The organism is Pseudomonas sp. P39-UII1 (assembly GCF_039672635.1).
In the GTDB taxonomy this organism is placed as follows: domain Bacteria; phylum Pseudomonadota; class Gammaproteobacteria; order Pseudomonadales; family Pseudomonadaceae; genus Aquipseudomonas.
Map to the genome: position 1 here is coordinate 336,199 of NZ_JBDFPP010000003.1, position 56,063 is coordinate 392,261.

Consider the following 56,063-nt stretch of genomic DNA (forward strand, 5'->3'; position numbering starts at 1 on the left):
TCAATCGCGGTTGGCTGCCGTGGCCGGACCGGCGTGTACCGATAACCTTCGACACACCGGTGCAGGCAATGGCCATGGATGCTTCCGTGTATGTGGCACCGGGTAGCACCTTCCAGCTGCACCCCGACCCGGTTGGCGGCCAATGGCCGCATCTGCTCACCGCCGTTAACCCCGCTCAACTATGGCAACAGCTTGACCGCGAAGGCTTCGGCCATGAGCTGCGCCTGCAGCCAGGCCCTGCGGCCTACCGCCTGGATTGGCCGGTGGTTGCCATGGGCCCGGAAAAACACCTGGGCTACGCGGTGCAATGGTTTGCCCTGGCCGTTGCCCTGGTACTGCTTTACCTCTATTTCGGCTGGCACAACAAAAAGGAGAACCCTCATGGCCGCCGCCACCACTCCACTGGAAGTGCCTGAACGTCGCAAACCCAGAGCCCGTGGGCGCTTGCAGCTGATCCTGATTCTGCTGGTGGTGCTCGGCCCGATGATCCTGGCCACCAGCATGTACAAACTGAAGTTCTGGGTGCCGGAAGGTCGCAACTACCACGGCGCGATGATTGGCAACGGCGAGAGCCGCAGCGATATCGGCATTGCCGGCGATGACGCACGTTGGCAGCTGCTGGTCAGCGCCCCCGAGGCGTGTGCCGAGGAGTGCCAGCAGTTGGTCTACCTGGCCCGGCAGATTCAGATCGGCCTGGGCCGGGATGCCAGCCGCGCCAGCCATGCCCTGGCCACTTCCCAGCCCCTGAGCGGTGACTATCAGGCCTTGCTGGGCCGCGAGTACCCGCAGTTGCAACGCTACCCGCTGGATGCCCAGCGCTACGTCCAGAAGGTCGGCGAACTGGCGCCGCAGCTGTGGATCGTCGACCCCCACGGCAACCTGGTACTGCGCTACGACGGCAAGGTCAACGGCAAGCATGTGCTGGACGACCTGCGCCACCTGCTCAAGCTGTCCAACATCGGCTAGGAGCCTGCCATGGCCAGACCCGGATTCCGCCTCGCTGTGTTCGCTACCTTGCTGGCACTGCTGGTCGTTCTGCTCGGTGCCTATACCCGCCTGACCCATGCCGGCCTGGGGTGCCCTGACTGGCCGGGTTGCTATGGCTTCATCAGCGTGCCTAAAACCGACGCGCAGCTGGCCCATGCCGAGATGCATTTTCCCGAGCACCCAGTGGAAGAAGCCAAGGGCTGGGCCGAGATGGTCCACCGCTACTTTGCTGGCACGCTCGCCCTGGTGATTGCCCTGCTCGCTGTTCAGGCCGTGCGCCGCCATGCACGCGACGGCCAGCCTTACCGCCTGCCGGTAGTGTTGCTGGGCGTGGTGCTGGCCCAGGCAGCGTTCGGCATGTGGACGGTTACCCTCAAGCTGTGGCCGCAGGTGGTCACCGCACATTTGCTGGGTGGCTTCACCACCTTGAGCCTCTTGTTTCTGTTATCCCTGCGTCTGTCACGGGCCTTTGCGCCACCACCCAAGTTGCCGCTGAGCCTGCGGCGTATCGCGGCCTTGGCGCTGCTGGTGGTGGTCGGCCAGGTCGCCTTGGGCGGCTGGGTCAGCGCCAACTATGCGGCCGTCGCCTGCATCGACCTGCCCACCTGCCATGGCCAGTGGTGGCCGGCAGCGGACTTCAGCAACGGTTTCCACCTCACTCAGCACGTCGGCCCCAATTACCTGGGTGGGCAGCTGGACAGCGACGCGCGTACCGCCATTCATGTCAGCCATCGCCTTGGGGCGTTGCTGGTCACCTGCGTGCTGCTGATGCTCAGCTGGAAGCTGCGCCGCTGCGGCTTGCCTGGGCTAGCGCGGCTGGTGCTGCTGGCGCTGGTGCTGCAGATCGGCCTGGGCATCAGCAACGTGGTGTTCCATCTGCCGCTGGCCGTGGCCGTGGCCCATAACGCCGGGGGCGCAATGCTGCTGCTGAGCATGGTCCTGGTGAACTACCGCATTCGGGTGGTCGACAAGGTGCGCGTCGGCCATGGCTGGCGCCTCACACCGGTAACCGGGCTGGGTGTGTCCCATCACATGAGGAATGACGCGTGGCGACGCTTCTGAATGTCCGGCGTGCCGGTTGGCGCGACTACCTGGAGCTGACCAAGCCTAAGGTGGTGGTGCTGATGTTGATCACGTCGCTGGTGGGCATGTTCCTGGCGACCCGTGCCGGTGTGCCTTGGAGCGTGCTGCTGTTCGGTAACCTGGGCATCGGCTTGTGTGCGGGCGGCGCGGCGGTGGTCAACCACGTGGTGGACCGGCGGATCGATGCGCTGATGGCGCGCACCCACAAACGGCCGCTGGCCGAGGGGCGGGTCGAGCCGCTGCCGGCGCTGCTGTTCGCCCTCGCCTTGGCGTTGCTGGGCATGGCCCTGCTGCTGGTATTCACCAACGCCCTCACCGCCTGGCTGACGCTGGCTTCGCTGCTTGGCTATGCGGTGCTCTACACCGGCTTTCTCAAGCGTGCCACGCCGCAGAACATCGTCATCGGTGGCCTGGCCGGGGCGGCCCCGCCGCTGCTGGGCTGGGTGGCGGTAAGTGGCCATGTCAGTGCCGAGCCGCTGCTGCTGGTGCTGATTATCTTCACCTGGACCCCGCCGCACTTCTGGGCGCTGGCCATCCACCGCAAGGAGGAGTACGCCAAGGCCGATATCCCGATGCTGCCGGTGACCCACGGGGAGCGCTACACCAAACTGCACATTCTGCTCTACACCTTGATATTGCTGGCGGTCACGCTGCTGCCCTACGCCATTCACATGAGCGGCCCGCTGTACCTGGCCTGCGCCCTGGCATTGGGCCTGCGCTTCCTGCAATGGGCCTGGGTGTTGTACCGTGGCAGCCGGCCGCACGCGGCGATCGGCACCTTCAAGTACTCTATCGGGTACCTGTTCGCGCTGTTCATCGCGTTGCTCGTTGACCACTACCTGTTGCTGAACCTATGACCCGAACCCAGAAAACCGTCTTCATTCTCGTTGCCCTGGTCGCGTTGATCATGGGCCTGACCGTCAACAAGGTGCTTAACGGCCGCGACCAGCCCAACCCGACCGAGCTGATCGATGCCGGCATCATTCTTCTGCCACAAAGCCGTGCGGTGGCCGATGTGACCATGACCAACCAGGACGGCCAGCCGGTGGCGCTGGATGACCTCAAAGGCAAGTGGTCGCTGCTGTTCTTTGGTTACACCTACTGCCCGGACATCTGCCCGACCACCCTGGCCCAGTTGCGCCAGGTGAAGAGCGAGCTGCCCAAAGAGGCGGTGGACCGCCTGCAGGTGGTGTTGGTGAGCGTGGACCCGAACCGCGACACCCCGAACCAGCTCAAGCAGTACCTGGGCTATTTCGACAAGGATTTCGTTGGGGTGGCGGGGTCCATTGCGGATACCCAGAAGCTCGCCAATGCCTTGAGCATCCCGTTCATCCCGGCTGATACCAGCAAGCCGGGGTATACCGTGGATCACAGCGGCAACCTGGCCATCGTTGGGCCGGATGGGCGTCAGCGTGGGTTCATTCGGGCGCCTTTCAACAACCAGAAGCTGGTGGCGCAGTTGCCTGGGCTGGTCAAGCGGGACTGAAATTTGCGGGTCGGTTAGGATAGCCGCCCGTACACCTGGCATGGAGAGCCTCAAATGACGTCGCGTGACAAGCGTATTCTGGCCTGGCGCCTGGTCTTGCTGCCACTGTTGCTGATAGCGATGGCGGTTTGGCAAGTACAGCGTGCCGACGCACACCGTACCCTGCTGCTGGAAGACAAGGCGCAACTGCAGCGTTTCATCGCCGAAATGGCACACATGGAAGCGGTAAACGACAGCCGTCACGTCCAATTCAACGGCAAGGCCTACGAGCCCTACGTGGCCCACAGCCTGGCCTACAATCGGCTCTATTACGTTGACCGTGAATTGGGCTTTGCCAAGGTCGGCACCTGGTTGGCGCATTTCTCCCTACGCTTCTCCCTCCTGCTGACGCTGCTGGGCGTCGCGTCGTTGCTGGCTTTTCACTGGGCGGGCAGGGCCGCGCTGGTATCAAGGGACCGCCTGGTTCGCCTTTTCTTCACCGTCAGCCAGGTGCTGCCGGTGGTATTGATCGCCTGTATTCTGTTGCTCACGCTAACCGTCGTGCTGGAGATCGGCTATGAGGCGCTGTGGGTGTTTGCTTTGCAGCAAACGTCCGCAGGGGTCATCAAATTGCAGTTGCTGGTGGGCTTCTTGATGTTGGCGATGCTCTGGCCCCTGTATCGCCTGCCGGGCCAGCTGAAAAACATGTTGCAGCTGTTCAAGAATGAACCCCTCGATATCTACGGGGGCGAGCTCACCGAGCAGCAAGCTCCCGCGTTATGGGCACGGGTGCGCGGCCTGGCCAAGCAAATGCAAGCACTGGAACCGGACAACATCGTGGTCGGCTTCCTGGACGGTTTCTATGTGACATCCAGCGATGTGCTGTTGCACCCCGGCAATCGTAGGCTAGAGGGGCGTACCCTGTACCTTCCATTGCCTCTGCTTGCCGTGATCAGCCGCAATGAAAGCGATGCAGTGATCGCCCACGAACTGGCGCACTTCTCGGGCGAGGACACCGAGTACAGCATGCGCTTCATGCCCATCTACCAGGGTGCCGGGCGCAATATCGGCGTTGTCGGCGAACACATGGAGTCGGGTGTTCTGCAGGGCCTGCTGACACTGCCGGCGTATGCATTGGCGGTGCATTTCATGCAACGTTTCGACGGTGCTGTCAGCCACTGGAGCCGTCGACGCGAGCTGCTGGCCGATGCTGCAGGTGCGCGGATCGCCGGGCCTCAGGCCGTGGTGGACTCACTGGTGCGCATCAGCGCGCTGGAGGTGCTGATCGACCAGCACCAGACCGAGCTATGCAGGGTGCCCGAGGCGTGGCCCGAGGACTTGCTCGTCGCCACGCTTGATTACCTCGCTACACAAGATATCTGCCTGCCAGACGACGAGCTGGCCGACGGGCTGGGCCATCCCACCGACAGCCACCCACCTACTCGCGAGCGCATCGAGGCGTTGGGCTTGTCTGTGCAGGACGTACGCGGCAGTGAGGCCTTGCGCCCCGTCGTTGTGGCGCAAGCACTGGCTTGCCTTGCCGAGCTGCTCCCGGATCTGAAGGCATTGTCGCTGGAGCTGAGCGCGGCGATCGGCAGCCGCTTGCTGGAGCAGCGCAACGAGGTGCATGAGTACCTCAGGGCCCGCGCCGAGGCTGTAACGCGGACCTGCGTGCTACACGAAGGCGCGCAGTGGCGTGGCCGCTTGCTGGTAGTCGTGTGCATCGCCTGCCTGGGTGCGGCGCTGTGGGTGCGTTTCGGGCTGCATGTGCAAAGTGCCAAGCCTGGGCTGGTTTCCTTCCTGAACTACTCGGCACTCGCCATCGCTGCCGTGGGCGTGTGGGTGGGCGTAATGGGCTGGCGCATGGTCCGCCGCGCGGCTACACCAGCGATGGTCCTGACACCGCATTGCGTCCAGTTTGCCAATACCCCTGAACCGATCGCCTTGCATCAGTTCGATCAATATGGGGTCAAAGTGACGCCGCAGCTTTCGGTGATGTTGAAGTTGGCAGACGACGTACCCTTGCCGGTGTTTCACAAGCGACGCTTCTGGGAGCCGGATGCTCGGTTCGACGCCAAAACCCGTTGGGTCAGCCTGGCGCTCGGCCGCTGGAGTATGGAGGGGAAAGGCCTGAAGGCAGGGGAGCTGGCCGAGTTGGTCGAGCGCTACCTGGAGGCAGGGGCCGCGCGGCAGGCGCTGGAGGAGTTCGAGGCGGCGCCATCGGATGTGTCAGGCGCAGGGGCTTAATTGCAGCGGCGCCTCAATCGCCGGCTTGCCGGCGATTGAGTGCAGCCTACGGCTTAGAACGCCGGTACGACAGCACCTTTGTACTTCTCGGTGATGAACTGCTTCACCTCAGCCGAGTGCAGCGCAGCTGCCAGCTTCTTCATGTCATCCGAGTCCTTGTTGTCCGGGCGGGCAACCAGGATGTTCACGTAAGGCGAGTCGCTGCCTTCGATGGCCAGCGCGTCCTTCTCAGGGTTCAGCTTGGCTTCCAGCGCGTAGTTGGTGTTGATCAGGGCGGCATCGACCTGGGTCAGCACACGCGGGATGGTGGCCGCTTCCAGCTCACGGAACTTGATGTTCTTCGGGTTCTCGGCAACGTCTTTCACGGTCGACAGGATGTTGCTGCTGTCCTTGAGCTTGATCACGCCTGCCTTGTCCAGCAGCAGCAGGGCACGGCCGCCGTTGGTGGCGTCGTTGGGGATGACCACGGTGGCGCCGGACGGCAGCTCGTCGAGCTTCTTGTACTTGTTCGAGTACACGCCCAGCGGCTCGATGTGCACGCCGGCAACGCTGACCAGTTGGGTGCCCTTGGCCTTGTTGAACTCATCCAGGTACGGCTGGTGCTGGAAGAAGTTGGCGTCCAGGCGCTTTTCGGCCACCTGCACGTTAGGCTGGATGTAGTCGGTGAACTCTTTCACCTTGAGGTTCACACCGTCTTTCGCCAACTGCGGTTTGACGAAGTTGAGAATCTCGGCGTGGGGCACCGGGGTGGCGGCGACAGTCAGGTCACCGGCGTGGGCCGAGAAGGCCGCAATGGCGGCAGCGACAGCAAGCAGCTTCTTCATGAATCACTCCTTGTGAGGGCCGCGACGGCCCCCGAACGGGTCGGCCAGGCCGACCCCATTGGGGTTACTTACGGGAAAAATGCACGACCAGTTTGTCGCCCAGGCTCTGCAGCACTTGAACCAGTACCAGCAGCATGACCACGGTGACGACCATCACGTCGGTCTGGAAACGCTGGTAACCGAAGCGGATCGCCAGGTCGCCCAGGCCGCCGGCGCCGACCACACCTGCCATGGCGGTGTACGACACCAGGGTGATGGCGGTGACGGTAATGGCGGCAAAGATGCCCGGGCGGGCTTCTGGCAGCAGCGCATTGGTAATGATCTGGCGCGTAGTGGCGCCCATCGACTGGGTGGCCTCGATGATGCCGCGGTCCACTTCACGCAGGGCGGTTTCCACCAGGCGCGCGAAGAACGGCGTGGCGCCCACCACCAGCGGCGGGATGGCGCCGGCGACGCCCAGCGAGGTGCCGGTGATCAGCACGGTGAACGGGATCATCACGATCAACAGGATGATGAACGGCAACGAGCGCAGGATGTTGACGATCAACGACAGCAGCGCATACACGCCCTTCTGCTCGAACATCTGCCGCGGGCCGCAGAGGAACAGCAGCACGCCCAGCGGCAGGCCCAGCAGCACGGTGAAGAACAGCGAGCCGAACAGCATGATCATGGTGTCGATGGTGGCCAGCCAGATTTCGGCCCAGTCGACGTTGGCGAAGAAATTCAGGGCGTCCATCAACGCAGTACCTCCATATGTACGTCAGCTGCGGTGAAGCGGTCGAAGGCCGCTTCCATGTCGCCGCCGGTGACGGCCAGGGTCAACTGCCCATAGGGGACGTCCTTGATGCGGTCGATGCGCCCGGCAAGGATGCTGTAGTCCACACCGGTTTCGCGGGCCACGGTGCCCAGCAGCGGCGCATAGGTGGCGTCGCCCTGGAAGGTCAGGCGCACGATGCGGCCCGGTACGTGGGCGAAGTCGTCACGTTGCTCGCCTTCGTCGACCTGCTCGTCTTCCTGGACGAAGCGCTTGGTGGTCGGGTGCTGTGGGTGCAGGAACACCTCGGCCACCGAGCCTTGCTCGACGATCTGCCCGGCATCCATCACCGCCACGCGGTCGCAGACCCGGCGGATCACGTCCATTTCGTGGGTGATCAGCACGATGGTCAGCTTCAGCTCACGGTTGATCTCGGCCAGTAGTTGCAGCACCGAAGCCGTGGTCTGCGGGTCGAGGGCGCTGGTGGCCTCGTCGCACAGCAGGATTTTCGGGTTGGTGGACAGGGCGCGGGCGATGCCGACGCGCTGCTTCTGGCCACCCGACAGCTGCGCCGGGTACTTCCTGGCGTGGTCTTGCAGACCGACGCGGGCCAGCAGCTCGGTGACGCGCTTGTCGATCTCGCTGCGCGAAAGCTCGCCGGCCAGGGTCAGCGGCAGGGCGACGTTGTCTGCAACGGTCTTGGAGGCCAGCAGGTTGAAGTGCTGGAAGATCATCCCGACCTGTTGGCGGAAGCCGCGCAGCTGGGTGGCGTTGAACGCGGTCACGTCTTCACCGTCGACGATGATCTTGCCGCCGGAAGGCTCTTCCAGCCGGTTGATCAGGCGCAGCATGGTGCTTTTGCCTGCGCCGGAATGGCCGATCAGGCCGAATACCTGGCCGTCTTCGATGGTCAGGCTGGTCGGATTCAGAGCGGGGATTTCCCTACCGGCGACGCGGTAGGTCTTGTGTACATGTTGGAACTCGATCACGTAGCGAACCTTGTGGGGCGCATGGAATTTGGGGTCAGCGGTTTGCTGGGGTGGCGCATTTTAGCCTTTTCCAATAGCTGTTCTTAGCATTTATTTCGTAATGGACCAACCCAGCCGGCATAACGCGACAACTGGTAAAGCTTATTGAACGTAGCCAAAGGCGCTCCAGTCACTACTAGAACAATGCCCCAAGGGCAACCTGATGACTGATGAGGAGGCCAAGATGCCTAGCAAGAAGACGGACACGTCCAAGCAAAGCCAGCTCGCGGGTACTGACACACCTGACCGCGCCAATACCAACGCCAAGGTGCAAAGCCTTGAGGATGTGCGCAGCGACGCCACGGGCGAGGCGCTGCGCACCAACCAGGGCGTGCGCATTGCTGATAACCAGAACACGCTGAAGGCAGGTGATCGCGGGCCGTCGCTGCTCGAAGACTTCATCATGCGTGAGAAAATCACCCACTTCGACCACGAGCGCATTCCTGAGCGCATCGTTCATGCCCGCGGCACGGGCGCGCATGGCTTCTTCCAGAGCTATGGCAACCATGCGCAGCTGACCAAGGCCGGTTTTCTTCAGGACCCGGAAAAGATCACCCCGGTATTCGTTCGCTTTTCCACCGTACAGGGCCCACGGGGTTCGGGCGACACTGTGCGCGACGTTCGTGGTTTTGCAGTGAAGTTCTACACGGATGAGGGTAATTTCGACCTCGTTGGCAACAACATGCCGGTGTTCTTCATTCAGGATGCGATCAAGTTTCCAGACTTCGTCCACGCCGTGAAGCCTGAACCGCACAACGAGACCCCTACCGGCGGTTCCGCCCATGACACCTTCTGGGACTTCGTCTCGCTGGTGCCGGAGTCCGCGCACATGGTCATGTGGGCGATGTCCGACCGCGCCATACCGCGCAGCCTGCGCATGATGGAAGGGTTTGGCGTGCACACCTTCCGCCTCATCAACGCCGAAGGTGTATCCAGTTTCGTCAAATTCCACTGGAAGCCGGCCCAGGGTGTGCACTCGGTGCTGTGGGACGAAGCGCAGAAACTGGCGGGCAAGGACGCCGACTTCCACCGTCGTGACCTGTGGGAGGCCATCGAAACCGGCGATTACCCGGAATGGGAGCTGGGCGTGCAGATCGTACCGGAGGCCGATGAGCATAAATTCGACTTCGACCTGCTCGACCCGACCAAGATCATCCCTGAAGAAACGGTGCCGGTGACCCCGCTGGGCAAGATGGTACTCAACCGCAACCCCGACAACTTCTTCGCCGAGGTCGAGCAGGTTGCCTTCTGCCCAGGGCATATCGTGCCGGGCATCGACTTCAGTAATGACCCGCTGCTGCAAGGCCGACTGTTCTCCTATACCGATACCCAACTAAGCCGCCTGGGCGGGCCGAATTTCCACGAGATCCCGATCAACCGGCCGGTGGCGCCCAACCACAATAACCAGCGCGATGCACTGCACCGGCAAACCATCCACAAGGGGCGCGCGTCCTACGAGCCGAACTCGATCGACGGCGGTTGGCCCAAGGAAACCCCTGCCGGCCCGCAGGACGGCGGTTTCGAGAGCTATCACGAGCGTATCGACGCTTACAAGATCCGCCAGCGCAGCGAGTCGTTCGGCGATCACTTCTCGCAGGCGCGCTTGTTCTTCCAGAGCTTGAGTGCAAACGAGCAGCAGCACGTTATCAAGGCCTACAGCTTTGAGCTCGGCAAGGTCGAGCGTGAGCCTATTCGCGCCCGTGAGGTGAATGAAATCCTTGCCAACATCGACTTGAAGCTGGCAGCTGCGGTGGCGGCCAACCTTGGCCTGCCAGCGCCAAAAGCCGGCACGGTGAAAGTCAAAGGCAGCAAGCTGGCGCAATCGCCTGCCCTGAGCCAGATGAACCATCCTGGCACGGTTGGCGTGAAGGGGCGCAAGATCGCCCTGCTGGTGGCCGATGGCGTAGACGGCGCCAGTGTCGATCGCCTGGTGAAAGCGCTTGAAGCCCATAGCACGCGCATCCTGTTGCTGGGGCCGACTTCGGCGCCAGTGAAGACGGCCGATGGCAAAGCGCTGCCAGTGGATGCATCGATGGAGGGCATGCCTTCGATCATGTTCGACGGGATCGTCGTGCCAGCGGGCAAGGCATCACTGGATGCCCTGGCCGCCAGCGGCCTGGCCAAGCACTTCTTGTTGGAGGGCTACAAGCACCTCAAGGCGATTACTTTGGCCAGTGAAGGCAAGGGCCTGCTCGGGGCGCTGGGGCTCAAGGAAGACAAGGGCCTGGTGCTGGGGGATGACCAGAAGACCGTGGATGCTTTTGTCAAAGCGGTCGCGGGGCACCGGGTTTGGGAAAGGGAGGCGGCTGCGGAGGGTGTTCCTGCGTAAAGGGCTGCGTTGCAGCCCATCGCCGGCAAGCCGGCTCCCACGAATGCTCCACAGTTTTCAAGGGCTGTGGGGTGCCTGTGGGAGAGGGCTTGCCTGCGAAGCACTCAATGCTGATGCGGGACCAATACCACCTGGGCCGGCAATTTGCGTTGAATTTCATGCTTCTGCTTCAGCTCGAAGCTGCTGTCGAGCTTGTGGACGCGCTTCGCCAGCAGGTTTTTCAACCACGGTGCATCCTCGGTGCGTGGCACCTGGAACACCACTTCACACTGGTAATTCACCACGTCTTTGGCAATTTCATCGAGCTGTCGGCGCATGGCCGCGATATCCGTGGTCTTCAATGCAATGACCGTGCTCGGCGCTGTCGGGTCTATCACCCGTGCCATGGGTTTGGCTTCGGCCGCTTTCAACGCAGCCTCGGCCTTTTCCAGCTCTGCCTTGCGGGCCTGGCTGACGGCGTCACCGCCCGTCACCGCAGGTGCTTGCGGCATCAGCGCTCGCGCGCGTGCCAGCGCGGTGGCGGCAGCGTTCACATCGCCCTTTTGCAGGACGATCTGGCTGCGCTTGAGGTATGCCTCGGCCAACTGCCGCTGGAACGGCTCCAGGCGGGCATCGTCAGGCGATTGCGCCTGCAGTGCGGCCAACTGGTCTTCGGCGGTGGCCAATTCATTGGTGGTGATACTTTGCTGCAGCTGCTGCCAGGCATCGGCTTGGGCAGGTGCATTGGCCTGCTCGACCGGCGCGCTGGAACACGCGGCCAGGAACAGGGAAAACGCGGCAACAAGCAGATAACGGGATGCGAACGGCTTCATTCCTGCGACTCTCTATTTGCGCAAAAAGCGAGCAAGTCTACACCCAGGTGCGCACGCTCGAAAACAAGTCTTACAGACCTTTTACCCGCGGAAAGGTTGCAGGGTGCGCCTTGGCACACCCCGGTTTTCAGCGTTTTGGCAGGGCCAGGCTCAGCAAGAATAGCACCGCCGCGCAGACCACGATCGATGGGCCGGCCGGCGTGTCCTTGAACCAGGACATGGCCAGGCCGCCGCATACGGCGGTTACACCCAGCAGGCTGGCGCCCAGGGCCATCTGCTCCGGCGAGCGTGCATGGCGTTGTGCCGCAGCCGCCGGGATGATCAGCAGCGAGGTGATCAACAGCACGCCGACAATTTTCATGGCTACGGCGATTACCACGGCAATCAACAGCATCAGCGCCATGCGCAGGCCGGCAACTGGCAAGCCTTCGACCATGGCCAGCTCCTCGTGCACGGTGACCGCCAGTAACGGCCGCCACAGGGCTGAAAGCAGCAGCAACACCAGCGCGCTGCCGCCAAGGATCCAGGCGAGGTCCGTGGTGCTGATGGCCAGCAGGTCACCGAACAGGTAGGCCATCAGGTCGATGCGCACGTCGTGCATGAAGCTCAGCACCACCAAACCTAGCGACAGGGTACTGGGCGCGAGGATGCCCAGCAGCGTGTCGGACGCCAGCGGCTGGCGTTGCTGCAGGGTCACCAGCAGGATCGCCAGCAGCAGGCAGCCGACGGTTACCGCCAGCGCGGGGCTGACATCCAGCACGAAGCCCATTGCCACGCCCAGCAGGGCCGCGTGGGACAGCGTGTCGCCGAAATAGGCCATGCGCCGCCACACCACGAATGAGCCCAGCGGGCCAGCCACCAGCGCCAGGGAAAGACCCGCGAGCAGGGCGTAGAGAAGAAAATCAGCCATGCTTGCAGTGGTCTCCGTGAACATGGGTGCCAGGGGCGACCACCGAGCCATGCAGGTCGTGGCTGTGGTCGTGGTGGTGGTGGTAGACGGCAAGGCTCGGGGCGTTCTGGCCGAACAGCTCGACGAAGGCCGGGTCGTTGCTGACTTGCTCGGGGTGGCCTGAGCAGCACACATGGCGGTTCAGGCAGACCACCTGGTCGGTGGCGCTCATCACCAGGTGCAGATCGTGCGAAACCATCAGCACGCCGCAGCCGTGGCGGTCGCGCAGGCGGGTGATGAGGTTGTACAGCTCGGTCTGGCCGACCACGTCGACGCCTTGTACCGGCTCATCCAGCACCAGCAGCTGCGGCTCGCGCAACAGCGCCCGGGCCAATAGCACACGCTGCATCTCGCCGCCGGAGATGGTCTGGATCGGGCTGTCGATAACCTGCTCGGCGCCGACTTCCTGCAGTGCCGACAGGGCTGCCGCGCGGTCTACACCGGGCACCAGGCGCAAAAAGCGCAGTACTGACAATGGCAGCGTGGCGTCCACCTGAATTTTTTGCGGCATGTAGCCGATGCGCAGTTTCGGCTTGCGCCAGACCTTGCCGCGATGCGGCTTGAGCAGCCCCAACACGGCACGCACCAGCGTGGTTTTGCCAGCCCCGTTGGGGCCGATCAGGGTCACGATCTGGCCGGGTGCCACCGAGAGGTCGATGCTGTCGAGCACCGCCTCGCCGCCAAACGTGACGCCGACCTGCTCAAGGCGGATCAGTGCGTTGCTCATGCCGCCCCCCGGCAGTTGCCGCACAGGCCGACGATCTCCACCGTCTGCGTTTCGACGCTGAAGCCCACGCCCTTGGCGCTGTCGATGATCGCATTGCTGATGCTGTCCTGCTCCAGCTCGATGGCCACATGGCACTCGCGGCAGATCAGGAACTGGCCCTGGTGCGCATGTTCCGGGTGGCTGCAGCCGATGAAGGCGTTGAGCGACGCAATACGGTGCACAAGGCCATTCTCCAGAAGGAAATCCAGCGCCCGATAGACGGTCGGCGGCGCTGCGCGGCGACCGTCCTGTTCGCTGAGCACGGCGAGGATGTCGTAGGCGCCCAGCGGTTTGTGGCTCTGCCACACTAGCTCCAGCACACGGCGGCGCAGCGCGGTCAGGCGCAGGCCCTGGCGGGTGCACAGCACCTCGGCTTCGGCCAAGGCGCTGTGCACGCAATGGGAATGATCGTGGGGACGGTGAGCCAGCGGCGTGATGGACATGGGCAGCGACGGTTCTGGATGGAGACGTTATTATGTTACCTGTTTCTGACGACTCGAGTATTCACCGTGTCCCGATTCCTTGTGCTTTTTGTCGCTTTCCTCGCCTGCTCGGCGCAGGCCGATGTACGTGTGCTGACCAGTATCAAACCGCTGCAGCAGATTGCCGCCGCCGTACAGGACGGTGTTGGCACGCCCGAGGTGCTGCTGCCGCCTGGCGCTTCGCCGCACCATTACGCCCTGCGCCCGTCGGACGTACGCCGCGTCGGCGATGCCGACCTGCTGTACTGGATCGGCCCGGACATGGAGGGCTTCCTGCCGCGGGTGCTGGGCAGCCGCAGCAAGCCGACGGTGGCTGTGCAGTCGCTGGCGGGCATGTCGCTGCGCCACTTTGGCGAGGACAGCCATTCCCACGAAGGCGATGACCACGACGACCATGACCACGATCACCGCCCAGGCAGCCTGGACGCTCACTTGTGGTTGTCGTCAGTGAACGCCCGGGTCATTGCCACGAAGATGGCGGCGGACCTGGCGGCGGCGGACCCAGCCAACGCGGCGCGCTACCAGAGCAACCTCAAAGCCTTCACCGAACGCCTGGATGGCCTGGATGCGCGTATCAAGGCGAGAGTGACGGGCATTGCCGACAAGCCCTACTTCGTGTTCCACGAAGCGTTCGACTACTTTGAGTCGGCTTATGGCCTGAAGCACACCGGCGTGTTCAGCGTGGCGGCCGAAGTGCAGCCGGGCGCGCAGCATGTGGCGGCCATGCGCAAGCGCCTGCAGGAAGTGGGCAAGACCTGTGTGTTCAGCGAACCGCCGCTGCGCCCGCGGTTGGCTGAGACGCTGACGGCCGGGTTGCCGGTGAGGTTGGCGGAACTGGATGCGCTGGGTGGGAACGATCCGGTGGATGCCAAAGGTTACGAGCGTTTGCTGGATAAGCTGGGCAGTGACTTGGTGGGGTGCCTGGAGCAGCTCTAAACACTTTCCGACCTCTCGCGGATGAATCCGCTCCTACAGGTTCACCAACGCCCTTGTAGGAGTGGATTCATCCGCGAAGGGGTTACAAGGCGAACGGCAAGTGCAGCGCCACCTGCTGTCGCTGCGCCAAACGCACTTCGAACTCGCTCGGGTCATGGATCATCACATCCATCCCCGCGAACGATTCGGCCGCGATCAAGCGCGACAGCCAGAAGCGCACGCACCCTACCCGCAACATTTCGGGCCACAACTCGGCCTCGGCTGCCGTGAACGGCCGCAGCGCCGCATAGGCCGCCAGCAACGCCTGGGCGCGGGGCACATCGATTGCGCCGTGCTCGTCCAGGCACCAGTCGTTCACGGTGATGGCGATGTCATACAGCATCGGCCCCGAGCAGGCGTTGTAGAAGTCGATCACGCCGGTCAGGTGAGTGCCTTCGAACATCACATTGTCGCGGAACAGGTCGGCATGCAGGTTGGCCCGGGGCAAGGCCAGGATCTGCGCCTTGTGCGCGATGATTTCGTCCAGCGCGGGCTGCAGCAGCGCTGCCTGTTCGTCGGTCAGGCGCGGCATCAGCTCGGCGCCGGACGCCAGCATCCAGTCCAGCCCTCGGTCGGTCTTGCGCTCGATGACATGGTCGCGGGTGGCCAGATGAATGTGCGCCAGCAGCTCGCCGACCTGGGCGCAATGCTGATTGTTCGGGGCCTTGATGTGCTTGCCCGACAGCCGCGGTTGCAAAAGCGCCGGCTTGCCGCACAGCGCGCGCAGGCCATTGCCGTCGCGGTCACGGATGGCGTAAGGCACCGGCATGTCGGCAGCGTGCAGGGTGTCGAGCAGTTCGATGAAGAACGGCATGTCCTCGCTGGGCCCGCGCTCGATCAGCGTCAGGACGAACTCCCCCTGTTCGAGGCTGACGAAGAAATTGCTGTTTTCGGTGCCGGCGGCAATGCCCTGGAAGTCGAGCAGACGGCCCAGCTGGTACGGCGCCAGAAAAGTTTCCAGCTCAGGCCGGGTCACGGGGGTGAAGACTGACATGATGAAAAAATGCCCATACGGGCACTTCCGCCGGGAAGTGCCGGGTTGATGTGAACGATACGCGTCAGATTACCACTCGAAGATCTTCCAGGACGGGATCAGCATGTCCGGTTGGTCGGAACGAATGAAATTGCCATCAGAGCCATCGGCGCGTACCAGAAAATAAGGCTTGCCGTTTTTCGGTGTGATCTTGATCGCATACAGGAAGCCGTTCTGCCGGTATTCCTGGATGGTTTTATCGCCTTCCGTGCGAATGGTCACCTCGGGATCTGCCGAGGGGGCGTCGTCCGCCGCCAGGGTGACGACTGGCATGGTTGCCATCAGGCCGAGCAGTAACAGGCGATTGAGTGTACGCATGATAACCTTGTCCCTTTGTCGTCATTGATCCGGCTATTCTAGCTCCGGACCCGCCGAAAAGGTTGATTCTGCTCATGAGCCAAGCGCCCCTCGTCCTGGTGGACGGTTCCTCCTACCTTTACCGCGCTTTCCACGCGCTGCCGCCGCTGACCACCTCCAAAGGCATGCCCACCGGCGCGGTCAAAGGGGTGCTGAACATGCTCAAGAGCCTGCGCAAGCAATACCCCGACAGCCTGTTCGCGGTGGTCTTCGACGCCAAAGGCGGCACTTTCCGCGATGCCATGTTCGCCGAGTACAAGGCCAACCGCCCAAGCATGCCGGATGACCTGCGGGTGCAGGTCGAGCCCCTGCATGCCAGCGTCAAGGCTCTGGGTTACCCGCTGCTGTGCGTCGAAGGCGTTGAGGCCGACGACGTGATCGGCACCTTGGCACGCAGCAGCGCGGCCATGGGCCGGCCGGTGATCATTTCGACCGGTGACAAGGACATGGCGCAGTTGGTGGATGACCACGTTACCCTGGTCAACACCATGACCGGCAGCGTCATGGACGTCGCCGGCGTGCACGAAAAGTTCGGCGTCGGCCCGGAACACATCATCGATTTCCTCGCCCTGATGGGCGACAAGGTAGACAACATCCCGGGCGTTCCTGGTGTTGGCGAAAAGACTGCGGTGGGCCTGCTGACCGGTATCGGCGGTGGCCTCAGCGACCTGTATGCCAACCTCGACAAGGTGCCGACGCTTGCCATCCGCGGCGCCAAGACCTTGCCGGCCAAGCTTGAAGAACACCGCGACGCCGCGTTCATGTCCTACGAACTGGCAACCATCAAGCTCGACGTGCCGCTCGATATCGAAGTGGACGCGCTGGTGTGTGGCGAGCCGGACCGCGAGGCGCTACTGGCGCTGTATACCGAGATGGAGTTCAAGAGCTGGATTGCTGACGTGCAGCGTGACGCCGCCAGGGCCGGTACTGAAATTGCGCCGGCCGAGGCGCCTTTGGAAAAGGTCGAGCCGAAGTACGAGACCATCCTCGACCAGGCCCGTTTTGACGCCTGGCTGGAGAAGCTGCGCCAGGCGCCGCTGTTCGCGTTCGATACCGAAACCACCAGCCTGGATGCGCAACAGGCGCAGCTGGTTGGCCTGTCCTTCGCCGTGCATGCCCACGAAGCGGCGTACGTGCCGCTGGCCCACGACTACGAAGGCGCGCCGGTTCAGCTGGATCGCGAAGCCGTGTTGCTGGCGTTGAAACCGCTGCTGGAAGACCCGGCCAAGGCCAAGGTCGGGCAGAACGCCAAGTACGACATCAATATCCTCGCCAATGGCTCGCCGGCCATCCAGATGCAGGGGGTGGCCTACGACACCATGCTGGAATCGTACGTGCTGAACTCCACCGCCACCCGTCACGACATGGACAGCCTGGCGCAGAAGTACCTCGACCACGCGACCGTCTCGTTCGAGGACATCGCCGGCAAGGGCGCCAAGCAGCTGACCTTCAACCAGATCCACCTGGACAAGGCCGGCCCGTACGCGGCGGAAGATGCCGACATCACTCTGCGCCTGCACCAGGCGCTGCAAGCCCGCCTGGCCCAGACGCCGAGCGTGCAGCCGGTGCTGATGGACATCGAAATGCCGCTGGTGCCGGTGCTGGCCAAGATCGAGCGCCAAGGTGCGTTGGTCGATGCCGCCTTGCTGCAGGTACAGAGCGGTGAGCTGGGTGTGAAGATGGCCGACCTTGAACGGCGCGCCTACGAGCTGGCCGGTGAACAATTCAACCTGGGCTCACCCAAGCAGCTTGGCTCGATCCTCTACGACAAGCTGGGCATGCCGGTGCTGAGCAAGACCGCCAAGGGCCAGCCGTCCACGGCCGAAGCGGTACTCGATGACCTGGCCGTGCAGGGCTACCCGCTGCCCGAGGTACTGATGCAGTACCGCAGCCTGAGCAAGCTCAAGAGCACCTACACCGACAAGCTGCCGGGGCAGATCAACCCGCGCACCGGGCGAATCCACACCTCCTACCAGCAGGCGGTGGCCGCGACCGGTCGCCTGTCGTCAAGCGACCCGAACCTGCAGAACATCCCCATCCGTACAGCCGAAGGCCGGCGCATTCGCCAGGCCTTCGTCGCAAGCCCCGGCTACAAGCTGCTGGCTGCGGACTATTCGCAGATCGAACTGCGCATCATGGCCCACCTGGCCAAGGATGAAGGCCTGCTGCACGCCTTCCGCAACGACCTCGATGTGCACCGTGCCACGGCGGCAGAGGTCTTCGGAGTTGCGCTGGAAGAGGTCACGACCGATCAACGGCGCAGCGCCAAAGCGATCAACTTCGGCCTGATCTACGGCATGAGTGCCTTCGGCCTGGCCAAGCAGATCGGCGTGGACCGCAAGCAGTCGCAGGACTATATCGACCGCTATTTCGCCCGCTACCCCGGCGTACTGGCCTACATGGAGCGCACCCGTGCCCAGGCGGCCGAACAAGGTTTCGTCGAGACCCTGTTTGGGCGTCGCCTGTACCTGCCGGACATCAATGCCAAGAACCCGGCCCTGCGCAAAGGCGCGGAACGCACCGCGATCAACGCTCCGATGCAGGGCACTGCCGCCGATATCATCAAGCGGGCAATGGTCAATGTGGACAACTGGCTAAGCGAAAGCGGGCTGGACGCACGCGTGATCCTGCAGGTGCACGACGAATTGGTGCTGGAAGTGCGCGAAGACCTGCTGGAGCAGGTGAAGGATGAAATTCGCGGGCACATGAGCCGCGCCGCACAACTGGATGTGCCGCTGCTGGTCGAAGTAGGTGTTGGCTCGAATTGGGATGAAGCTCACTGATTGAGCCGGGAAACCTGTGTAGGATCTGCGCTGTAGCGACGCGGATCCTGGCATGGCTCGATGCCATTAGTTCTACGGTTTCATGAAACTATCGCAAATAGTTTTGCGAGCTTCGGAACTAAACCGGTGAAGCGGAACTCAGAGTAACTGAATGGCTGGTGAAGCCCTTCGATGCTCCTATGTTGTGTTAAGTGTTGGCAGATACCTGGACCCCGCCCTAGCGGTCCAGACTTGAACCCCGAACTTCCCCCTCCCCATACGAAGTCCGGGGTTTTTTTTGCCCGCAATTCCTGGTTTGGCGGCCCTTGCAGGAGCGGCCTTGTGTTGCGATGGGCCGCAAGCGGCCCAGCATCCAAGTGTTGCCTGGTGCAGGCCTCAGGCTACCGGCTTGTCTTCCAGCTCCATCCAACCCGCCAGCACCCGGTAGGCCTCTTCCAACCCCAGGCGCTTGGGTGCCGAGAACAGCTGGATGGTCACGCCATCCCCCCAACCCTTGCGGATTTCCGACTGGACCTTGAGCAGGGTGTTCTTGCCCGCGCCGTGGGTCAGCTTGTCGGCCTTGGTCAGCAGGATGTGCATCGGCATGCCGCTGGCGCGGGCCCAATCGAGCATCATCTTGTCGAAGTCGGTCATGGGGTGGCGCACATCCATCATCAGGATCACCCCGCGCAGGCATTCGCGGCCGCCCAGGTAGGCTTCCAGGTGGCGCTGCCAGTGTTGCTTGAGCGGGATCGGGACTTTTGCATATCCGTAGCCCGGCAGGTCGACCAATCGCCGTTCATCGTCCAGACTGAAGAAATTCAACAGCTGGGTGCGCCCTGGGGTCTTCGAGGTACGCGCCAGGCTGGCATGAGTCAGGGTATTGAGGGCGCTGGATTTGCCGGCGTTGGAACGGCCGGCGAAAGCCACCTCGTAACCCTGGTCGTCCGGGCATTGTTCGACCTTGGCAGCGCTGAGGGCGAATGTGGCTTTCTGGCAGAGGCCGAGGATGGGGTTCTTGACTTGCATGGGATATCCGATGTGGGTGTTGCCAAAGCCTAGGCCGGCAAGCGGTGTCGTTTCCGTTTGGATGGCGGAAGTATATAATGCCCCAGTTTTTGTGTGCTCATTATCCCAGCGAAGGAGAATGGGCATGGGGTGTCGAACAATAGCTCGCGCATCAGAACGCAGCGCGTCCCCCAACCCTGTCAGGTCGTTTCGCTTGGCGAAATGGCTGCTAGCTGTCGGTATGTTCCTGCCGTTTTTCAGCGCACAGGCTACACAGGATCCCGAGGCGTTGTACAACCGCACGTGTGCGGCCTGTCACGCCGGGCAGTTGCCACAGGCGCCCAGAAAGGGTGACCGGGCAGCCTGGGAGCCAAGGCTGGCGCAAGGCATGGAGGTACTCATGACGCATGTTTTTCAGGGTTTCAAGGCTATGCCGCCGCGTGGATTGTGCATGGACTGCAGTGCCGAGGACTACCGTTTGGTCATCCTTTGGATGAGCGGCAGTCCCGATACATAACATTTCACCCTTAGCCGTGTTGGATTAGCTGATGAACAAACTAGTCGTGAGTCTGCTGTTGACCATGGGTGTCGCAGGTGCGGCCACTGCTGCGCAACCTATAAAAGGCGATGCCGCCGCCGGCCAGGCCAAGACGGCCATCTGTGGTGCCTGCCACAACCCGGACGGCAATAGCCTGGCGCCGAACTTCCCGAAACTGGCCGGCCAGGGCCAGCGTTACCTCGAAAAACAACTGCACGAGATCAAGTCCGGCAAACGTACGGTGTTGGAAATGACCGGCATGCTGGCTAATTTCAATGACCAGGACCTGGCCGACATCGCCGCTTACTTCGCCAGCCAGAAAGGCAGCGTCGGCGCCGCCGATCCCAAGCTGGTCGACCGCGGTCGTGAGCTGTTCAACGGCGGCGACCTGGAAAAAGGCCTGCCCGCCTGTACTGGCTGCCACTCGCCCAACGGCGCAGGCATCGCCTTGGCCGGCTTCCCGCACCTCAGCGGCCAGCATACCCAGTACATCACCAAGCAACTCACCGACTTCCGCGAAGGCAACCGCACCAATGATGGCGACGCGATGACCATGCGCACGATTGCCGGGAAGCTGAGCAACCATGATATCGAAGCGTTGGCCAGCTACATCCAGGGCCTGCATTAACGTTCGGTTAATGCTGTAACGCTAAAGATGAAAGGGCGGCGCGGATCGCCCTTTTTTCAGTCCGCAGCCGTTACACTACAGAACTCGGGCCCTTCCCGACCTGTCTCAACACAGGTCGCGTCGAGGCGACCAATGACTGCTCAGGAGTAAAGCATGCGTAAACTGATTCTCAGCGCTGCGCTGGTCGCCGCCAGCGTATTCGGTATGGCCGCTGTCCAGGCCGCCGAGCCTGCCACGGCCGGCAAGGAATACCTCGAGCTGAGCAACCCTGTCCCGGTATCCGTCCCTGGCAAGATCGAAGTGGTCGAGCTGTTCTGGTACGGCTGCCCTCACTGCTACCACTTCGAGCCGGTAATCAACCCATGGGTTGAAAAACTGCCCAAGGACGTCAACTTCAAGCGCGTGCCTGCCATGTTCGGCGGCCCTTGGGATGCCCACGGCCAGATGTTCCTGACCCTCGAAGCCATGGGCGTGGAGCACAAGGTTCACGCCGCCGTGTTCGATGCCATCCAGAACAAGCGCATGCACCTGACCAAGCCTGACGAAATGGCCGATTTCCTCGCCACCCAAGGCGTCGACAAGGACAAGTTCCTCGCCACCTTCAACTCGTTCGCCATCAAAGGCCAGGTCAACCAGGCCAAGGAGCTGGCGAAGAAGTACGAAATCACTGGTGTACCGAGCATGGTGGTCAATGGCAAGTACCGCTTCGACCTCGGCACCGCTCAAGGCCCGGAAGGCGTGCTGAACGTTGCCGACCAGCTGATCGAGAAGGAGCGCGCCGCTAAGTAAGCGGCGAACCCCATGCGCCGCTTCAGAACCGCGCGTGGCATTGGCCTGCATGAGCCGCAGGTCAACGAGCATCATCTGCAGGCCAACGGCCTGCCGGAAGATGGTCGCCTGCGGCTGCTCAGCTTCAATATCCAGGTCGGCATCAGTACCGAGCGCTATCGCCACTACCTGACCCGCAGCTGGCAGCATTTGCTGCCGCATACCGGGCGTGCCAGCAACCTGCAGAAGATCGGCGACCTGCTCAACGACTTCGACCTGGTGGCCCTGCAGGAGGCCGACGGCGGCAGCCTGCGTTCGGGTTACGTCAACCAGGTGGAGCACCTGGCCCACCTGGGGGGCTTCCCCTACTGGTACCAGCAGCTCAACCGCAACCTCGGGCGCTTCGCCCAGCACAGCAATGGCGTGCTCAGCCGCCTTAAACCCCAACTCCTTGAAGACCACCCGCTGCCCGGCCCTGCTGGCCGCGGTGCAATCCTGGTGCGCTTCGGCGAGGGCGAAAACGCGCTGATCGTAGTCATGATGCACCTGGCGCTTGGCGCCAAGACCCGTGCTCGCCAGTTGGCCTACATTCGTGAGCTGATTGGCGGCTACCGCCATCAGGTACTGATGGGCGACATGAACACCCACGCGAACGACCTGCTCGACCACTCCCCCCTGCGCGATCTTGGCCTGATCGCCCCTCAGGTCGAAGCCACCTTCCCCAGTTGGCGACCGCAGCGTTGCCTGGACCATATCCTGCTCAGCCCAACCCTGACCCTGGAGCGGGTCGAGGTGTTGGCACAGCCAATTTCCGACCATCTTCCGGTTGCCGTGGAGATCCGATTGCCTGATGCATTGACTGTGGATACGCTGCCGGTCTTGAGTTAGATCAGCATGCGCGTCCTTGGGCCCTCAAGTGTTCGGGCCGCGCGCCGACAGCGTGTAACTACAGCCCAATAGATGCATCACCCGTCGCGGATCCAGGCATGACCGAAGAAGCCGAGCGCTGGAAAGAAAAATACCTTAAAAGCATCGAACAGCAGGAAAAACTCGAGCGGCGCTGGGAAGCGCGTCTCGACTTGCTGCGCCGAGGCCTGGTGCGCAGTACCCTGGCCGCCGAAGGCAGTGACAAGGTGGTCGACCAGTGCATGAAGGAAATGCGCGAGGTCATCCGCAGTGACAACATGGACGCAGGCCTCGCCGGGCTGATCCCACGCCTTGAGAAGGCCGTGCTGGACTCCGAGCAACGCCGCGAAACCCGTATGAACCAGGTCAGCGACGCGCTGACCGCACTGGTTACGCAGCTTCAGGGCCTACCGCTGCCTGGGGATGTATCGCGGCCGCTGAAGAAACTGGCGAAAAAGCTCGACGGCGGCGTCAGCCAGTCGCGCGAGTTGCCGCCACTGCTGGGGGAGCTAAGCGGCCTGCAAGGGCGCGCGCTTTCAGCATTGGGCAAGCCGGCTGAAGAAACCAGGCCAGGGCTGTTGCAGCGCTTGTTCGGTAACCGTGACGGTGAGCCGCAGGCTGATGTGCCTGCCGACCCGGAGCTTGCGCCGGCAACAGCACATTCCGAACCGCACCCAGTGGCGGATGGCCCCGTCCTGGTAGACCTGCCGCCATCGGATATGGACGAACTGCGTCCGGTGCAGGCGCCTGTTGAGGAGCCTCAAGAGGCGGCTATCGTCGAGCAGCAAGCTGCAGCCGACCCTGAACCGCAAGCACTGGAGCCTGAGCAGGCCGACGATGCCGAGGCAGCACCGGCACCTGCCGAAGCGCCGCTGCCTGCTGAACCCGAACCCACCGAGCAGGCGAAACAGCCCGACGAGCCGGCAGCCGAACCTGCAGCGCTGCCCCTCGAGGAAACCTTCGGTGAGGACGGCCCCTACTCGCTGCCCGACGCGGTCGAGCCGCCCTATAGCCAGGTTGCCGCGCACATCGAACAAACCCTGCTCGGCCTGCTCGACGACCTCAGCCTGCCGGAGCGCCACAAGGCGCAGGCCTTGGAGATGCGCGAGCGGGTGGCGCGTGGGCTGAACTGGTATGAGCTGATTCCGGTGCTCGATGACCTCGCCGTGCTCATGCTGGCGATCACCGACAGCGGGCAACACGAATTCGAGACTTACCTGCAGCAGCTCAACGAGCGCCTTGAAAGCTTCCAGAGCCACTTGCACGAAGCCAGCACCGGCCATGCCGACAACAGTACGGCCGCCCGTGAGCTGGACAGCCAGTTGCGCGAACAGGTCGATGGCCTGCAGAACAGTGTCCAGGGTGCGGCCGACGTGGACAGCCTCAAGCACATTCTGGAAAACCGCCTGGAAGGCCTGCTGGGCACGATGGACGAGCATCAGCACGCACGTGATCGCCGCGAACAAGAGCTCGCGGGGCGCCTGCAGGGGTTGGCCGAGCGTGTGGCGAGCATGGAGCAGGAGGCGCTCGGTTATCGCGAGCATCTGGAGGAACAGCGGCAGAAGGCCCTGATCGATCCGCTGACCGGCCTGCCCAATCGCGCCGCCTGGACCGAGCAGGTCGAGCGGGAAATACTCGAATGGCAAGAGAACGGCGGCCACCTGGCGATGGCAATACTCGACCTGGATCATTTCAAGCGTATCAATGACAGCTACGGCCACCTGGCCGGGGACAAAGTGCTGAAGATCGTCGCCGATCAGCTGCGCAAGCGCCTGCGCGCACGTGACTTCATCGCGCGTTTTGGTGGGGAAGAGTTCGTGCTGTTGCTGCCGCAGACTTCACCGGCTGCAGGTGCGCAGGTCGCCGAAGTGCTGCGCGCCGCGATCGAAGCCTGCCCGTTCCATTTCAAGGGTGAGCGGGTGGTGATCACCGCGTCCATCGGCCTGAGCACCTTCCGCTCCGGTGAGCGCGGCGACCAGGTGCTCAAGCGTGCCGATGCAGCCTTGTATCGCGCCAAGGACCTCGGCCGTAATCGCGTGGAACAAAGCTGAGCGGGTGGGCGTTGTGCGCATACGTTATGCTAATGCGCTACCGGCAATCACCGTGGCTTTTCCCATGAGAGCGTTATTTTCCGTACTTTTGCTGGTCGTGCTGGCCGGTTGTTCTACCGGCCTGCGCATCGACCGCAGCCACCCTTCGGCCAATCAGGATAACCGCATCCAGTTCGTTGTCCTGCATTACACCAACGCCTCGCTGGAGCGCTCGCTTGCACTGCTTACCCATGGCGAGGTCAGTGCCCATTACCTGATCGGCGATGGCCCGGCCACCGTTTACCAGCTGGTCGACGAAAACCGCCGGGCCTGGCATGCCGGCGACAGCCAGTGGGATGGGCGTACCTGGCTGAACTCGAGCTCCATCGGCATCGAGATCGTCAACCCAGGCTTCGACACCACCCCCAATGGCCGTGTCTGGTATCCCTATAGCGAAGCGCAGATCCAGTCGTTGATCGCCTTGCTCAAGGACATCGTCAAACGCAACAACATCAACCCGCGCTACATCATCGGCCACAGCGACATCGCGCCCTTGCGCAAGCTCGATCCGGGGCCGCTGTTCCCGTGGAAGCGCCTGGCCGATGCGGGGCTGGGGGTGTGGCCAGAGGCGAATGCCGTGGCGCGGCAGCAGGCGTACTTCAACGCCAACCCACCGACAATCGGCTGGTATCAGCAGGAGCTTGCACGCTTCGGCTACGCTATCGAGCAGACTGGGCAGCTGGATGTCGCCACACGGCATGTCATCGCGGCCTTCCAGATGCGCTTCCGGCCACAGCGCTTCGACGGCACGCCAGATGCGCAGACGGCTGCCATGTTGCAGGTAGTCAACCGGATGCGCTGACGCCCATCACGCTATCGCCCTCCGCCAAACGGCCAAGCTAAACCAGCATTCCGTTGCTATACCTTGTATATCAACTGGATGCTGCCCATGTCGGCTCTGATAACTGCTCTGCGCCAATTTTTCTACCGCCCCTGGATGCTGGCCTCCTTGGCAGCAATGGCCAGCGCTGCGGTATTGCTGACGGCCAGCATCGCCATTGCCCTGCATCAGATGAAGCAGAGCGAAAGTGCGCAGATGAATGCTCAGGGCGAGCGCTTCCTCGACCGCCTTGAGCAGGTATTCGGCCAGTTGCGTGAGGGCGTCGATGATCTGCAGGCGCAGCCGCTGCGTGGCTGCAGCCCTGCGATGCTGGCGCAACTGCAGCAGGTGGGCCTTGGCTCACGCTTCATCTATGAGGCGGCCTATGTAGACGCCAGCGTCGCCTGCTCGAACCGTGGAGGGGCCAGGGCGTTCGTGCCCACCCGGGCTCCGGACATCCAGGGGCCAACCTACAGTTACTGGCTGAACACCACGACCGAACCCAACGAAAACCTGGCCGCACTGATGCTTGCGCGTGGCAACTTCCTGGTCTCCACATCACGCGGGCACCTGACCGATGTGGTCGACCTGCCTCCCGGTGGCAGCCTGCTGGTGGTGCTGGACAACGGCACACGGGCGATTCCAGTGCTGGGCCCACCGCAAACCTGGCCACCGTCCAACAATTGGTCGCCCTCCAGCACAACCTCTTTGTTCGAGATGCATGACCGCCTTGTCTATCGAATGCCAACCAAGTCGCCGGATTACCAACTCGTCCTGATTGCCCCAAGGGCGAGCCTGCCGTTGCGGATGAACGGCATGCTCTGGTTGTTATTCCCAGGGAGCGTTCTGGCGGCTTGCTGCATTGGCTGGCTGGTGCTGCAGTTGATCCTGCAGCGCCGCTCGATGAGCTCGGAGCTGCAAAATGCGCTGCGCCGCGGTGAGCTGCAGGTGCTGTACCAGCCCATCATGGAGCTGGATAGCCGGCGCTGCGTGGGCGCTGAGGCGCTGGTGCGCTGGCGACGCCCGGACGGCACGCTGACCAGCCCGGACTTGTTCATTCCGTTGGCGGAAAACACCGGGCAGATCCGCCAGATCACCGACTTCGTCCTGCAGCGTGTGCTAGAGCAACTGGGCCAGTTACTGCGTTCGCACCGTAACCTGTATATCTCGGTTAACCTTGCCGCCTGCGATGTGATGGTGCCGCGAATTGGCCGGGTAGCGGCGCGGTTGTTGGCGCTGCACCGCGTGGCGGCCAGCCAGATCGCCTTTGAAGTCACCGAGCGCGGGCTGATCGATGTGGTGGTGGCCCGGGACAACCTGCAGGCCCTGCGTTCGGTGGGGCATCAGGTGCTGATCGATGATTTTGGTACTGGCTATTGCAGCCTGGCCTATCTGCAGACCTTGCCGGTGGACTGCTTGAAGATCGACAAGGCTTTTATCGACGCACTTGGCCATGACGCTGCCAGCAGTGGCGTGGCACCGCACATCATTCGCATGGCCCACGACCTTCATCTGCGGGTGATCGCCGAGGGTATCGAATGCGAAGCCCAGGCGGTGCTGCTGAACAGCGAGGGCGTCAATTACGGCCAGGGCTGGTTGTTCGCCCACCCGCTCAATGCCCGACAGTTCGTCGAGCTGGTAACCCGTGGGCGGCAGGTGCGCAGGCAACGGATCGATGATGAGCCTTGAGTGTGAGGCTCATGCATCCCCTGCGCGTCATCGTCAAACCGGCAGCGCCATGTAGAACTGCGTCCCCTGCCCTGGCCGGGAAAACACGCCCATGCGCCCGCCGTGCAACTGCACGATCTCTTTGCAGAGCGCCAACCCCAGCCCGGCCCCGCCTTTCTTGCGCCCAACCTGCACAAAGGGCTCGAAGATGCGCCCCTGCTGCCCATAGGCGATACCCTCGCCGTTATCCTCGACACTGACGATCACCCGTTCCCCGTGGCGCCTTGCGTGCAGGCGAATTCGCCCACCGCTGGGGGTGTGGCGAACGGCGTTGTGCAACAGGTTGTCGAGCACGCGGTCGAGTTGCGCGACATCCGCCTGGATGCGCGGCAGCGGCGGTTCCAGCGCCTTGATCAGTTCAATCTGCTTGCTGGCCGCGTGTTCGCCAAAGCGTATCTGGGCGCGCTCAAGCAAATCATCTATGGCGCAGGGTGCAAGTTCGAGTTTTTGCAGCCCGCTCTGGTAGCGCGAGAAGTTGAGCAGGTCGTTGATCAGCTGAGTCAGGCGCTGCATTTCTTCGCCGATGGTATCCAGCAAGTCATTCTCGCGGGCCTCGGGCGGGAACTTCACCCGCTCGCGCAACAGCCCGAATGCCATGTGCATGCCGGTGACCGGGGTACGCAGTTCGTGCGAGGCGCGCAGCACGAACTCGCTGCGCACACGCTCGAACGCGCGCTGCTCGGTTACATCGTGCAGCACCATGACAGCGCCGAGAATCGGCCCTTGCGGGTGGCTGACCGGGGTCAGGCTGTAGGTCAGCAAGCGTGATTCTTCATCGACCTCGATACTCAGGTCGTCGGGTGGGCGATCCAGGCTGCCGCCCCGCAGTACCTGGCGCAGCTGTTGCTCCAGCTCAGGGCGTTGCAGAGCCTCGGCAAGGCCACTGCCCACCCGGCTGTTGCTCCAGCCGAGCTGGCGCTGGGCAACCGGGTTGAGATGCTCGAGCTGCCCTTGGCGGTCGATGATCAGCAAACCATCGTCGATGCTGTCGAGCACGGCCTGCAGGCGTTGCTGGCCGGCCAGCAGTTCATCCACGTTGGTAGCCTGGTGCTTGCGCAGCGCATCGGCCATCATCCCGAAGCGCCGGGTGAGCTGATTAAGCTCGACCGCCTGCGTCACTGGCAAGGTCACATCGAAGTCCCCTCGGCCCAGTTGATCTGCGGCTTTGGCCAGGGCTTCGATGGGTTGGCCAAAGCGGCGGGCGATGTTGTGCGCTGTGATGAAACCCAGGACCAGCACCACCAGGCCCATCAGGCCGAGCACGCCGCTGACCAGCAAGGCCCGGTCGCGGGTTTGCTCTTCGCTGCGGGTGATGTGGTCGAGGGCCTGCTTGTGGGAGTCGATCAGGTCGGTACGCACCTGATTGAAAGCAGCCCCCAGTGGCTGATCGATGCCCATGCTGCGGGCCGGCGACGGGCTGTCGCGGTAGGCCTGCAGGAATGTCTGGTAGTTGCTGCTGGCCTTGCTGAAACCGGTGCGCTCGCCGCCGTTTTCCAGGCCCTGATTCAGTTGCGCCTGGAAGTTGTCCTGCAGCGCACGCAGGCTATCAGGCGCGGTGTCTTCGTCGAGCATCAGGGTCAGCTGCTCGCCCAGGTTTTGGCGCAGTTTCAGGCCGATTTCCAGCGCGTGGGTGGTGTCGCGCACGGATTGTTGTTGCACGGTGGCCATCTGCAGCACGCTGATCAGGCCCAGCATCAGGCCTAGCAAGGCGACTGTCACCAGCGCCGAGATGCTGAGAAAAAGCCGCGTGCGCAGCTTCATTTGCAATCTCATAGGTTGTACTGCTTACGCTTGCGATACAGGGTCGAGGCATCGATGCCCAGGGTCTTGGCAGCCTGGTCGAGGGTGTCGCTGGCAGCCAGTACCGCTCCGATGTGGGCGCGCTCCAGCTCATCCAGGCTCAGCGCCGCACCGACGCGAGGTGCATTGCCAGCCGGTTGCTCGCCCATGCCCAGGTGGCTGATTTCCACGCGTTCCTGCGGGCAGATGATGCTGGCGCGCTCGACCACGTTGCGCAGCTCACGGATATTGCCCGGCCAGCGGTAATTGAGCAGCGCGGCGCGGGCTTCTTCGCTGAACCCTCGTGCCGGCCGGGAGTACTCCTTGACGAAGCGTGCCAGGAAGCGGTCGGCCAAGGTCAGGATGTCTTCACTGCGCTCGCGCAGTGGTGGCAGGTGCAAGGTGATGACGTTGAGGCGGTACAGCAGGTCTTCCCGGAAGCGGCTTTCGCGGACCATCTCTTCGAGGTTGAGGTTGGTCGCCGCGAGGATGCGCACATCGGCGCGGCGGGTCACCGGGTCGCCTACCCGCTCGTACTCTTTATCCTGGATGAAACGAAGCAATTTGGGTTGCAGGGCCAGGGGGAAGTCGCCGATTTCGTCGAGGAACAGCGTGCCGCCGTCGGCCTGGCTGACGCGGCCCAGCGTACTCTCACTGGCACCGGTAAAGGCGCCGCGTGTGTGGCCGAACAGCTCGCTCTCCATCAGTTCGGCATTCAGCGATGGGCAGTTGATGGTCACGCAGGCCTTGCGCGCGCGCTTGCTCCAGCTGTGAATGGCGCGGGCCAGTTCGCCTTTACCGGTACCCGACTCGCCGAGGATGAGGATGTTGGCGTCGGTGGTCGCCACCTGGCGCGCGGTTTCCAGCACGACCATCATCGCCGGGCTGTGCGAGTCGAGGCCGTCCTTGGGCTTGCGTACTTCACCCTCCAGGGCTTCAAGGCGGGCAGACAGCTGGCGCACCTCCAGCTGTTTGGCGGTGGCCAGGCGAAGCTGGTCGGGGCTGCAGGGCTTGACCAGGTAATCGGCGGCGCCGGCCTGGATGGCATCGACCGCAGTATCGATCGCCGAGTGGGCGGTGACGATCACTACCCGCATCCACGGCGCCTGGATGCGCATCTGCGCCAGGACGTCCAGGCCATTGTCCTCGCCCAGGCGCAGGTCGAGGAAGCACAGGTCGAACACCTGGCGCTGCAGCAAGGCCTCGGCCTGCGCGGCGCTGTTGGCCGTGGCTACGCTGTAGCCCTCGTCCTCGAGGCAATAACGGAAGGTGCGCAGGATCGCGGACTCGTCATCCACCAGCAGAATGCGGCCTTGATTGTCCTGGGCTGATTCCATTTGCTGCGCTCCTTTAGGAAAGATCTTCATTTAGTGTGGGAAAAATCGGGCAAGTTGCATGGTCAATTCTGAAGGATTCTGTCCTTTGCATGCTAGCCAATGGCCAAATACCGCCGTGAACCCGTGATATCTCGATGATTTTGTTAGAGCGATGGGGTGGCACATTGGTTGCGAGGATTTTCAGATTTTGCCTACAAAAGGAGTGCAGTCATGCCCTTTTTCACCCGAACGGCTGTATTGACGGCCAGCCTGCTGTCCATTTGCGCACCCGCTTTCGCCGACCCGGTCCAGGACGCCCGCCTGGAAGGCTCCCTGCAAACAGCGCTGTCACTCAACCGCATGCTCAACCCCTTTCGTATCGAGGTGCAGGTGGATGGGCAGCGGGCCCGGCTGACGGGCGAGGTCGAGAATGAAGTCGAGCGCCAGTTGGCCGAGCATGTGGCTCAGGCTACCCGGGGCATCGAGCAGGTCGACAACCAGTTGCGGGTCAATGCGGGGCTGGTCGAGCGCCCGCTTGAGCTTCGTGCTTACGCACAGCGGCTGGAGGACGCGACCCTGGCTGCCGTTATCCGCGCACGCTTGCTGTGGAGCCGCATCACCGAAAAAGCGGCCATCGAGGTCCAGAGCAGTGAAGGTGTGGTGACCTTGCGCGGCAAGGTCGACAGCCCCGAAGCCAAGGAGCTTGCGGGCGTGGTGGCGCGTACCACCGATGGTGTGCACCTGGTCAACAACCTTGTCAGCCTGGACACCGCGGCCATGGCCAAGGCGCGGGAAAACCCGGTCGGTGCGCCATCGGGGCCGCAGCCGAGTGACAGCTGGGTCGTCGACAAGATCCAGAACAGCTTCCGCTTCAGCCGCAATCTCGATGGCCTGAATATCAAGGTGGCCAGCGCCGACGGCATGGTCCGGCTATCGGGCGAGGTGGTCAGTAGTGAGCAGAAAACCATTGCGACGGAGATCGCTCGGCAGATCATCGGCGTACGGGGTGTAGACGCCGATCTGCTCAAGGTTGCGACCAAGGTGGAAGGCTGAGTCGTGCAATTCGCACGACGCCAGGGAGGGCATCGTGCAGGATACGTCCTCCAGTGCCATCTGCTCATTACCTAAGTCCTTGATATATAAGGGTTTTATTGAATATCAAAGGCTGGCACGCAGGCTGCAATTACCTGTTCAGGTTTGAATAGAAAAATTACAGCAGGAGAAGCCGGCATGAACCGCCAATCCGTCAACCGTTCGCAGATCGCCGCACTGCCCCTGCGCCAGTTCCTTTTGATTGGAATGGCGCTGCTGCTGACTTTGGCCGCAGGCCTTTTTTATTACAGCTGGCAGACCGCGCGACTGGCTGATCAGGTTGCAGCGCAAACCGCGCTGCTGACGCAGATCCAGGCGACCCGTGCCAATACATTGGTGAAAGCAGCCCAACCGCTGCCTTCGGCCAACACCTCGCCGGCCACCGTTGAAAACGTCGTGCCTCAGCAACGCTGGGTGTTCTAAGACGCTGTGACCGGATCTATTTCAAAAAAGAAAGGAGAAGCATCATGCTGAGTTGGGCTATCACTTTCCTCATCATCGCCATTGTCGCCGCCGTTCTGGGCTTCGGTGGTATCGCTGGCGCCGCTACGGGTATCGCGAAGATCCTGTTCATTGTCTTCCTGGTCCTGTTCGTAGCCTCCTTCTTCTTTGGACGTGGTCGAGGTTGAAGATGAGCAGGAAGCTTTGCAAAGCCGTGGCTGCCGCCCTGCTGTTGGGTGGCAGCGCAGCGGCGATGGCGGCCAATGACGGCCAGGTTCGAGTCGACCAGTTGCTCGGCTCGGACCCGGAGTACCGGGAAACATGGCAGGACGCGATCAAAGGCGAGGAACGCCTGCCCGACTGGGTGATCAATCTGACTGGCAGTGCCCAGGAGCAGATGTCGGCAGTGACCGAGGATGGCGACAAGTATCTGGTAGGTCCGCTGTGCGAGGCCCAGGACAAGTGCACATACAAACGCCTTATCGTGGCGTTCAGTTGGGACAAGGATGATGCTTACGGGATGCTCGTCGAGGTACCCGAAGGCCTGCCGAGTGACAAGTCGCCAACCCGCCACGCGCAATACCGTTGGCTGGGTGAGCCTGACGATGGCATGAAGGCCATGTTGCAGGAGCAACTCAAGCGCGACCCGAAGTGGTACTGACCTTCAAGGACGAACGGTCGCGCACTGTCACGTAATAGAAGCGGAACCTTTCTATATTTCTCGCTTCTATGATGCGCCGCCTCGAGGAGGGGTGGCACATGACCAAGGGGTCGGGCTGTTCTGATTGTTACAGGATCGGAGTGGCCTAGGGGTACAGGGAGTGCCTCCAGCAATGGGCCGGGTCAGGAAAGGCAAAATCGGAAGTTTCAGGTCAGGCGTATGTTTCATACGTAACCGGGCCTGGCTTCCGAGGTGCCATCTCGCATTACCATCCCACCTTTCAGGTTTTTCCTCTTGAGACACATTTTGTCTCGACCGTACATCAAATTTTTTTCGTCCAATCCGGCTATCGCGCAAGCGGCATTTCAGCCATTCGGATTGTCGAACAAGCCATCCCGAGACCCTTTCGAGCACTGCCAAATCTGCCTGAAAATGGCGCTTTGCTCTTGTTCGGGATTCCGAACGTTATAAATCAATGACTTGCAGCTGCCTCATTTTGACGCAGATCAGTATGCGTAATCGGCATGGGGTATACGCTTCCGGCATTAGATTTCATCCTTTGCCATCGCAATAGTTGCCGCCTTTTCGCTGGCCCGAGCGCCTTGTCGCTCGCTCGCGGTGTCCTTACATGAGGTCTCCGGACGGAAGCTCCTAGCTGCCCGCGGCGTTGCCAACGGCTCTGTTATGCGTTTTTCCGGTCGGTGCCCGTGACCACTAGAACAAAGGGTAAAGACATGAAGAAGGCAAAACTGAGCCTCGCCTGGCAGATCGTTATCGGTCTGGTCCTGGGCGTTGCAATCGGCGCGCTGCTGAACCACTTCAGTGCGGAAAAGGCCTGGTGGATCAGTAACGTCCTCCAACCCGCCGGTGACATCTTCATTCGCCTGATCAAGATGATCGTCGTCCCGATCGTGATTTCGTCGCTGATCGTGGGCATCGCCGGGGTTGGCGACGCGAAGAAACTGGGCAGTATCGGCCTGAAGACCATCCTCTACTTCGAGGTGGTGACCACCATTGCCATCGTCGTCGGCCTGGTGTTGGCCAACCTGTTCCACCCAGGCGCCGGCATCGACATGAGCACCCTGGGCACCGTCGACATCTCCAAATACCAGGCGACTGCCGCCGAAGTGCAGCATGAGCATGCGTTCATCGAGACCCTGCTCAACCTGATCCCGTCCAACATCTTCGCGGCGTTGATGCGTGGCGAAATGCTGCCGATCATCTTCTTCTCGGTACTGTTCGGCCTGGGCCTGTCGAGCCTGCAGGCGGACCTGCGCGAGCCGCTGGTGCGTACCTTCCAGGGCGTGTCGGAGACCATGTTCAAGGTCACCCACATGATCATGAACTACGCCCCGATCGGCGTGTTCGCCCTGATCGCGGTAACCGTTGCCAACTTCGGCTTCAGCTCGCTGCTGCCGTTGGCCAAGCTGGTGCTACTGGTGTACTTCGCCATCGCCTTCTTCGCCTTCATGGTGCTGGGCCTGGTGGCGCGCCTGTTCGGCTTCTCGGTGATCAAGATCATGCGCATCATGAAAGATGAGCTGATCCTCGCCTACTCCACCTCCAGCTCCGAGACCGTGCTGCCGCGCGTGATCGAGAAGATGGAGAAGTACGGTGCGCCGAAGTCGATCTGCTCGTTCGTGGTACCGACCGGTTACTCGTTCAACCTCGACGGCTCGACGCTGTACCAGAGCATCGCGGCGATCTTCATCGCCCAGCTGTATGGCATCGACCTGTCCTGGAGCCAGCAACTGCTGCTGGTGCTGACCCTGATGGTGACCTCCAAGGGGATCGCCGGTGTGCCGGGCGTATCGTTCGTGGTCCTGCTGGCGACCCTGGGCAGCGTAGGCATCCCGCTGGAAGGCCTGGCGTTCATCGCCGGTGTCGACCGTATCATGGACATGGCGCGTACCGCGCTGAACGTGATCGGCAATGCCCTGGCAGCGCTGGTAATCGCTCGTTGGGAAGGCATGTACGACGCCGCCAAGGGCGAGCAGTACTACGCCTCGCTGATGGCGGACAAGAAGGAAGCAGCCGTGGTAGGCGAAACCGCCAAGCGCTGAACCTGATGTGCTGAACAGAGAGCCCCGACTTGTCGGGGCTTTTTGTTGTCTGTATGGGCCTCATCGCCGGCAAGCCGGCTCCCACAGGTACCCTATTGCCCGAGGGCAGTGCAATAAGCCGGCTCCCACAGCTACCCCACGGAGCCTCAGGGCAGTGCAACAACTGTGGGAGCCGGCTTGCCGGCGATGAGGCCGGTACAGGCTAAACCGGTTATCATTCAGCCACTTTTCAGGGGGAACAATCGGATGCTCAACGGCCTTTGGCTCGGCTTTTTCCTGGTGGCGGCTGTCTCCGCCCTGGCCCAATGGCTGGTGGGTGGCAACGCTGGCATCTTCGCCGCGATGGTCGAGAGTATCTTCGCCATGGCCAAGCTCTCGGTAGAGGTCATGGTCCTGCTGTTCGGTACCTTGACGCTGTGGCTGGGCTTTCTCAAGATCGCCGAGAAGGCCGGCATCGTCGAATGGCTGGCCAAAGCCCTGGGCCCCCTGTTCGCCCGGCTGATGCCAGAAGTGCCGCCCGGCCACCCGGCGCTGGGCCTGATCACCATGAACTTCGCTGCCAACGGCCTGGGCCTGGACAACGCCGCCACGCCGATCGGCCTCAAGGCGATGCGGGCGCTGCAGGAGCTCAACCCCAGCAGCACCACCGCCAGCAATGCGCAGATTCTCTTTCTGGTACTCAATGCTTCATCGCTGACCCTGCTGCCGGTGACCATCTTCATGTACCGCGCCCAGCAAGGCGCCACCGACCCGACGCTGGTGTTCCTGCCGATTCTGCTGGCTACCAGCGTTTCGACCCTGGTCGGCCTGCTGTCGGTGGCGGTGATGCAGCGCCTGCGCCTGTGGGACCCGGTGGTGTTGGCCTACATGATCCCTGGCGCCCTGCTGCTGGGCGGCTTCATGGCCTTCCTGGGAACCCTGTCGGCCGCGGCGCTGGCCAGCCTGTCGTCGATCCTGGGCAACCTCACGCTGTTCGGGGTGATCATCCTGTTCCTGGTGATCGGCGCGCTGAAACGGGTGAAGGTGTATGAAGCCTTTGTCGAGGGGGCCAAGGAAGGCTTTGACGTGGCCAAGAGCCTGTTGCCCTACCTGGTGGCGATGCTGGTGGCGGTCGGCGTACTGCGTGCCTCCGGCGCCCTTGAGCTGGCGCTGGACGGTATTCGCCACGCGGTCAACTGGATGGGCATGGACACCCGCTTCGTAGAGGGCCTGCCGACCGCGTTGGTCAAGCCGTTCTCTGGCAGCGCCGCCCGGGCGATGTTGATCGAGACCATGCAGACCCACGGCGTGGACAGTTTCCCGGCGCTGGTGGCCGCGACCATCCAGGGCAGCACCGAAACCACCTTCTACGTGCTGGCCGTGTACTTCGGTGCTGTCGGCATCCAGCGCGTGCGCCACGCGGTAGGCTGTGCGCTGCTGGCCGAGTTGTCCGGGGTGATCGCGGCGATCTTCGTCTGCTACTGGTTCTTCGCCTGAGCCTGAACGCTCTGCGCCACGGTCCAGTTCACCACCTGCCCGGCCAGTTGATCGCTGGCCGCGCCAAAGCCGGCTACTACGGCTGACACCTGGGTATCGGCCAACGGCTGGCGCACCTCGAAGCGTTTGCTGGCAAGGATGCGCTGGCTCCGGCCCTGGACCAGCCGCGCGTCATAGCGGATCACCACTTCCACCGCGCCGCCGGCTCGGTACTCACTCTGGAACGCCTGCAGCTCGCCGGCCAGCTCATAGTCGGCCTGCAGGTTGCTGTCGTCGGCGCTCAGCCGCTGTACGCGGCCGTCACGCTGGAAACCATCGAGCAGGCGGTTGCGCACCAGCAGTGGCACCGGGTCGCTCCAACGCGCGCCTTTGTAGCTGCTGAGCACATCGCCCTGGGGGATCACCGCAATGCGCGGCCCAGCCAGCGTTTCGCTGGCCAGAGGCTTGTTCAGGCGCAGCGACCAGTCTACAGGGGTGGCGGTTTGGCTGGCCTGGTTGACCGGCAGGCGATAGATATCCACAGGCTCGCTTTGCGGCAGGATCGAGCAGGCACTGGTCAGGCTCAGCGCGGCCGCCAAGGCCAGCAGGCGCAGCGACAGGTTCATGGCTGGAACTCCTTGTTGTTGTCACGGCCGAGCAGGTAGCCGCTCGGGTCAGCCTCCAGGCGGCGGGAAATGCCTTTGAGCGAATTGAGCGTTTCGCGCAGTTCACGGATTGCCGGTGTCAGCTGGTTGAGGCCTTGCGCGCCATCGTCGATGGACTGGCGGTTATCGTTGAGCAGGCTGTTGATGGTTGCGGTGCTGGCCGCCAGCGATTGCATGGCCTGTTCGGCGCTGCCAATGGCCTGCTTGCCCTGAGTGCCAAGCAAGCCGTTGGCATTGCGCATCAGTGCCTGGGTTTCGGCCAATGTGGCGTTGGCCTGTTTACCGACCAGGCCCAGCTGTTCGATGGCCTCGGAAATACCGCCCTTCTGGTTGGCGAAGGCACCGGTGGTTTGCTCGAGGTTGGCCAGGGTGTTGCTCAACCGGTCGATATTGCTCTCCGAGAACATCTGGTTGGCGTTGTGCAGCAGCAGGTTGATGTTGGTGACCAGGTCGCTGCTGTCGTTGAGCAGGCGCGAGATCGGTGACGGCGAAGCGACGATTACCGGCAGCTTGCCGTCTTTGCCCTTGAGCTCGGGGCTTTGTGGCGTGCCGCCGCTGAGCTGGATGAACGAGTTGCCGGTCACCCCGGCCAGGGTCAGCTTGGCCTGGGTGTCTTCCTTGACCGGTGTGTCGCCGCTCAGGCGCACCCGCGCCAGCACCCGGCGCGGGTCCTTGGGGTCCAGCCGCAGGGTGGAGACGTCGCCCACCTTGATACCGTTGTATTGCACCGGGCTGCCACGGGACAGGCCCGAGACGGCTTCGTTGAAGACCACTTCGTAATCCTTGAAGGCATCGTCGACGCTGGACTTGGCCAGCCACAGGCCGAACAGCATGGCGCCAACCACCACCAGTACGGTGACCAGGCCGATAAGTACGTGATGAGCTCGGGTTTCCATTGTTCAGCGCTCCTGCCTGGCACTGGCGGCGGCGTGTTCGGCTGCGCGCCCGCGTGGGCCGTGAAAGTATTCGTGAATCCACGGGTCGTTGGTCTGTTCGACCTCGGCCAGGGGGCCGGCCACCAGCACCTTCTTCTGCGACAGCACCGCGATGCGATCGGTGATGGTGTACAGGGTGTCCAGGTCGTGGGTGATGAGAAACACGCTCAGGCCCAAGGCATCGCGCAGGGTGAGGATCAGTTGGTCGAAGGCCGCAGCGCCGATCGGGTCGAGGCCGGCGGTGGGTTCGTCGAGGAACAGGATGTCCGGGTCCAGGGCCAGCGCCCGGGCCAGCGCAGCGCGCTTGATCATGCCGCCGGACAACGATGAAGGGTATTTATCGGCGGCGGAAATCGGCAGGCCGGCCAGGGCCAGCTTTACCCCGGCCAGGTGTTCTGCATCGGCGCGCGACAGGCCGGCATGCTCGATCAGCGGCAGTGCGACGTTTTCGGTAACGGTCAGCGAGGAGAACAACGCGCCCTTCTGGAACAGCACGCCAAAACGCCGCTCGACCAGTGAACGCTGTTCCTCGCGCAGGCCGGCCAGGTCTTCGCCGAACACCTTGATCTGCCCTTCATTCGGCCGACGCAGGCCGATGATGCTGCGCAGCAGCACTGATTTGCCGCTGCCCGAGCCGCCGACCACGGCGAGGATTTCGCCACGGTACAGGTCCAGGTCCAGGTTTTCGTGCACGCTCTGGCTACCGAAACGGTTGCAGATGCCTCGCGCCTCGATCACTGCTTCCCGGCCATTCACCAGCCCATCTCCATGCAGAACAGCGCAGCCACCGCATCCAGCACGATGACCACGAAAATCGACTGGACCACGCTGGATGTGGTGTGCGCGCCGACCGATTCGGCGCTGCCGCTGACCTTGAAACCCTCAAGGCAGCCGATGGAGGCGATCAGAAAGGCGAAGAACGGTGCCTTGGCCAGGCCGACGATGAAGTGCTGCACGCCGATGTCGCTTTGCAGCAGCGACAGAAACATCGCCGGCGAGATATCCAGTGTCAGCGCGCAGACCACCGCGCCGCCGACGATGCCGCAGATCATCGCGACGAAGGTCAGCAGCGGCAGGGAAATCAGCAGTGCCAGCACCCGCGGTACCACCAGCAGTTCGATCGGGTTCAGGCCCAAGGTGCGGATGGCGTCGATTTCCTCGTTGGCCTTCATCGAGCCTATCTGCGCCGTGAAGGCGCTGGCCGTACGGCCGGCCATGAGGATGGCCGTCAGCAACACGGCGAATTCACGCAAAAACGAAAACGCCACCAGGTCGACGGTGAACACGGTCGCGCCGAAGTCCGCCAAGACCGTGGCGCCGAGGAAGGCAACCACAGCGCCCACCAGAAACGTCAGCAACGCCACGATCGGCGCGGCATCCAGGCCCGTCTGTTCGATATGCGAGACGACTGGCGTCAGCCGCCAACGGTGTGGCTGCAGGGCGCGGCGCAGCAGGGTTTCGAGGATCAGACCGACGAAGCCGAGCAGCTGCAGGGTGTCTTGCCACAGGGTGTTGACGGCGCGGCCGATACGTTCGAGCAGCAGAAGCAGCACAGGCCTCTCTGGCTGTTTGACCGGGATGCAGTAGTCCTGCACCGAGCAGTAGACGTTCTTGAGCAAGGCGCGGCTGGCGTCGGGCAAATCGTTGGTGCAGTGCGACAGGCGTTCGGAGCCGAGCAGTTCAGCCAGCAGCGAGGCGCCGGCCGTGTCCAGGCGGCCCAGCTGGCTGAGGTCGGCGACGGCGTCGGCGCCATATTGCGTGCGCAGGCGTTCGCTGTCGCGCTTGAGGTTGGCGTAATGGGCCAGGGTCCAGTCACCGGCAATGCGCAGGCAGGCTGGTTGGCTGCTGGTGTCCAGGGTGGCGCTGGGGGTGGTCATAGGCTCCATGCATCTGACTGCGCGCGTTGGCGTAGAGGCTGATCATAGCGCAGCAGGCATGGCGGGGTTTGTTGAAAATGTGCTGAATGATCGGGGCCGCCTTGCGGCCCCTTTTACCTCACTTGGCCGCTGCGTCGTCGATCACCTTGAAGCGCAGCACGCCGATTACCTGGCCGTCCTCTGTCAGTACCCGCACCTGCCATTTACCCACAGGGTTGGGCGGGAAGTTCTGTTTGTGGGTCCAGGCCCGGTACCCCTCTTTGCGCCCGCCGTGGATATCCAGGGCGATACGGTCGACTTCCTGCCCGTCTTTCTGCCACACGTGGTAAATGCGCTCGTTGAGGCCACGCGGTGCGTTGATGGCGGTGTAGGCATAGAGGCCGCTGCTGCGGATACGGCTGGCGGCAATTTCGTCCAGTGACTCGCCGGGTTGGCGGTTCAACACCTCGGTACTGACTGCCACCTCGGTCATCCACAACGTGGCCGGTGGTACCCATGAGCGCATCAGCCAACCGCCTCCGCCGACTGCCAGGGTCACCAGTACCAGCGCCACGCCGCGGCGCCAGGTGTTGATCGGGAAGCTGCTGGCCAGGCTTGGGAACGACAGCGCCATGGCGGCAATCAATGCCAGCTTGAAGCTTTGCGCTGTGGTCAGGTGCAGAATGATCGGCAGCGCGGTGAGCAGTGCGGCGAATAACGTCAGGGTATGCAGCGCGAGGAACAGCCAGCGTCGTGGGGCCAGCCATTTGTAGTACAGCGGGTCGACGATCGAAACCAGCCCGGCGGCAGCCAGCAGGCCGGTGAACACCAGTTGCCCACTGTTCCAAGTGGTGGTGATGAAAAAGAACGGCAGAACGAAGAACAGACTCTCCTGGTGGATCATCTGTGTTGCATAGCGCAGCAGCGGCTGGGGGATCTCGCGTTTGAAGGTGCGGGCGAACAGGCCGGTGAGGGTGTTCTCCAGCATCAGCCAGATCCAGCTGACCAGCATGAGAATGGCGACCCAACTGGCCAGGCTGGCCTGGCGGTCGACCAGGATGAAGCTGCCGATACCGGAAAGGAAGCCGCCGAGCGCGATAACGCCGGGGTAGCGTTTGAGCAGCTCGATGACGCGCTGGACGAAATGGGGGATTGGAGGCATGGGTCTGCAACAGGCTAAAGAGGTGGCTGTGCCGGCCCCTTCGCGGGCAAGCCCGCTCCCACAGGCGCTGCACTGCTCTGAAGGCTGGTGCACTACCTGTGGGAGCGGGCTTGCCCGCGAAAGGGCCGGTACCGGCGAAAGGATACCGCTGAATCACCGCTCCCGTGTAGCACCGCTCGGTGGTTGAGGGGTATGGCGCCGCCGACCCAACAGCCCGGCAGCCAGAATCACACCCACGACCAGAGCAATCAGGCCATACAGCTCGTCGTACCCCAGCAAGGGCTTCTCGATGCGCAGATAGCCTTCATCCTTGAGCAGTTCCTTCAAGGCATCGTTGGCCTGCTCCAGGCTGACCTGGCGCAGTTGCCGCGCGGGGTCGGTAAAGCGGCCGTTGCTGTAGTTGTTGAGCGCCCCCCAGTAGTAGTCGGCCAGCGCGCTGTTGCCCTGGGTGCCCCAGCTTTCCTTGGCCACGGCGGCTTCCTTGATGCGGGCGAAGGTATCTGCATCGAGGCCTTCCTTGCGCAAGTGGTCGAACAGCTGCTGCATCACCTTGACCGCCGCGTCGATATCGTCGCGCTCAAGGTCGGCATTGAGGCTGAGCATGCCGCTGTCACCGAAGCTCTCGCGCTGCACCGAAGGCCCATACGACAGGCCGTTGCGCAGCCGCAGCTGGTCGTACAGGGCCCAGTCCAGGTAGCGCGAAAGCAGGTCGAGGGTCGGTTGGTGGTCGTTGTCCAGTACCGGTTCGATGAACAGCCAATGCAGTTTGACGCTGTCACCCAGCACGCCGCGGGTCAGGTCGCGACGCTGCTCGGCCTGCTGGCTGATGCTTTCGAGGTTGCGGCGCTCCTCCGGCTCGGTGGCGGGCAGCTCGCCGAAGGTGCGGTCGAGGTAGGCCGGCAACAGGCGATCGAGGCCGCCGACCATGATCAGGGTCATGTTGTTGGCGGCGTACCAGCGATCACGCAGCGTCTGCACCTGTTCCAGCGTCATGTCGTCGAGGTTGGAGCGTTCCGGGCATTTCAAGCCCAGCTCGGTGGCCAGTTGGTCGCTGGCGGGGTGACCGATGTCCTGGCGGTCCAGCCAACGCTGCAGGTGGCCGTAGTGGCCGCCGTCCTCGCGCTCGATGATGCGCTTGGCCGTGGCCAGCGACTTGGCGTCGATGCGGGTGTCGCGGATCACTGCCAGCAGCAGGTCGAGCACCTTGCGCTGGTTACGCGCCGGGGCTTCGATGACGAATGTGGTGTCGGCGCTGCTGGTATAGGCATTCCACTCGCCGCCCAGGGCTTGCAGGCGTTCTTCCAGGCCGCCCTCGCCCGTTTCGTCGATGCCACTGAACAGCAGGTGTTCGAGCAGGTGCGGCAGCTCTTTCTGTTCGCACTCGAAGTCGTCCAGGCCCACGCCGACTACCAGGCGTATCGCCACATGGTCCCGTTCGTAGCCGGATTTGAGGATGACCTGCAGGCCATTGGGCAACAGGTAGCCTTCGACCCGCGAGCGATCGAGGGCATGTGAGGGCAGGCTGCAGATCAGTAGGCAAACGAATATCAGGCAACGCATGGGCGAGCTTGGGTCTCCAGGTGTGCGAGATCAGGGCTGGCGAGCTTCATCCGGTGCAGTGTCGAGCATCAGCCCACCGGTGTCAGACCCGCCTAGTACCACATAGGCACTGCTGCAGAACAAAGAGTTCAACCGCTTCATGTCGGCGATCAGCCCCAAGTGTAGCGAACTCGTTTCGATACTTTGCACTACCTTGCGCTGCAAACGGCTGACGTGGGCGTGGGCCAGGCGCCTTTCCTGCGCACGGAAACGGCGTTTTTCACGCAGAAGCAAGTGTGCGCTTTGCGGGTCGGCACTGAGGAATACCGACAGGCCCAGGCGTAAATTGGACAGCAGTTGCTCTTGCAGGCCAGTGAGTTCTTCCAGGCCGACCTGGGAAAACTCCCGGCGCTGGCTGGTCTTCTGCTGCTGCACCTTGCGCAGCATGCGCTCGATCAGGTCGCAGGCGAGCTTGAGGTTGATTGCCAGTTCGATGATTTCGGCCCAGCGCCGGTTGTCCTGGTCACTGAGGTCCTCCCGTGGCATCTGCGCCAGGTACAGTTTGATGGCGCTGTACAGGGCTTCGGCGTCCTCGCCCAGTGCGCGCACCTGCTGAGGCAGCGCCGTCTGGGTGCCACGCAGGGCACTGAGCATGGCTTCGAGCAGGCTGTCGACGATATCGCCCAGGCGCAGGGTTTCGCGCGCGGCGTTGGCCAGGGCCAGGCTGGGCGTGGTCAGCGCCGAGGCATCGAGGTGGCGCGGCCGTACCTGGCCGTTACCGTTCTCGCGCTCGGGCAGCAAGGTGTTGCACAGGCGGCCCATGGGTTTGACCGTGGGCAGCATGATCAGGCAGCGCAGCGTGTTGTAGAGCAGGTGGAAGCCGATCACCAGTTCCTGTGGGCTGAAACTCAGCGAGTCCATCCAGTCCACCAACGGGTGCAGCACCGGGATGATCAGCAGCAGGCCGATCAGCTTGTACAGCAGGCTGCCCAGCGCCACACGCCGGCCTGCAGCGTTCTGCATGCTGGTGCTGATGAAGGCCAGCAGCCCGCTGCCGATGTTGGCGCCGACCACCAAGCCGATGGCCACGGGCAGGCTGATCACTTCGGCACCGGCCAGGGTTGCGGTCAGCAGCACCGCTGCCAGGCTGGAATACGAGACCATGGCGAACAGCGCGCCGACCAGCGCATCGAGCAGAATGTCCCCGGTGAGCGAGGCGAACAGCACTTTCACGCCTTGGGCATGGGTGATCGGTGTGGCGGCCTGCACGATCAGCTGCAGCGCCAGGATGATCAGGCCCAGGCCGATGCCCACCCGGCCCAGTTGACCCGCGCGCGTCTGCTTGCGCGACAGGAAGAAAATAACGCCCAGGAATACCAGCAGGGGCGACAGCCAGGACAGGTCGAGGGTCAGCACCCTGGCCATCAGCGCGGTACCCACATCCGCGCCCAGCATGATCGCCAAGGCCGGGGTCATCGCCATCAGCCCCTGGCCGACGAATGAGGTGACCAGCATGGCGGTGGCGTTGCTGCTCTGCACCACGGCGGTGACCACGATACCGGCGATGAAAGCCAGTGGCCGGCGGTCCATGTTCTGGCTCAGCACCCGGCGCAGGTCGGAGCCGAACACCCGCAGGATGCCGGTACGAACAATGTGCGTGCCCCACACCAGCAAGGCGACCGCGGAGAGCAGGTTGAGCAGTGTCAGCATGGTGTAGCCCCCCTTTCTGATTCGGGCTTCAGAAGCGAAGCCAATGGGTGGAGCGGTAAGCCTGGCCCGGGGGTGGGTGGTTTTAATCCAGTGCTTACTCAAGCTGTAGTTGTTTTGCGCAGCTCACGCCAGCTTGGCATGCCCGGCAAGCATTTGAAACATATCTGTCATGAAACCCTGGACATGAAAAAGGGCCCCGAAGGGCCCTTTCGCTGCGCTCCAGGTGCTTATTGACCCGGAATGTCCTTGCGCAGTTTCACGGCGTCCTGGTCCTTGCCGCGTTTGCGGGCCATGGCGGTGCGCATACGGATGTTGATGGCTTCCACCCCCAGCGAGAACGCCATGGCGAAGTAGACGTAGCCCTTCGGCACATGCACGTCGAAAGATTCGGCGATCAACACCGTACCCACGACGATCAGGAACGAAAGCGCAAGCATCTTCAGCGAAGGATGCTTGTCGATGAAGTTGCTGATGGCACCGGCGCACAGCATCATCACCAGCACTGCGACGACGATCGCGGCGATCATCACCGGCACGTGCGAGACCATGCCCACTGCGGTGATCACCGAGTCGAGGGAGAACACGATGTCGATGATGGCGATCTGGATGATGGTGTAGAGGAACTTGCCGCCCGCACCTTTCGGCTCGTCCGCGCTTTCGTCTTCGCCTTCCAGGCCGTGGTAGATCTCCTGCGAGCTTTTCCACAGCAGGAACAGGCCACCGAAGAACAGAATCAGGTCGCGACCCGAAATGCCTTGGCCGAATACCACGAACAGGTCGGCGGTCAGGCGCATGACCCAGGTGATCGACAGCAGCAGCATGATGCGGGTGACCATGGCCAGGGCCAGGCCGAAGATCCGGGTGCGCGGCTGCATGTGCTTGGGCATGCGGCTGACCAGAATCGAGATCATGATGATGTTGTCGATACCGAGAACGATCTCAAGCGCAGTGAGGGTGAAAAAGGCAACCCAGATTTCCGGGCTGGTCAGCCATTCCATGTTTATTCCTTCGAACGATAAAGGCGAAACGCCCAGTCAAGGGCGTATCGCGGTTGGGTAATGCGGTTGTATTAAAGACTACTGAACAGCGGGAAAATGCCCATCAGCAATGCGGCGAGCATTATGCACATGCACACCAGTACTGCCCACTTGAGGGTGAAGCGCTGGTGGTCGCCGAATTCGATGCCGGCCAGTGCCACCAGCAGGTACGTCGAGGGTACCAGCGGGCTCAGCAGGTGTACCGGTTGCCCGACGATCGACGCTCGTGCCATCTCCACCGGGCTGATGCCGTAGTGGCTGGCCGCTTCCGAAAGCACGGGCAACACGCCGTAGTAGAAGGCGTCGTTGGACATGAAGAAGGTGAACGGCATGCTCACGATCGCGGTAATCACTGCCAGGTAAGGGCCCAGCGCTTCAGGGATGACCGCCAGCAGGCTCTTGGACATGGCGTCGACCATGCCGGTGCCCGACAGGATGCCGGTGAAGATACCGGCGGCGAAGATCAGCCCGGTCACGGCCAGCACGCTACCGGCGTGAGCGGCGATGCGGTCCTTCTGCTGCTGCAGGCACGGGTAGTTGACGATCATGGCGATACTGAAGGCAATCATGAACAGCACCGGCAGTGGCAGCAGGCCGGCGATCAGCGCAACCATGAGTACTGCAGTCAGGGCGCCGTTGAACCACAGCAGCTTCGGCCGGCGGGCGTCGGGGAACTGCGAGACGGTGATGTCGCTGTGGTCGATGTCGTCGGTAGGCAGGTGCAGTTCGCCCAGCCGCGCACGTTCACGCTTGCCGTACATATAGGCGATGGCAAGGATCGCCAGCACGCCAAAAGCCATGGCCGGGATCATCGGCACGAAAATGTCGGACGGGTCGACGTGCAATGCGCTGGCGGCGCGGGCAGTCGGGCCACCCCAAGGCGTCATGTTCATGACCCCGCCGGCGAGAATGATCAGGCCGGCCATGATCCGCGGGCTCATGCCTAGGCGGCTGTACAACGGCAGCATGGCGGCGCAGCAGATCATGTAGGTGGTGGCGCCGTCGCCGTCGAGCGAGACCACCAGGGCCAGTACGGCAGTGCCGACCGAGACTTTCAGCGGATCACCCTTGACCAGCTTGAGGATCTTGCGCACGGCCGGGTCGAACAGGCCCGAGTCGATCATCAAGGCAAAGTAGAGGATGGCGAACATCAACATTACGCCGGTGGGCGCCAGCTTGCTGATGCCTTCGAGCATCATTGGGCCGATCTTGGCGGAGAAACCACCGAACAGGGCGAACAGGATCGGTATCAGGATCAATGCGATCAAGGCCGACAGGCGCTTGGTCATGATCAGGTACATGAAGGTGATGACCATGGCAAAGCCGAGGAAGGTCAGCATGGCAATACTCCAGGCGTGGCGCGGCGAAAGGAAAGTCGATTCGGGCGGATCAGCGCGTCAGGCGCTGCGCGGGGAGCAAGCGGAGGGGCACTGCGAAAAGGCGGGCACAGGAATACATCAGAATCACCATTGTTGTTGTTGATTGGGCCGGGCGCGGAATAACCGGGTGCCCTGGCTGACCGGTCTTGTGCCGGTAGTGGGGGCTATCCTAGGGGCGTAAGCTTTCAGCCAGCTTTCGCCGGAAAAAGGGCGACAGGAGGTAGGTGATGCCAGCTGTAACCGAAGGAGGCTGCCATTGCGGCGCCTTGCGCTATCGCTTGAAGGGCGAACTCACGGATGTCGCCCATTGCCACTGCTCGATCTGCCGGCGGGTCAGTGGCGGCCTGGTGGTGACGTGGCTCACCCTGCCCCGCGCAGGCTTTCAGTGGTTGGCGGGCAGGCCGCAGTGCTATGTGGCGCCGGCCAGCTGCAAGCGCTACTTCTGCGGGGAATGCGGGGCGCATGTGGCATTGGTGACCGAACACAGCCCGGGGAGTATCGATGTGACCGTGGCGACGCTGGACCACCCGGAGCGGGTGCGGGCGCAGCGGCATATATGGACAGGGAGCCGCTTGCCTTGGCTGCACCTGGATGAGCATTTGCCTGGGGAAGCAGAGGAAAGCCTTTGAGCCGCGGGTTGTCTTGACTGGCCATTTCGCGGGTGAACCCGCGAAATGGCCAGTGAACCGTTCAGGGCAACTGCAGGCCCCCTGCCGCTTTGTGCAGCGCCCGCAGATGTACGCCAATCTGCTTCACGTTGGCTTCCACCGCGGCAATTTCCTTGGCCCGCGACGGCTCAAGCAGCGCCCTCACCTCTTTGTCCAGGTCGGTGCTCAAACGCAGCAGCTGTGCCTGCCGCTCACTGCTGACCTTCTCCAGGTGCTTGCGCTCATCGGGCTGTGGCAGGCCATAACCCTTGGCTTCCAGCAGCTCGGCCGGGCGGCTGAGGAAGCCACTGTTGGCAAGCATCTGCTTCAGGGTCTGGTCGGCCTTGCTGATGCTGCCATCTTTCAGCGCAGCGGCATTCAGGTAACGCTGCTTCACTTCGTCCTGGGCCAGCAGCAACTGACGGCGCAGGCTGGCCTGTTCGAGCAGCAGCAAGGCGGCACTGGTGCGCAGGTCGGCTTGCGAGAACCAGCCGCGACGTTGCTCGGCATCCAGGGCCAGCCAGTCCTCGACCTTGTCCTGTTTGACGGGCAGTTGCTTCCTCAGCACATCGAACATGGCCTGATAGCGGTCACGGTAGGAGTCGAAACGGTAACCCAGGCGCAAGGCTTCACGCGGGTCATCAAGCACGCTGGTATCGGCCAGCCCCCTGCCCTTCAGCACCGCGAGCAAGCCGTTGGGCATGATGCTGTCGAGGTCATTCAAGCGCGGATTGGCGGTGCCGCTGCGCAGCAGTTTCAGCGACTCAACGGCACAGTTATTGGATAGGAACCAGTAGTTACCGTCATAGGTCCAGTGCATCTCGGCAGCCTGGCGCACCAGGTTTTCGGTTTCTTCACGGTTGAGCTTCAGCGGTACCGAGGCCAGGCTGCGCAATTCGGTCTTGGTGTACTCGTCGATCACCTGGGCAAGTGGCAGCACGAACAGCCGCGACGGATAGGCGCCCACCAGGCCATCCCAGCTCGACAGCTGAACGTCGTTGACGAAGGCGCGGTATGACAACACCAGATGCTGATCGAGGTCCAGGCGGCAGTCGGGCCCGCGGGGGCGACCCGGTTTGCAGATCACCAGGCGCAGCATGCTGTGGCCCCATCGGCTGACCAGGTTCTGGTTGGCCTCGGCCAGCAGGAAGTCAACCTGGTAAACCCGCTCCGGGTCGATTTCACCCAACGGCTGGCGAGCGAAGTCGCTGCCAGCGTTGAGGAATGGCAAACCTTTGGCACACCGGTCTTGCTGCGGTGCCCAGCCGAAGTGCTGTGTCAGGTATTGGTTGAGGGCGGGTCGCCGGCAACCGTAGCTCGGGTCGAGGAGAAAGTACTCCATGTTGACCGCGATGTATTCCTTGGGGCTGCTCAGCTCGTAGCTGTCGGGGCTGCGGAGGAACTGGCCGTTATGCTGTTCTCGTTCGCCGCGGCGGCCGACGTATTGCGGCCAACCGGCAAGGTCAAGCAGGCGTGGGTCGTCGCTGAGGGTGAAGCGGCGCTCTGGCTGGCTGCGGCATTCCTCGGGCAGGCCGATCTTGCCCAGTGTGCCTTGCTGGCGCTTGCAACGAGCGATCAGCGCGCGTTCGGCGCTGGGCCAGAGCCGGGCGCGGTCGTATATGTGGGTGAGCTCGTGCAAGACCGTTGCCAGCAGTTCCTCGCGCACCGTGCCATGCGGGCGATCGGTGCGCTCAAGCGCGGCGCTGCCGTCGGTGAGGCTGGGCAGCAGGCGACGGTTGAGTTCAAGGGTCGAAACCAACGATGCCTGGCCGTAGGCATCGGCTGGCATCTTGTCGCTCCAGCTGACCAGTACGCGTCGGTTGAGCTGTTGCTTGAAGCGGGGGGGAAGCTTGCCCAGCGCCTCATCCAGCAGTGCTTGAGTCGCCTGGACCTGTTGCGGGGCGAGGCCGTGCGCCTGCAAGTCGAGCTGCAGGTCAGCCAGGGCGGGCGTGCCCAGCAGCGTCATGGCGCAGCCGAGCAGCCAGGCACGCACGCGGTTCACAGCGCCAGAATGGCTTCGGCCAATACCTGATCGCTCGCGCCGCGCGCTTCGGGTACCCGATCGCGCAGGGTATTGAAGGCTGCTTCCAGCTGGGCGCCACGGATATCACCATTGCTGGCCACGAAGCTGGCGGCATCGTCATGGGCTTCGCGCACAACTTTGGAGTCGCGGATGGAAGTGGTGGTGTCAGAGGTGAAATCGATCGAGCGGCCAAAGGCGCGCACGATGATATTGCTGGTTGCCACCAGAGTTTGTGCGTGGGCCAGGTCGGCCAGCAGCAGCATGCCGAGGGTAGCGGCGATCAGCGGTTTACGCATGGAGCATCTCCGGGAATACAGGGAGTCAGATGTTGTCATTGGACGAGAATTGCTTCTGCCAGTTCAAGGTCACCGACAGAGTGATGAGCACAGTTGTGACGCAGCACGTTGAGCGCTGCTTCCAGGCGTGCGCCGCGAATCGCACCGTCACTGGCGACAAAGGCCGCGGCATCGTCGCGAGCTTGCCTGACCAGCTTGCGGTCGAAGGGTGCGGTCGTGACCTGGCTGGTGACATAGCCAGTGATGACCAGGCCTTGCGTGGTGGTGTCCATGGCATGGGCAGTGCCCATGGCAACTACGGAGAACAGCAACGGCAACAGATAACGCATGGGCTTTCTTAGTGCAGGAACAAGGACGGCGAAGGCGGGCGAGCAAGCGCCGGCCGGTGGGGCTGGCGCTTGTGTTCTACAGCCTGTGAATCAGAGCGCCAGGATGGCCTGGGCCAGCTGTGCATCGCTGGCCTGCAGGGCCGGCGTGGTCGAGCGGATGTGCAGGAACGCGCTTTCCAGCTGGGCACCGCGAATCGCGCCCTCGCTGCCAACGTAGCTGGCGGCGTCGTCGCGGGCGGCCTGAACGATCTTGTCGTCGCGGAACGACGAGGACAGGTCGGATGTGGCGTCGGTGGTGGCAGCAACGGCACGCACTACGGCGTCGGTCGTGACGACGAAACTGCTGGCGTTCGCGGCGCCGGCCAGGCCTAGCAGCAGGGCTGCGCCAATCAGGTGTTTACGGGACATGGTCGGGGACTCCTGGAAAAGGATCGGTGCTTATCGGACGCTCACGGGGTTCGTCACGGTACCTTTGAACATCTGGTTTCTACCAGACTGTAGAGTCAAGCGTATCACGCGGCGGTATTTCCGGATGTTAATGAACAGGGCGCAAGCAAACTGTTTTGGTTTAATTTGATTTTTATCAAACTGTACCTGTAAACACGGGGATGGCTCTGCCTTGGGCCTGGGCAATAAAAAACCCGCTGCAGTCTCCTGCAACGGGTTTGGGAATTCGCGGTGCCGGGCAAAGCCGGCGAACCGGGGCTTAGCGCCAGAAAGGCTTGCTCAGCTCTTCGTAACGTTGCGATTCGCTGATACCGGCGTCGGCGAGCAGGCGGGCATCCAGGCGAGCCAGTTGACGGCGGCTGGCCATGCGACGCTGCCAGAGCAGCAGGGTGGAGAGCGCGCGCAGTGGCAGCGAAGCGTTGGATTGCTGAGCGTTGTTTTCGAAGACCAGACCGGAACTGAGGGTACGTTCCATGATGTTTCATCCTTCCGCTTATGGCGGGATTAGGTAGTGATTTAACTGATGCCAATGATCCTCCTCTGTTGTCCAGAACAGTAGATACAGTTGATTGGTAATGCGATGGCCCAGTTAACTGTTTATAGCGACTGTTGCACTCGAAACGAACGTAACTGTACCGGTCCGCACTAAATTAGTGCGTTTAGGGTTGCGATTCGGACTTGAGCAGCCGCAATGAAGCCTGTTAACCAGTACAGTAGTACAGTTTCTGTGAGGTGGATGCGGGGTGTACAACCAGGAAGGGGTAGAACTGTTATGGCCTGACCGCAGGCAGGCCTGCGATCAGGTGTGAACAGCCCTTACTGGGCCGTTCCGACCGACATTGCATCAGCTGGCGAGCATACGCCCGCACTCTTCGAGGTTTTCGTGCCAGCTCAGTGCCTCACGCAGAATGTGCGGGGTATGGCCGCCACGCTGGCAAGCGCGTTCGAAGTAGTCGTTCAGCGCTGCGCGGTAGTCAGGGTGCACGCAGTTGTCGATGATCGCCCGTGCCCGCTCGCGCGGTGCCAGGCCACGCAGGTCGGCCAGGCCTTGCTCGGTTACCAGAATGTCCACGTCATGCTCGGTGTGGTCGACATGGCTGACCATCGGCACCACGCTGGAAATCGCACCGCCTTTGGCGATCGACTTGGTCACGAACACGGCGAGGTGCGCGTTGCGGGCGAAATCGCCGGAACCACCGATACCGTTCATCATGCGGGTGCCGCAGACGTGCGTGGAGTTGACGTTGCCGTAAATGTCGAACTCCAGTGCCGTGTTGATGCCGATGATGCCAAGGCGGCGCACGACCTCAGGGTGGTTCGAAATCTCCTGCGGGCGCAGCACCAGTTTGTCCTTGTACCGCTCCAGGTTGCCGAACACGTCGGCGTTGCGGCGGCTGGACAGGGTGATCGAGCTACCGGAGGCAAAGCTCAGCTTGCCAGCGTCGATCAGGTCGAAGGTCGAGTCCTGCAGTACTTCGGAGTACATGGTCAGGTCCTCGAACGGCGACTCGATCAGGCCGCACATCACCGCGTTGGCGATGCTGCCGATGCCGGCCTGCAGCGGGCCGAGCTTGTTGGTCATGCGGCCGGCGGCCACTTCGTTCTTGAGGAAGTTGATCAGGTGGTCGGCGATACCCTGGGTCTCGTCATCCGGCGGCAGCACGGTGGAGGGCGAGTCTGGCTGGTCGCTGATGACGATGCCGACGATCTTCGCCGGGTCGATCGGGATCGCGGTGCTGCCGATGCGATCATCGACCTTGACCAGCGGGATCGGTGTGCGGGTCGGGCGGTAGGTCGGGATATAAATGTCGTGCAGGCCTTCAAGGTTGGCGTTGTGCGACAGGTTGATCTCGACGATCACTTGCTTGGCAAAGATGGCGAAGCTGGCCGAGTTGCCGACCGATGTGGTCGGCACGATGTGGCCTTCCTCGGTGATGGCCACGGCTTCGATCACGGCGATGTCAGGCAGTTTGAGCTGCTGGTTGCGCAGTTGCTCGACGGTTTCCGACAGGTGCTGGTCGATGAACATGACCTGGCCATCGTTGATGGCCTTGCGCAGGGTGCTGTCGACCTGGAATGGCATGCGGCGGGCCAGCACGCCGGCCTCGGTCAGCTGCTTGTCGAGGTCATTGCCCAGGCTGGCACCGGTCATCAGGCTGATTTTCAGTGGCGACTGCTTGGCGCGTTCGGCCAGGGCATGCGGCACGGCCTTGGCTTCGCCGGCACGGGTGAAACCGCTCATGCCGACGGTCATGCCGTCCTCGATCAGGCCAGCGGCGTCAGCCGCACTCATTACCTTGCTGTGCAGGGAGGACAAGCGGATACGATCACGGTACATGGATTGTTATCTCAGGCTACTGAAGCTACTGCAGCGCAGTCTAGAGATTTACCCCGGCCCCGTCCCGCGACCATGGTCGTATGAGAAGCCCGGAAATAGAGCCGTTGATCTGGATCAGCAAAACGCAAAAGCCCCGGGAGGAATCTCACCGGGGCCTTCTTTATATGCACAATTTGTTGCGGATAAGTTTACTCCACGGCTTTGACCATGTCCTCGATGACCTTCTTCGCATCACCGAACACCATCATGGTCTTGTCCAGGTAGAACAGTTCGTTGTCCAGGCCGGCATAGCCGCTGGCCATGGAGCGTTTGTTGACGATGATGGTCTTGGCCTTGTATGCCTCGAGGATCGGCATGCCGGCGATCGGCGACTTCGGATCATTCTTCGCCGCCGGGTTGACCACGTCGTTGGCGCCCAGCACCAACACCACGTCAGCCTGGCCGAACTCGGCGTTGATGTCCTCCATCTCGAACACCTGGTCGTACGGCACTTCGGCTTCGGCCAGCAGCACGTTCATGTGCCCGGGCATGCGGCCTGCAACGGGGTGGATCGCGTACTTCACGGTCACACCGTTGTGGGTCAGCTTCTCGGTCAGTTCCTTGAGCGCGTGCTGGGCACGGGCCACCGCCAGGCCGTAGCCCGGGACGATGATCACGCTGTCGGCGTTGCTCAACAGGAAGGTTGCGTCGTCGGCCGAGCCGGATTTCACCGGGCGCTGCTCTTTGGAGCCTTGCGCCGCGCCCGCGTCGGTGTCACCACCGAAGCCACCGAGGATGACGTTGAAGAACGAGCGGTTCATCGCCTTGCACATGATGTACGAGAGGATCGCACCACTGGACCCCACCAGCGAGCCGGCGATGATCAGCATCGAGTTGTTCAGCGAGAAGCCGATACCGGCCGCGGCCCAGCCCGAGTAGCTGTTGAGCATCGACACCACTACCGGCATGTCGGCGCCGCCGATCGGGATGATGATCAGCACGCCCATGATGAAGGCCAGTATCAGCATCAGGGTGAAGGCGCTGTAGTGGCCGGTGAAGGTGAACAGCAGGCCTAGGGCGATGGTGGTCAGGCCCAGGATCAGGTTCAGCTTGTGCTGGCCGGCGAACTGTACCGGTGCACCTTGGAACAGGCGGAACTTGTATTTGCCGGACAGCTTGCCGAAGGCGATCACCGAGCCGGAGAAGGTGACTGCCCCGATGGCCGCGCCGAGGAACAGTTCCAGGCGGTTACCGGTGGGGATCGGGTCGCTGATGCTCGCGACGATGCCCATCGATTGCGGCTCGAGCACCGCCGCGATGGCGATGAACACTGCGGCCAGGCCGATCATGCTGTGCATGAAGGCGACCAGTTCCGGCATCTTGGTCATCTCGACGCGTTTGGCCATGATCGAACCGGCGGTACCGCCGACCAGCAGGCCGACGATCACGTAGCCGATACCGGCAGTCGCGATCTCGGCGCCCAGCTTGTAAATGAGGCCAACGGTCGTGAGGATCGCAATCCCCATGCCGATCATGCCGTACAGGTTGCCGCGCCGCGACGTGGTCGGGTGCGACAAGCCCTTGAGCGCCTGGATGAAGCAGACCGAGGCGACGAGGTAGAGGAGCGTTACCAGATTCATGCTCATGCTTACTTCTGCGCCTCGTTCTTGGTTTTCTTCTTGAACATCTCAAGCATGCGACGGGTGACCAGGAAGCCACCGAACACGTTGACGGCTGCCAGGGCCACCGCCAGGGTGCCCATCACCTTGCCGGCTGGGGTCACGGTCAGCGCAGCTGCCAGCATGGCGCCGACGATGACAATGGCCGAGATGGCGTTGGTGACCGCCATCAGCGGCGTGTGCAGTGCCGGGGTGACGTTCCAGACCACGTGGTAACCCACATAGATGGCCAGCACGAAGATGATCAGGTTGTAGATGCCATGGGAAATCAGCATGTCTTCCATTGTCGTGCTCCTTAGCCGTTCTTGCGCACGACCTGGCCGTCGCGGCACATCAGGCACGCGGCGACGATGTCGTCTTCGAGGTTGATGACCAGCGCGCCGTCTTTGTCGAACAGCAGCTTCATGAAGTCCAGCAGGTTGCGTGCGTACAGTGCCGAGGCATCGGCACCGACCTGGGCCGGCAGGTTGGTCGGGCCGACGATGGTCACGCCGTTCTCCATCACCACCTGGTCGGCGACGGTCAGCGGGCAGTTGCCGCCCTGGGCCGCAGCGAGGTCGATGACCACCGAGCCGGGCTTCATCTGCGCCACGGTTTCAGCGCTGAGCAAGGTGGGCGCTTTGCGCCCCGGGATCAGCGCCGTGGTGATGACGATGTCCGCCTGCTTGGCGCGCTCGTGTACCGCTTGAGCCTGGCGTTGCATCCAGCTGGCCGGCATCGGGCGTGCATAGCCGCCGACACCTTCGGCGCACTCGCGCTCCTCATCGGTCTCGTAAGGCACATCAATGAACTTGGCGCCGAGCGATTCGATCTGCTCCTTCACTGCGGGGCGTACGTCCGAAGCCTCGATCACTGCGCCCAGGCGCTTGGCCGTTGCGATGGCCTGCAGGCCGGCAACACCAGCCCCCAGAATCAGCACGCGCGCGGCTTTGACGGTACCGGCAGCGGTCATCAGCATGGGCATGAAGCGCGGGTAATGGTGGGCAGCCAGCAGCACGGCCTTGTAGCCTGCGATGTTGGCCTGGGACGACAGCACGTCCAGGCTCTGGGCCCGCGATGTGCGCGGCGCGGCTTCCAGGGCGAAGGCGGTGATGCCGCGTTCGGCCATCTTGCCGATCAGCTCACTGTTGAAGGGGTTGAGCATACCGACCAGTAGGCTGCCACTGTTGAGCTGGGCAAGCTCCTGATCGTTGGGGCCGACCACCTTGAGAACCAGTTGGGCACCGAAGGCATCGGCTGCGCTCCCCAAGGAAGCACCCACAGCCTCATAGGCACTGTCCGGGATGCTGGCATTGAGCCCTGCCCCCCGTTGGACGGTGACCTGATGGCCCTGGCCAATCAGTTTCTTGATGGTTTCCGGGGTAGCAGCGACCCTTGTCTCACCGGTCTGCGTCTCGAGAGGAACACCAATGTGCACGACAATTTCTCCTGCGGTGACCTTTTTGTCTTTATAGAAGCCCGCGTACTTCGGGTGGTGCGCGGGTTTGGCTGTTAGGCGCCAGTCCGCCGAATCCTGGGCGGGCGGAGCATTTTGCAGATGAACCGAAAGGCCTACAACCGGTTATGGAGCGAAACGAAGTCAAAACTACAAGTCACCCTGTGACCGTATGTCGCAAGTGTTCGGCTGCAGCCCGTCAAACATGGGCTATTCGCAGATTAGGGCAAATTTTGAATTATTTTGCGATGTTTTCGCGTATGGACTCATGAAGGTCGTAAATACCCCTGAAGTCCGCGTGGTTGATGGCTTTGATCAAGTTTTTCGACCGACCCTTACAGTTTTCGCTCAAGCGACATATAGATATATCTGTAGGTGTTCAAAATAATTGACTACAGAGTCAGGAAGAGGCCTTTTCCGCGTGCGAGGCGATATAGCGCTGTGCCTGTTCCAGCAGCCAG

The 56,063-nt window shown here is 62.5% G+C and carries 54 protein-coding genes (2 of these 54 only partly in view); 23 read left to right on the top strand and 31 right to left on the bottom strand.

All coding sequences use genetic code 11. From position 1 onward, the window contains the following. The 6 genes in view from ABEH27_RS06755 to ABEH27_RS06780 are tightly spaced (at most 54 nt apart) and all read left to right on the top strand, a layout consistent with a single transcriptional unit that may run on beyond the window. Positions 1–416, top strand: partial view of an SURF1 family protein gene (locus tag ABEH27_RS06755; RefSeq protein WP_346612802.1) — the 3' portion only. 325 nt of this gene lie to the left of the window's left edge; the window shows 416 of its 741 coding nt (coding positions 326–741); the start codon falls outside the window, past its left edge; it ends in the stop codon at positions 414–416. Then, the gene (locus ABEH27_RS06760) at positions 382–966 is read left to right on the top strand and encodes a hypothetical protein (protein ID WP_346612803.1); all 585 of its coding nucleotides are present in this window, start codon (positions 382–384) and stop codon (positions 964–966) included. Before ABEH27_RS06755 ends, ABEH27_RS06760 begins: the two co-directional genes overlap by 35 nt. A 9-nt stretch (positions 967–975) precedes the next feature. After that, positions 976–2,049: a COX15/CtaA family protein gene (locus ABEH27_RS06765; RefSeq protein ID WP_346612804.1), complete on the top strand. Its 1,074-nt coding sequence runs from the start codon at positions 976–978 to the stop codon at positions 2,047–2,049. Continuing rightward, complete coding sequence (gene cyoE / locus ABEH27_RS06770) at positions 2,034–2,927, top strand: heme o synthase (protein WP_346612805.1); 894 nt, start codon at positions 2,034–2,036, stop codon at positions 2,925–2,927. Before ABEH27_RS06765 ends, cyoE begins: the two co-directional genes overlap by 16 nt. After that, complete coding sequence (locus tag ABEH27_RS06775) at positions 2,924–3,556, top strand: SCO family protein (RefSeq protein ID WP_346612806.1); 633 nt, start codon at positions 2,924–2,926, stop codon at positions 3,554–3,556. The genes cyoE and ABEH27_RS06775 overlap by 4 nt, the downstream gene beginning before the upstream one ends. 54 nt (positions 3,557–3,610) lie before the next feature. After that, positions 3,611–5,782, top strand: coding sequence for a M48 family metallopeptidase (locus ABEH27_RS06780; RefSeq protein WP_346612807.1), 2,172 nt, complete (start codon positions 3,611–3,613; stop codon positions 5,780–5,782). A 53-nt stretch (positions 5,783–5,835) separates the two neighbouring features. Here ABEH27_RS06780 and ABEH27_RS06785 read toward each other — a convergent pair whose 3' ends face one another. From ABEH27_RS06785 to ABEH27_RS06795, 3 genes are all read right to left on the bottom strand, one after another. Next, the gene (locus ABEH27_RS06785; RefSeq protein ID WP_346612808.1) at positions 5,836–6,606 is read right to left on the bottom strand and encodes a MetQ/NlpA family ABC transporter substrate-binding protein; all 771 of its coding nucleotides are present in this window, start codon (positions 6,604–6,606) and stop codon (positions 5,836–5,838) included. 64 nt (positions 6,607–6,670) lie between these two features. Continuing rightward, positions 6,671–7,342: a methionine ABC transporter permease gene (locus ABEH27_RS06790; RefSeq protein WP_346612809.1), complete on the bottom strand. Its 672-nt coding sequence runs from the start codon at positions 7,340–7,342 to the stop codon at positions 6,671–6,673. Beyond that, positions 7,342–8,349: a methionine ABC transporter ATP-binding protein gene (locus tag ABEH27_RS06795; RefSeq protein ID WP_346612810.1), complete on the bottom strand. Its 1,008-nt coding sequence runs from the start codon at positions 8,347–8,349 to the stop codon at positions 7,342–7,344. The genes ABEH27_RS06790 and ABEH27_RS06795 overlap by 1 nt, the downstream gene beginning before the upstream one ends. A gap of 202 nt (positions 8,350–8,551) precedes the next feature. Here ABEH27_RS06795 and katE point away from each other — a divergent pair, with 202 nt between their 5' ends. Then, the gene (katE, locus tag ABEH27_RS06800; protein ID WP_346612811.1) at positions 8,552–10,717 is read left to right on the top strand and encodes a catalase HPII; all 2,166 of its coding nucleotides are present in this window, start codon (positions 8,552–8,554) and stop codon (positions 10,715–10,717) included. 104 nt (positions 10,718–10,821) lie between these two features. Here katE and ABEH27_RS06805 read toward each other — a convergent pair whose 3' ends face one another. From ABEH27_RS06805 to zur, 4 genes are all read right to left on the bottom strand, one after another. Beyond that, complete coding sequence (locus ABEH27_RS06805; protein ID WP_346612812.1) at positions 10,822–11,529, bottom strand: PA5502 family lipoprotein; 708 nt, start codon at positions 11,527–11,529, stop codon at positions 10,822–10,824. A gap of 127 nt (positions 11,530–11,656) precedes the next feature. Continuing rightward, positions 11,657–12,439 carry a zinc ABC transporter permease subunit ZnuB gene (gene znuB / locus ABEH27_RS06810; protein WP_346612813.1) on the bottom strand — a complete coding sequence of 261 codons (783 nt, stop codon included), beginning with the start codon at positions 12,437–12,439 and terminating at the stop codon, positions 11,657–11,659. Next, entirely contained in the window at positions 12,432–13,205 is a 774-nt protein-coding gene (gene znuC / locus ABEH27_RS06815; RefSeq protein ID WP_346612814.1) for a zinc ABC transporter ATP-binding protein ZnuC, read from the bottom strand. The genes znuB and znuC overlap by 8 nt, the downstream gene beginning before the upstream one ends. After that, positions 13,202–13,687, bottom strand: a complete 486-nt coding sequence (gene zur / locus ABEH27_RS06820) for a zinc uptake transcriptional repressor Zur (protein ID WP_346612815.1) — start codon at positions 13,685–13,687, stop codon at positions 13,202–13,204. Before zur ends, znuC begins: the two co-directional genes overlap by 4 nt. Positions 13,688–13,705: 18 nt before the next feature. On the opposite strand from zur, the gene ABEH27_RS06825 reads away from it, so the two are divergent. Further along, a complete protein-coding gene (locus tag ABEH27_RS06825; protein ID WP_346612816.1) occupies positions 13,706–14,662 on the top strand; it encodes a zinc ABC transporter substrate-binding protein in 957 nt (318 codons plus the stop codon). Positions 14,663–14,744: 82 nt separating this feature from the next. Here the strand turns inward: ABEH27_RS06825 and ABEH27_RS06830 are convergent, their stop codons facing one another. After that, positions 14,745–15,695, bottom strand: coding sequence for a homoserine kinase (locus ABEH27_RS06830; protein WP_346612817.1), 951 nt, complete (start codon positions 15,693–15,695; stop codon positions 14,745–14,747). Positions 15,696–15,764: 69 nt separating this feature from the next. Further along, positions 15,765–16,052 carry a DUF2782 domain-containing protein gene (locus ABEH27_RS06835; RefSeq protein WP_346612818.1) on the bottom strand — a complete coding sequence of 96 codons (288 nt, stop codon included), beginning with the start codon at positions 16,050–16,052 and terminating at the stop codon, positions 15,765–15,767. Positions 16,053–16,126: 74 nt separating this feature from the next. Between ABEH27_RS06835 and polA the strand changes: the two genes are divergently transcribed. Continuing rightward, positions 16,127–18,874 (top strand): DNA polymerase I, encoded by a 2,748-nt coding sequence (gene polA, locus ABEH27_RS06840; RefSeq protein ID WP_346612819.1) that lies wholly within the window; start codon positions 16,127–16,129, stop codon positions 18,872–18,874. A 375-nt stretch (positions 18,875–19,249) separates the two neighbouring features. Here the strand turns inward: polA and yihA are convergent, their stop codons facing one another. Further along, a complete protein-coding gene (yihA, locus tag ABEH27_RS06845; RefSeq protein ID WP_346612820.1) occupies positions 19,250–19,882 on the bottom strand; it encodes a ribosome biogenesis GTP-binding protein YihA/YsxC in 633 nt (210 codons plus the stop codon). A 193-nt stretch (positions 19,883–20,075) separates the two neighbouring features. Here yihA and ABEH27_RS06850 point away from each other — a divergent pair, with 193 nt between their 5' ends. From ABEH27_RS06850 to ABEH27_RS06880, 7 genes are all read left to right on the top strand, one after another. Then, positions 20,076–20,378 carry a c-type cytochrome gene (locus ABEH27_RS06850; protein WP_346612821.1) on the top strand — a complete coding sequence of 101 codons (303 nt, stop codon included), beginning with the start codon at positions 20,076–20,078 and terminating at the stop codon, positions 20,376–20,378. Positions 20,379–20,409: 31 nt separating this feature from the next. Further along, entirely contained in the window at positions 20,410–21,027 is a 618-nt protein-coding gene (locus tag ABEH27_RS06855; RefSeq protein WP_346612822.1) for a c-type cytochrome, read from the top strand. A gap of 153 nt (positions 21,028–21,180) precedes the next feature. After that, on the top strand, positions 21,181–21,816 hold the full coding sequence (dsbA, locus tag ABEH27_RS06860; RefSeq protein WP_346612823.1) for a thiol:disulfide interchange protein DsbA: 636 nt from the start codon (positions 21,181–21,183) through the stop codon (positions 21,814–21,816). Positions 21,817–21,828: 12 nt separating this feature from the next. Further along, the gene (locus ABEH27_RS06865; RefSeq protein ID WP_346612824.1) at positions 21,829–22,683 is read left to right on the top strand and encodes an endonuclease/exonuclease/phosphatase family protein; all 855 of its coding nucleotides are present in this window, start codon (positions 21,829–21,831) and stop codon (positions 22,681–22,683) included. A 98-nt stretch (positions 22,684–22,781) separates the two neighbouring features. After that, positions 22,782–24,752 (top strand): diguanylate cyclase, encoded by a 1,971-nt coding sequence (locus ABEH27_RS06870; RefSeq protein WP_346612825.1) that lies wholly within the window; start codon positions 22,782–22,784, stop codon positions 24,750–24,752. Between the two features lie 64 nt (positions 24,753–24,816). After that, positions 24,817–25,593, top strand: a complete 777-nt coding sequence (locus tag ABEH27_RS06875; RefSeq protein ID WP_346612826.1) for an N-acetylmuramoyl-L-alanine amidase — start codon at positions 24,817–24,819, stop codon at positions 25,591–25,593. Positions 25,594–25,680: 87 nt separating this feature from the next. Continuing rightward, the gene (locus ABEH27_RS06880) at positions 25,681–27,300 is read left to right on the top strand and encodes an EAL domain-containing protein (RefSeq protein WP_346612827.1); all 1,620 of its coding nucleotides are present in this window, start codon (positions 25,681–25,683) and stop codon (positions 27,298–27,300) included. A gap of 33 nt (positions 27,301–27,333) precedes the next feature. Here ABEH27_RS06880 and ABEH27_RS06885 read toward each other — a convergent pair whose 3' ends face one another. Further along, complete coding sequence (locus tag ABEH27_RS06885) at positions 27,334–29,112, bottom strand: KinB sensor domain-containing domain (protein WP_346612828.1); 1,779 nt, start codon at positions 29,110–29,112, stop codon at positions 27,334–27,336. Continuing rightward, positions 29,109–30,455 carry a sigma-54-dependent response regulator transcription factor AlgB gene (algB, locus tag ABEH27_RS06890; RefSeq protein ID WP_346612829.1) on the bottom strand — a complete coding sequence of 449 codons (1,347 nt, stop codon included), beginning with the start codon at positions 30,453–30,455 and terminating at the stop codon, positions 29,109–29,111. The genes ABEH27_RS06885 and algB overlap by 4 nt, the downstream gene beginning before the upstream one ends. Before the next feature lie 210 nt (positions 30,456–30,665). Between algB and ABEH27_RS06895 the strand changes: the two genes are divergently transcribed. The 6 genes from ABEH27_RS06895 to ABEH27_RS06920 all read left to right on the top strand — a co-directional run bounded on the left by ABEH27_RS06895 (position 30,666) and on the right by ABEH27_RS06920 (position 36,167). After that, on the top strand, positions 30,666–31,487 hold the full coding sequence (locus tag ABEH27_RS06895; protein WP_346612830.1) for a BON domain-containing protein: 822 nt from the start codon (positions 30,666–30,668) through the stop codon (positions 31,485–31,487). 177 nt (positions 31,488–31,664) lie between these two features. After that, positions 31,665–31,949 (top strand): hypothetical protein, encoded by a 285-nt coding sequence (locus ABEH27_RS06900; protein WP_346612831.1) that lies wholly within the window; start codon positions 31,665–31,667, stop codon positions 31,947–31,949. Between the two features lie 44 nt (positions 31,950–31,993). Continuing rightward, positions 31,994–32,155 (top strand): DUF1328 domain-containing protein, encoded by a 162-nt coding sequence (locus ABEH27_RS06905; protein ID WP_003252966.1) that lies wholly within the window; start codon positions 31,994–31,996, stop codon positions 32,153–32,155. 2 nt (positions 32,156–32,157) lie between these two features. Then, positions 32,158–32,628 carry an inhibitor of vertebrate lysozyme family protein gene (locus ABEH27_RS06910; RefSeq protein ID WP_346612832.1) on the top strand — a complete coding sequence of 157 codons (471 nt, stop codon included), beginning with the start codon at positions 32,158–32,160 and terminating at the stop codon, positions 32,626–32,628. 734 nt (positions 32,629–33,362) lie between these two features. After that, positions 33,363–34,691 carry a glutamate/aspartate:proton symporter GltP gene (gltP, locus tag ABEH27_RS06915; protein ID WP_346612833.1) on the top strand — a complete coding sequence of 443 codons (1,329 nt, stop codon included), beginning with the start codon at positions 33,363–33,365 and terminating at the stop codon, positions 34,689–34,691. A gap of 246 nt (positions 34,692–34,937) precedes the next feature. Then, positions 34,938–36,167 (top strand): nucleoside recognition domain-containing protein, encoded by a 1,230-nt coding sequence (locus tag ABEH27_RS06920; protein WP_346612834.1) that lies wholly within the window; start codon positions 34,938–34,940, stop codon positions 36,165–36,167. On the opposite strand, the gene ABEH27_RS06925 is transcribed toward ABEH27_RS06920, so the two are convergent. The 9 genes from ABEH27_RS06925 to ABEH27_RS06965 form a co-directional block, all read right to left on the bottom strand. Next, positions 36,149–36,772 carry an ABC-type transport auxiliary lipoprotein family protein gene (locus ABEH27_RS06925; protein WP_346612835.1) on the bottom strand — a complete coding sequence of 208 codons (624 nt, stop codon included), beginning with the start codon at positions 36,770–36,772 and terminating at the stop codon, positions 36,149–36,151. The two genes, ABEH27_RS06920 and ABEH27_RS06925, sit on opposite strands and share 19 nt — an antisense overlap. After that, positions 36,769–37,707 (bottom strand): MlaD family protein, encoded by a 939-nt coding sequence (locus tag ABEH27_RS06930; RefSeq protein ID WP_346612836.1) that lies wholly within the window; start codon positions 37,705–37,707, stop codon positions 36,769–36,771. The genes ABEH27_RS06925 and ABEH27_RS06930 overlap by 4 nt, the downstream gene beginning before the upstream one ends. A 3-nt stretch (positions 37,708–37,710) precedes the next feature. Continuing rightward, positions 37,711–38,502 (bottom strand): ATP-binding cassette domain-containing protein, encoded by a 792-nt coding sequence (locus ABEH27_RS06935; RefSeq protein WP_346612837.1) that lies wholly within the window; start codon positions 38,500–38,502, stop codon positions 37,711–37,713. After that, positions 38,499–39,632 (bottom strand): MlaE family lipid ABC transporter permease subunit, encoded by a 1,134-nt coding sequence (locus ABEH27_RS06940; RefSeq protein ID WP_346612838.1) that lies wholly within the window; start codon positions 39,630–39,632, stop codon positions 38,499–38,501. Before ABEH27_RS06940 ends, ABEH27_RS06935 begins: the two co-directional genes overlap by 4 nt. Positions 39,633–39,741: 109 nt before the next feature. Continuing rightward, positions 39,742–40,764 (bottom strand): DUF5924 family protein, encoded by a 1,023-nt coding sequence (locus ABEH27_RS06945; RefSeq protein ID WP_346612839.1) that lies wholly within the window; start codon positions 40,762–40,764, stop codon positions 39,742–39,744. A 153-nt stretch (positions 40,765–40,917) separates the two neighbouring features. Further along, positions 40,918–42,324 (bottom strand): pitrilysin family protein, encoded by a 1,407-nt coding sequence (locus ABEH27_RS06950; protein WP_346612840.1) that lies wholly within the window; start codon positions 42,322–42,324, stop codon positions 40,918–40,920. 30 nt (positions 42,325–42,354) lie between these two features. Next, positions 42,355–44,013: a Na/Pi cotransporter family protein gene (locus ABEH27_RS06955; protein ID WP_346612841.1), complete on the bottom strand. Its 1,659-nt coding sequence runs from the start codon at positions 44,011–44,013 to the stop codon at positions 42,355–42,357. Between the two features lie 227 nt (positions 44,014–44,240). Beyond that, complete coding sequence (locus ABEH27_RS06960; RefSeq protein ID WP_346612842.1) at positions 44,241–45,011, bottom strand: TerC family protein; 771 nt, start codon at positions 45,009–45,011, stop codon at positions 44,241–44,243. 71 nt (positions 45,012–45,082) lie between these two features. Then, positions 45,083–46,390: a CitMHS family transporter gene (locus ABEH27_RS06965; protein ID WP_346612843.1), complete on the bottom strand. Its 1,308-nt coding sequence runs from the start codon at positions 46,388–46,390 to the stop codon at positions 45,083–45,085. Positions 46,391–46,656: 266 nt separating this feature from the next. Here ABEH27_RS06965 and ABEH27_RS06970 point away from each other — a divergent pair, with 266 nt between their 5' ends. Continuing rightward, entirely contained in the window at positions 46,657–47,058 is a 402-nt protein-coding gene (locus ABEH27_RS06970) for a GFA family protein (protein ID WP_346612844.1), read from the top strand. 61 nt (positions 47,059–47,119) lie between these two features. Here the strand turns inward: ABEH27_RS06970 and ABEH27_RS06975 are convergent, their stop codons facing one another. From ABEH27_RS06975 to ABEH27_RS07020, 10 genes are all read right to left on the bottom strand, one after another. Further along, a complete protein-coding gene (locus tag ABEH27_RS06975) occupies positions 47,120–49,078 on the bottom strand; it encodes a DUF4105 domain-containing protein (RefSeq protein WP_346612845.1) in 1,959 nt (652 codons plus the stop codon). Beyond that, on the bottom strand, positions 49,075–49,395 hold the full coding sequence (locus ABEH27_RS06980) for a DUF2388 domain-containing protein (protein WP_346612846.1): 321 nt from the start codon (positions 49,393–49,395) through the stop codon (positions 49,075–49,077). Before ABEH27_RS06980 ends, ABEH27_RS06975 begins: the two co-directional genes overlap by 4 nt. Before the next feature lie 35 nt (positions 49,396–49,430). Further along, positions 49,431–49,724: a DUF2388 domain-containing protein gene (locus tag ABEH27_RS06985; RefSeq protein ID WP_346612847.1), complete on the bottom strand. Its 294-nt coding sequence runs from the start codon at positions 49,722–49,724 to the stop codon at positions 49,431–49,433. 90 nt (positions 49,725–49,814) lie between these two features. Then, positions 49,815–50,132, bottom strand: coding sequence for a DUF2388 domain-containing protein (locus ABEH27_RS06990; protein WP_346612848.1), 318 nt, complete (start codon positions 50,130–50,132; stop codon positions 49,815–49,817). Positions 50,133–50,430: 298 nt separating this feature from the next. After that, a complete protein-coding gene (locus ABEH27_RS06995) occupies positions 50,431–50,646 on the bottom strand; it encodes a DUF1127 domain-containing protein (protein WP_023378057.1) in 216 nt (71 codons plus the stop codon). 369 nt (positions 50,647–51,015) lie between these two features. Continuing rightward, positions 51,016–52,509: an acetyl-CoA hydrolase/transferase family protein gene (locus ABEH27_RS07000; RefSeq protein ID WP_346612849.1), complete on the bottom strand. Its 1,494-nt coding sequence runs from the start codon at positions 52,507–52,509 to the stop codon at positions 51,016–51,018. A gap of 188 nt (positions 52,510–52,697) precedes the next feature. Beyond that, on the bottom strand, positions 52,698–54,134 hold the full coding sequence (locus ABEH27_RS07005) for an NAD(P)(+) transhydrogenase (Re/Si-specific) subunit beta (protein ID WP_346612850.1): 1,437 nt from the start codon (positions 54,132–54,134) through the stop codon (positions 52,698–52,700). 2 nt (positions 54,135–54,136) lie between these two features. Then, a complete protein-coding gene (locus ABEH27_RS07010) occupies positions 54,137–54,451 on the bottom strand; it encodes an NAD(P) transhydrogenase subunit alpha (RefSeq protein ID WP_008097413.1) in 315 nt (104 codons plus the stop codon). Positions 54,452–54,462: 11 nt separating this feature from the next. After that, on the bottom strand, positions 54,463–55,584 hold the full coding sequence (locus ABEH27_RS07015; protein WP_346612851.1) for a Re/Si-specific NAD(P)(+) transhydrogenase subunit alpha: 1,122 nt from the start codon (positions 55,582–55,584) through the stop codon (positions 54,463–54,465). 418 nt (positions 55,585–56,002) lie between these two features. Next, positions 56,003–56,063, bottom strand: partial view of a LysR family transcriptional regulator gene (locus tag ABEH27_RS07020; RefSeq protein ID WP_346612863.1) — the 3' end only. Its footprint extends 857 nt past the window's final position; 61 of the gene's 918 nt are visible here — the last part of the coding sequence; its start codon lies beyond the right edge, outside the window; it ends in the stop codon at positions 56,003–56,005.

What these genes read in the sequence shown, in the direction of transcription:
- ABEH27_RS06760 (WP_346612803.1), top strand. Translation starts at nt 382, where the DNA reads ATGGCCGCCGCCACCACTCCACTGGAAGTGCCTGAACGTCGCAAACCC.
- ABEH27_RS06765 (WP_346612804.1), top strand. Translation starts at nt 976, where the DNA reads ATGGCCAGACCCGGATTCCGCCTCGCTGTGTTCGCTACCTTGCTGGCA.
- ABEH27_RS06775 (WP_346612806.1), top strand. Translation starts at nt 2,924, where the DNA reads ATGACCCGAACCCAGAAAACCGTCTTCATTCTCGTTGCCCTGGTCGCG.
- ABEH27_RS06780 (WP_346612807.1), top strand. Translation starts at nt 3,611, where the DNA reads ATGACGTCGCGTGACAAGCGTATTCTGGCCTGGCGCCTGGTCTTGCTG.
- ABEH27_RS06785 (WP_346612808.1), bottom strand. Translation starts at nt 6,606, where the DNA reads ATGAAGAAGCTGCTTGCTGTCGCTGCCGCCATTGCGGCCTTCTCGGCC.
- ABEH27_RS06790 (WP_346612809.1), bottom strand. Translation starts at nt 7,342, where the DNA reads ATGGACGCCCTGAATTTCTTCGCCAACGTCGACTGGGCCGAAATCTGG.
- katE (WP_346612811.1), top strand. Translation starts at nt 8,552, where the DNA reads ATGACTGATGAGGAGGCCAAGATGCCTAGCAAGAAGACGGACACGTCC.
- ABEH27_RS06805 (WP_346612812.1), bottom strand. Translation starts at nt 11,529, where the DNA reads ATGAAGCCGTTCGCATCCCGTTATCTGCTTGTTGCCGCGTTTTCCCTG.
- znuB (WP_346612813.1), bottom strand. Translation starts at nt 12,439, where the DNA reads ATGGCTGATTTTCTTCTCTACGCCCTGCTCGCGGGTCTTTCCCTGGCG.
- znuC (WP_346612814.1), bottom strand. Translation starts at nt 13,205, where the DNA reads ATGAGCAACGCACTGATCCGCCTTGAGCAGGTCGGCGTCACGTTTGGC.
- zur (WP_346612815.1), bottom strand. Translation starts at nt 13,687, where the DNA reads ATGTCCATCACGCCGCTGGCTCACCGTCCCCACGATCATTCCCATTGC.
- ABEH27_RS06825 (WP_346612816.1), top strand. Translation starts at nt 13,706, where the DNA reads ATGGAGACGTTATTATGTTACCTGTTTCTGACGACTCGAGTATTCACC.
- ABEH27_RS06830 (WP_346612817.1), bottom strand. Translation starts at nt 15,695, where the DNA reads ATGTCAGTCTTCACCCCCGTGACCCGGCCTGAGCTGGAAACTTTTCTG.
- ABEH27_RS06835 (WP_346612818.1), bottom strand. Translation starts at nt 16,052, where the DNA reads ATGCGTACACTCAATCGCCTGTTACTGCTCGGCCTGATGGCAACCATG.
- polA (WP_346612819.1), top strand. Translation starts at nt 16,127, where the DNA reads ATGAGCCAAGCGCCCCTCGTCCTGGTGGACGGTTCCTCCTACCTTTAC.
- yihA (WP_346612820.1), bottom strand. Translation starts at nt 19,882, where the DNA reads ATGCAAGTCAAGAACCCCATCCTCGGCCTCTGCCAGAAAGCCACATTC.
- ABEH27_RS06855 (WP_346612822.1), top strand. Translation starts at nt 20,410, where the DNA reads ATGAACAAACTAGTCGTGAGTCTGCTGTTGACCATGGGTGTCGCAGGT.
- dsbA (WP_346612823.1), top strand. Translation starts at nt 21,181, where the DNA reads ATGCGTAAACTGATTCTCAGCGCTGCGCTGGTCGCCGCCAGCGTATTC.
- ABEH27_RS06865 (WP_346612824.1), top strand. Translation starts at nt 21,829, where the DNA reads ATGCGCCGCTTCAGAACCGCGCGTGGCATTGGCCTGCATGAGCCGCAG.
- ABEH27_RS06870 (WP_346612825.1), top strand. Translation starts at nt 22,782, where the DNA reads ATGACCGAAGAAGCCGAGCGCTGGAAAGAAAAATACCTTAAAAGCATC.
- ABEH27_RS06875 (WP_346612826.1), top strand. Translation starts at nt 24,817, where the DNA reads ATGAGAGCGTTATTTTCCGTACTTTTGCTGGTCGTGCTGGCCGGTTGT.
- ABEH27_RS06880 (WP_346612827.1), top strand. Translation starts at nt 25,681, where the DNA reads ATGTCGGCTCTGATAACTGCTCTGCGCCAATTTTTCTACCGCCCCTGG.
- ABEH27_RS06885 (WP_346612828.1), bottom strand. Translation starts at nt 29,112, where the DNA reads ATGAGATTGCAAATGAAGCTGCGCACGCGGCTTTTTCTCAGCATCTCG.
- algB (WP_346612829.1), bottom strand. Translation starts at nt 30,455, where the DNA reads ATGGAATCAGCCCAGGACAATCAAGGCCGCATTCTGCTGGTGGATGAC.
- ABEH27_RS06895 (WP_346612830.1), top strand. Translation starts at nt 30,666, where the DNA reads ATGCCCTTTTTCACCCGAACGGCTGTATTGACGGCCAGCCTGCTGTCC.
- ABEH27_RS06900 (WP_346612831.1), top strand. Translation starts at nt 31,665, where the DNA reads ATGAACCGCCAATCCGTCAACCGTTCGCAGATCGCCGCACTGCCCCTG.
- ABEH27_RS06905 (WP_003252966.1), top strand. Translation starts at nt 31,994, where the DNA reads ATGCTGAGTTGGGCTATCACTTTCCTCATCATCGCCATTGTCGCCGCC.
- ABEH27_RS06910 (WP_346612832.1), top strand. Translation starts at nt 32,158, where the DNA reads ATGAGCAGGAAGCTTTGCAAAGCCGTGGCTGCCGCCCTGCTGTTGGGT.
- gltP (WP_346612833.1), top strand. Translation starts at nt 33,363, where the DNA reads ATGAAGAAGGCAAAACTGAGCCTCGCCTGGCAGATCGTTATCGGTCTG.
- ABEH27_RS06920 (WP_346612834.1), top strand. Translation starts at nt 34,938, where the DNA reads ATGCTCAACGGCCTTTGGCTCGGCTTTTTCCTGGTGGCGGCTGTCTCC.
- ABEH27_RS06925 (WP_346612835.1), bottom strand. Translation starts at nt 36,772, where the DNA reads ATGAACCTGTCGCTGCGCCTGCTGGCCTTGGCGGCCGCGCTGAGCCTG.
- ABEH27_RS06930 (WP_346612836.1), bottom strand. Translation starts at nt 37,707, where the DNA reads ATGGAAACCCGAGCTCATCACGTACTTATCGGCCTGGTCACCGTACTG.
- ABEH27_RS06940 (WP_346612838.1), bottom strand. Translation starts at nt 39,632, where the DNA reads ATGGAGCCTATGACCACCCCCAGCGCCACCCTGGACACCAGCAGCCAA.
- ABEH27_RS06945 (WP_346612839.1), bottom strand. Translation starts at nt 40,764, where the DNA reads ATGCCTCCAATCCCCCATTTCGTCCAGCGCGTCATCGAGCTGCTCAAA.
- ABEH27_RS06950 (WP_346612840.1), bottom strand. Translation starts at nt 42,324, where the DNA reads ATGCGTTGCCTGATATTCGTTTGCCTACTGATCTGCAGCCTGCCCTCA.
- ABEH27_RS06955 (WP_346612841.1), bottom strand. Translation starts at nt 44,013, where the DNA reads ATGCTGACACTGCTCAACCTGCTCTCCGCGGTCGCCTTGCTGGTGTGG.
- ABEH27_RS06960 (WP_346612842.1), bottom strand. Translation starts at nt 45,011, where the DNA reads ATGGAATGGCTGACCAGCCCGGAAATCTGGGTTGCCTTTTTCACCCTC.
- ABEH27_RS06965 (WP_346612843.1), bottom strand. Translation starts at nt 46,390, where the DNA reads ATGCTGACCTTCCTCGGCTTTGCCATGGTCATCACCTTCATGTACCTG.
- ABEH27_RS06970 (WP_346612844.1), top strand. Translation starts at nt 46,657, where the DNA reads ATGCCAGCTGTAACCGAAGGAGGCTGCCATTGCGGCGCCTTGCGCTAT.
- ABEH27_RS06980 (WP_346612846.1), bottom strand. Translation starts at nt 49,395, where the DNA reads ATGCGTAAACCGCTGATCGCCGCTACCCTCGGCATGCTGCTGCTGGCC.
- ABEH27_RS06985 (WP_346612847.1), bottom strand. Translation starts at nt 49,724, where the DNA reads ATGCGTTATCTGTTGCCGTTGCTGTTCTCCGTAGTTGCCATGGGCACT.
- ABEH27_RS06990 (WP_346612848.1), bottom strand. Translation starts at nt 50,132, where the DNA reads ATGTCCCGTAAACACCTGATTGGCGCAGCCCTGCTGCTAGGCCTGGCC.
- ABEH27_RS06995 (WP_023378057.1), bottom strand. Translation starts at nt 50,646, where the DNA reads ATGGAACGTACCCTCAGTTCCGGTCTGGTCTTCGAAAACAACGCTCAG.
- ABEH27_RS07000 (WP_346612849.1), bottom strand. Translation starts at nt 52,509, where the DNA reads ATGTACCGTGATCGTATCCGCTTGTCCTCCCTGCACAGCAAGGTAATG.
- ABEH27_RS07005 (WP_346612850.1), bottom strand. Translation starts at nt 54,134, where the DNA reads ATGAGCATGAATCTGGTAACGCTCCTCTACCTCGTCGCCTCGGTCTGC.
- ABEH27_RS07010 (WP_008097413.1), bottom strand. Translation starts at nt 54,451, where the DNA reads ATGGAAGACATGCTGATTTCCCATGGCATCTACAACCTGATCATCTTC.